We start from the raw sequence: 55,052 nt of genomic DNA on the forward strand, positions 1-55,052 counted from the left end.
GATGCTGGAGGTGATGGGCACCATGAGCGCCGCCGGCTTCAAGAAGGTCGGGCTGGTCGCCGAGATGCCCAGCGGGCCGGGCGCCACCGGGCCGCGCGTCGGCGGCTCGGCGCAGCGCTGAGACGCCACGGCGAGTTGAAGGCTGACCCATGCGCAAACCCCTGATCGCCTCGGCAACGCTGCACGTCGCGCTGGTCGCGCTGTTCGTGCTCGGCATGCCGCCCAGCGATCGCAAGCTGGACATCCCCGAGTCCATCCCGATCGAGATCGTGGACATGGGCGAGGTGACCCAGGCCGCGCGCGTCGACAAGGGCGAGCCGAAGCCGTCGGCGCCCAAGCCGCCGGTCCCCGAGGCCAAGCCGAGCCCGCCGGCCCCCGCGCCGCCGGAACCGGCCAGCGAGCCGCCGCCCCCACCGCCGCCCCGGCCCGAGCCGAAGGTTCCGGAGCCGCCCAAGGTTGCCCAGGTGACGCCGCCCCCGGCGCGCGAACCGCCGCCGCCGCCCAAGCCGGCACCGCCCCCGCCGCCGCCCGATCCGGAGCCGGCGCCGGTGGTCAAGCCGCCCGAGCCCAAGCCGGAACCGAAGCCGCAGCCTCCGAAGCCGGAGCCGCCCAAACCGGAACCGCCGAAGCCTGAGCCTCCCAAGCCCGAGCCCCCGAAGCCGGAGCCGAAGAAGCCCGAGCCGCCGAAGCCGGAACCGGCCAAACCGGAACCGCCCAAGCCCGAGCCCAAGAAGCCCGAGCCGGCCAAGCCGGAGCCTCCGAAGGCCGAGCCGAAGAAGCCGGAGAAGCCGCCGGAGAAGACCGACGCGCTGGCCGACCTTCTGAAGAACGTTCAGAAGAGCGCCCCGGCCAAGCCGGCGGCGTCCGAGAGCAAGGCCGACGCCAAGCCGACCCAGCACGCCGCCGCATCCTCGGCGCCGTCGGGGGCCGCCAAGGCGGTGAACGGACCCGACAAGCCGTTCAAGCCGTCGGGCCGCGCCATCGACGGCATCCGCGGGGCGGTGAGCAAGAACTGGAACTTCGACCCGGGCCGCAAGGACGCCGGGAACATGCAGGTGGAGATCATCGTTGAGCTGGGCCGCGACGGTTCGGTCCTCAACGCGACGATCAACGAGAGGTACCGCTCCCGCTACATGTCGGACGCGGCCTTCCGGGCATCGGCCGACGCCGCGCTGCGCGCGGTGAAGCGGGCCAGCCCCCTGCCCATCAGCGAGTTCTCCGGCGACTTCACGCCCGCCCGGTATGAAGAGTGGCGTTACTTCGTGTTCAATTTCGACCCGAGGGACATGTTCTGACGATGACGAAGAAGACGAGGCTCCTGCTGAAGGCCGCCGGTTGCGCCGGCGCCCTGCTGCTCGCCCTCGGCGTCGCGGCGCCCGCCCCGGCCCGCGCCGAGGTGCGAATCGACATCACCAAGGGCGTGGTCGAGCCGCTGCCGATCGCCATCACCAGCTTCGCCGGTGCCGGCGGGCGCGAGGCGCAGGTCGGCTCGGACATCTCCAAGGTGGTCGCCGCCGACCTGGAGCGGTCGGGCCTGTTCCGTCCGCTCGACCCCAAGGGCTTCCTGCAGACCCCCGACCAGCTCCGCTCCGGCGAGCCGCGCTACCAGGACTGGCGCGCCGTCGGCGCCCAGGCGCTGGTCGCCGGCAACACCACCGCCATGGGCGACGGCCGCATGAAGGTCGACTTCCGCCTGTGGGACGTCGCCGCCGGCCAGTACATGCAGGGGCTGAGCTACACCGCGACCGCCGACAGCTGGCGCCGCATCGCCCACATCGTCGCCGACGCCATCTACAAGCGGCTGACCGGCGAAGAGGGCTATTTCGACACGCGCATCGTCTATGTGGCCGAATCCGGCCCGGCCAACGCGCGCAAGAAGCAGCTCGCCATCATGGACCAGGACGGTGAGAACCATCAGTTCCTGACCGACGGCAAGAACCTCGTCCTGACGCCGCGCTTCTCGCCGGCGACCCAGGAAATCACGTACATGTCGTACTTCAACAAGAAGCCGCGCGTGTACCTGTTCAACATCGACAGCGGCCGCCAGGAAGTCCTCGGCGACTTCGTCGGCATGACCTTCGCCCCGCGCTTCTCGCCGGACGGCAACAAGGTCATCATGAGCATGGCGCAGAACGGCAACACCGACATCTACGCCCTGGACCTGCGGACCCGCCGCCAGACCCAGCTCACCGATTCGCCGGGCATCGACACCGGTCCCAGCTACTCGCCGGACGGCCAGCGCATCGTCTTCGAGTCGGACCGCGGCGGCAGCCAGCAGCTCTACATCATGAACGCGGACGGCTCGGGGCAGAAGCGCCTGACCTTCGGCGAGGGCCGCTACGGCACCCCGGTGTGGTCGCCGCGCGGTGATCTGATCGCCTTCACCCGCCAGCGCGGCAGCAACTTCGCGCTGGGCGTGATCCGCCCGGACGGCACCGGCGAGCGTATCCTGACCGAGTTGTTCCACGTGGAAGGCCCGACCTGGGCGCCGAACGGCCGCGTGCTGAGCTTCTTCCGCGATGTTCCGGCCGGGGACGGCCGCGGGCGAAGCGCGAAGCTCTACACCATCGACGTGACGGGCGCAAACGAACGCCGTGTGATCACTCCGCTCGACGGCTCCGATCCCGCATGGTCGCCCTTGATTCCCTAGTGGAGTAGCCCTATTTTGCGCGCGCAAGAACGACGCTCAAGACGAAGGCCGGAAGTCGGTACTTCCGTCGGGGTCTGGCGGAAGTCGGCGGCGTTCTTCCTCCACAATCCGGTCAAAACATATCGTGTCGCTTAGGGGGTCATTAGACATGCGTATCAAGTATCTGAGCCTGATCGCGGCCGTCGCTCTGGTTGCCGCTTGCGAAACCGCTCCGAAGGATGCCGGCAACGCTTCGGGCAACGGCGCCGCCACCCAGTCCAGCATCCGTCCGGGCTCGCAGGAAGACCTGGTCGTCAACGTCGGCGACCGCGTGTTCTTCGGTCTCGACCGCTACGACCTGGCTCCGGAGGCTCGCGCCACCCTGGACCGTCAGGCTTCCTGGCTGAAGCAGTACCCGAACGTTACCGTGACCATCGAAGGTCACGCCGACGAGCGCGGCACCCGCGAGTACAACCTCGCCCTGGGTGAGCGTCGCGCCAACTCGGTGAAGAACTACCTCGTCGCCGGCGGCATCAACACGTCGCGCGTCAAGGTCATCTCCTACGGCAAGGAGAAGCCGGCGGTCCTCGGCTCGAACGAGGCCTCCTGGGCGCAGAACCGCCGTGGCGTGACCGTCGTCGACTAACGACGGCGCCCGTCCGGGTTCCAAAGGGAAACGCCGCTCCGGAGCGATCCGGGGCGGCGTTTTTCTTTTAAGGGGGTGGTGGGGGGCCTTACGCGAAGCGGCATCCGTTTCCTCCCCTGTGAAGCGGGGGAGGGGTAGGGAGGGGGCAAGGTCCGGATCCATCGCTGAATGCAGAACGCAAAAAGCCACGCAAGCCGGCCTGCGGCTGCGCTTCAGCATTCTCGAAGAAATCAAAAGGGGGGAGGATGGTGCTGCCAGAGAGGATTGAACTCTCGACCTCTCCCTTACCAAGGGAGTGCTCTACCACTGAGCTACGGCAGCGCCGGGACGGTGATGCTGGCCGGGAAGAACTTGCGGCCAACCGTCGAAGTGGCGCGGGTTATGCCACAGGCCTTGCCGCGATGCAAGCGGGGAAGCGCCTTCTCGCCAAAGAAAAATGGGCGGGGAAATCCCCGCCCATGGTCACGCCCAGGATCCTGCCGGACTTCCGCACCGGTCAGTCGGCGCCGCCCTCGCCGGAGGCGTTGCTGAAGGCGCTGGGCGGCGGCAGGACGGCCTCGGCGCGGAAGTCGGGGACGATGTTGGTCAGGATCGTCATCACCCGCTCCGCATCCCCGGCCCGTGCCGCCGTCTCCAGCTCGCCCAGGGCGCGGTTGATGAGGGCGTAGTCGATGACGCGGGGAGAGGCGAGGAACACCCCGTCGGCCTCCGTGCGCGACGGCGCCTCCGCCGAGGTCAGGATCTCCTCGAACAGCTTCTCGCCGGGACGCAGGCCGGTGAATTCGATCCTGATGTCCTCGCCCGGACGATAGCCGGCCAGCCGGATCATCTGTCGGGCGAGGTCAACGATCTTCACCGGCTCGCCCATGTCGAGCACCAGCACCTTGCCGCGCTCCTCCGCGCGGGCGACCCCGTGGGCCGAGGCCTGGAGCACCAGCTCGACCGCCTCGCGCACCGTCATGAAGTAGCGGCGCATGTCGGGGTGGGTGACGGTCAGCGGGCCGCCCTTGGCGAGCTGGCGGGTGAACAGCGGCACCACCGACCCGCTGGAGCCCAGCACGTTGCCGAAGCGCACCGTCATGTAGCGGGTCGCCGTCTCGCTGCCGTCGCGCGGCGGCAGCATGTCGAGCGCCTGGCAGTAGCATTCGGCGAAGCGCTTGGTGGCGCCCATCACGCTGGTCGGGCGGATCGCCTTGTCGGTGGACACCAGAACCATCGCCTGGCAGCCGTTGGCCCGCGCAGCGTCGGCGACGTTGCGGGTGCCGATGACGTTGGTCAGCGCGCCTTCCGCCGGGTTGGCCTCCACCAGCGGCACATGCTTCAGCGCCGCGGCGTGGAAGACCATGTGCGGGCGCTGTGTCTGGAACAGGCGGAAGATGCGGTCGCGGTCGCGCACGTCGGCGATCACCGCCTGGAGCGCCAGGGCGGGGAAGCGCTCCCGCATCTCCATCTCGATGGTGTAGAGGTTGAACTCGCCGGCATCGACGAGGGTCAGCGTCTCCGGTTCGAGGGCGGCGATCTGGCGGACCAGCTCGCTTCCGATGGTGCCGCCCGCCCCGGTCACCACGACGCGCCGTCCGGTCACCAGGCTGGCGATGGCGCCGCGGTTGAGAACCGCCTGGGGACGGCCCAGCAGGTCCTCCAACGCGATCGGGCGCACCTCGATCTTGCCTTCGCCCAGCGCGGACTTGAACTCGGTCAGGCTGGGCAGCCGGGCCATGGACAGGCCGAGCAACTCCGCCTGCTCCAGCAGGTCGCGCAGGACGGTGCCGGGCACGTCGGCCTGACCCTTGGCGACGATCAGGCGCTGCGGGCGGTCGCCGCGCTGCGCCAGCTCCTCGACCACACGGGGCAGGTCGTCGGGACCGCCCAGCACGGGCACGCCGCGGATGGCGTGGCCGATGCGGCGGTTCTTGTCGTCGAGCAGGCCGACCGCGCGGTAGGCGGCGCCGGCGTTCTGGTCCAGCGAGCGGATGAACAGCTCCGCCGCGTCGCTGACGCCGAGCAGAAGCACCGGGATGCGCGGCACGCCCCCTGCCTCCCGGTCATGAAGGCCCAACCGGCGGTCCTTCACCAGACGGTAGGCGAAGCGCGGGCCGCCGAGCAGGACGAGTTGCACGAACCACAGGATCACCGGCAGGGACCGCGGCAGGGATTCCAGCCGCGTCAGCAGGAACATGACCGCGACGAAGCACAGCACGACCATCGTGACCGCGCGCAGAAGCTGGGCCAGATCAGGCACCGACGCGTAGCGCCAGATGCCGCGGTACAGCCCGGAGAAACGGAACGCCACCGCGCCGATCAGCACCAGAATGGGCAGGCCCGTCAGCAGCGGGTCTCTGTATTCGTCGAACGCCTGCTGGCCCACGCGCAGATACAGCGCCACAACCAGGGAAACGGCCGTCATCGTCAGGTCGTGAAGGTAGACGAGGGACGCCCGCGGGGACGGGATGCGCATGCGCTTTACCTTGGAATTCGCTTTGCCGGGGCCGTTCCCTTTCGGGCAACCCGCGGACCATGTTGGCCGTTCAGCCGCGCACAGCTTTGAACCATTCGGCGGTCAGGCGCAAGCCGTACGCAGGGTAGCAGGGCGGGCGCCAGTTCAGGGCGCGGCGGATGGCCCCATCGTCGATCACCAGCGAGCCGGCGATGCGGTCCAGCATGGCCTCGCGCCGGGCCAGCCGGGCGGCGAGGGCCAGCAGGGACGGCGGCACGGGCAGAAGGCGCGCGGGCTTGTTCAGCGCCTCCGCGATGGCGCGCACCAGCTCCGCCGTGGACATGGGACGCCCGTCATGGACCAGGAACCGTCCGCCCGCCGCCTGCGGGTGGGTCAGGCACTCCTGGATGGCGTCGGCGAGGTTGCCCACGAAGATCAGGCTGCGCCGGTTCTCCAGGGCGCCCAGCGGCAGGGGGATGCCGCGGTCCACCGCCTGCATCAGCCGCAGGAAATTGCCACCCACGCCCGGACCGTAGACCAGCGGCGGGCGGACCACCGCGACCTCCAGCCCGGTACGGGTGGAGATCTCGGCCAGAGCGCGCTCCGCCTCCAGCTTGGAGATGCCGTAGGGGGAATGCGGATCGGGCTCCGTCTCCTCGCTCAGCTCGTCCGGGCGGCTCTCGTCGGCCAGCGCCTTGACGCTGCTGAGATAGACCATGCGCTTGACGCCGGCCGCCGCGGCCGCCTCGGCCAACACGCGGGTGCCGGCGGTGTTGACGCGGCGGAAGGCGGCCAGCGGGTCGGACTCGCGGTCGCGCATGACGTGGACGCGGGCGGCCAGATGGACCACCCCGTCCATGCCCTGGAGCGCGTTGCCCCAGGCGGTGGCGGGGCCGATGTCGTCGATGGTGACGGTCTCCGCCGCCTGCGGAACCGCGACGTCGGGGCGGCGAACCACGGCGCGCACGCTGTGCCCGCGCGCCACAAGCAGAGGAATGACCGTCCGCGCGACGAAGCCGGTGGCCCCGGTGACCAGGACGCGCATCACGCCGCCGCCCGCACAGGCCGCGCCAGCAGGGCCAGCAGCAGAACGACCGCCGCCGCCGCCGCCGGGAGCACCACCCAGCCGAGCGCCAGCGACGCCGCGGCCAGCAGCAGCAGCGCTGCGTTCAGCATCAGGACCAGCCGCACGACCTGGGCGTGGCTGCGCCCGCGCTGGGTGGCCTTCTGATAGAAATGCTCGCGGTGGGCCTGCCAGACCTTCTTGCCCTCGACCAGACGGCGCAGCAGGGTGAAGGTCGCGTCGGCCAGGAAATAGGCGGGGATGAGCAGGGCGGCGACCCACAGCCCCGACGCCGCCAGGGCCAGCAGCAGCCAGCCCAGCGTGAAGCCCAGCGGCACGCTGCCGACGTCGCCCATGAAGAGTTTGGCGGGATGCCAGTTCCACATCAGGAACCCCAGCGCCGCCCCCGCCGCGGCCAGCCCGTAGAGGGCCAACGCCGGGTCGAGCCCGGCGAGCGCGGCGACCAGCGCCAGCCCGGCGCCGATGGACGCCGCCTCGCCGCCGGCCAGCCCGTCGATGCCGTCCATGAAGTTGAACAGGTTGACGAACCACAGCCAGCCGACCGCGGCCACCAGCCGGTCCGCCCAGAAGGGCAGCAGCCCTTGGAAGACCAGCCCGTCGCCGGGAAGTGCGCCACTGGGAAGCGCGCTCAGCCCGGCGACCACCGCGGCGATCTGGGCCAGGAAACGCGGCGCCGGACCCAGCCCGCGCCGGTCGTCCATCCAGGAGACGGCCATCAGCGCCACCGCGCCGACCAGGATCGGCAGCGCCCGCAGCGGATCGTCCGCCGTCGCGGCGATGACCGCCCAGGCGGGCAGCAGGGTCAGCATCACACCCCAGCCGCCGCCGCGCGGCGTCGGGATGGAATGGCTGGACCGGTCGTTCGGGTGGTCGAGGATCGCCTTGCGCCGCAGGTAGGCGAGCACCCGTCCGGTGAGCAGCCAGGACAGCGCGAAACTGCCGCCCAGGGCGAGAGCCAGGGCCAGGGCGCCGCTCATGACGCCTCCGCGACCGGGGCGGCCGTGCCGGTCCGGGCGGAAGCCAGCAGGCGGCGGTACAGCTCGACCGTCTTCGCGCCCACCCGGTCGGCCGCCATGTCGGATTCGACCAGCCGACGGCTGGCCGCGCCGAATTGCCGCCGCAGGGCGGCGTCGCGCACCAGGACCTCCAGCGCGTCGGTCAGGGCCGCCACGTCGCCGGGCGGGACCAGCAGGGCGTTCTCGCCGGCGCGCGCCACCTCGCGGCAGCCCGGCACGTCGGTGGCGACGATGGCTCGCCCGCAGGCCGCGGCCTCCAGCAAGCTCTTCGGCAGGCCCTCGCCGCCCAGCGTCGGCAGGACGGCGATGTGGCAGCGCCGCCACAGGGCGCGGATGTCGTCGAGATGGCCGGCCAGCTCGACGTTCGGGCGGGCGGCCCAGGCATCGAGAGCCGGCTGAGGGAAGGAGGTGGGGTTCGCCGGGTCGGGTTGGCCAGCCAGGATCAGCCGCACGTCCAATCCCCGCTCCAGCAGGCGGCCGTGCGCCTCGACCAGCCGGTCCATGCCCTTGTTGGCGAGCAGGCGGGCGGCGCAGCCGATGGTCACCGGTGGCTCCGGCGGTTCGGGCAGGACAGTGTGGTGCGCCGTGTCGATGCCCGAGCCGCGGATGATGCAGGTCTTGTCCGGGGTGATCAGACGCTGCTCCAGCAGGGTCCGGCGGTCGTCCTCGTTCTGCAGGATGGTGACGCTGTTGGGACGGCGCAGCATGCAGCCCAGGACCGGCTTCGCCAGCTGGCCGGCCAGCCGGGCCTTGGCGCCGCCGGTGCCGAGAAACATGGTGCCGAGCCCGGCCAGGGCGTTCACCACGGCGGGAACCCCGGCCTGCCAAGCCGCCAGCCCGCCCAGGACGACCGGCTTCACGGCCACGTGATGGACGATGTCCGGCGCCTCCCAGCGGTAGAGGGCGGCGATCTTGGCGACGTCGGACAGGGCGCCCAGCGGGTTGACGCTGCGCCGCTGCCAGGACAGCGGCAGCACGCGGAAGCCCTCGGCGGCGATGCGGTCGCCATGGCGGTCGATCCGGGCGGCCACCGAAACGTCGAAGCCGGCATCGCGCGCGGCGCGGGCCATCGGCAGCCGATGCGACCAGAAATACCAGTCCTCGGTGACGAGGTAGATCAGCTTTGGTTTCACGGACACGGCGTGGGTCTCGGAGGGGCGGATCGGAACGGCGGAGCTCAGGCGAGGCCGTGGTAGCCCTTGTACCACGCGACGAAGCGGGGCAGGCCGGTCTCGATGGATGTGGTCGGCTCATAGCCGAGGTCGCGGCGGCTGACCTCGATGTCGGCGGAGGTTTCCGGCACGTCTCCGGCCTGGATAGGCTCCATGTTCATGTTGGCCTTGCGCCCCAGCGACTCTTCGATGATGCCGATGAAGCGCATCAGATCCTCGGTCCGGTTGTTGCCGAGGTTGTAGACGGCGTGCGGCGCGCCATTGGCGTCGGGGGCCGCCGGACGGTCGAGCGCCGCCAGCACCCCCGCCGCAATGTCGTCCACATAGGTGAAGTCGCGCTTCATCCGCCCCTCGTTGAAGACGCGGATCGGACGGCCCGCCATGATCGCGTCGGCGAACAGATAGGCGGCCATGTCCGGGCGGCCCCACGGGCCGTAGACGGTGAAGAAGCGCAGGCCGGTCGCCGGGACCTTGTAGAGATGGCAGTAGGCGTAGGTCATCATCTCCGCCGCCTTCTTCGTCGCGGCGTAGATCGACATGGGGGAGTCGACGCGGTCCTCCACCGAGAAGGGCATTTTCTTGTTGGCGCCATAGACGGAGGAGGTGGAGGCGTAGACGAAATGCTTCAGCTTCGGCATGCGCCGCGCCGCTTCCAGCATCGCCACCTGCCCGGTGACGTTGGCGTCCACATAGGCGTAGGGATTCTCCAGCGAGTAGCGCACCCCGGCCTGGGCGGCCAGATGCACCACGCCGGTCACCTCCGCGAAGTCGGGGGCCAGCGCCTCGATGGCGCTGCGGTCGGACACGTCGGCCTTGATGAAGCGGAAGCCGGGACGGGCTGCGAGGCGGGCCAGCCGCGCCTCCTTCAGCGCCACGGAATAGTAGTCGTTGAGGTTGTCGATCCCCAACACCGTCTCGCCGCGGTCCAGAAGGGCCGCGGCGACGTGCGAACCGATGAAGCCGGCCGCGCCGGTGACCACGATCGTCATATCCACCATCCTTGACGGGCCTGCGCCGGCCAGACGCTTGCTTCGAACGTAACGCGCGTCAACAGCCCGTTTTATGCCCGACCCGGGGACCGGACGCCAGTCCGCAAAAATCCTCCACCGCTTGACAGCCGCCGGGCGCACCCGATCTACTGCCGCAACCTTAATCACGTTGCCGAGCCGGACATCCATGCCGCCGAAGAAGAATCCCGCGAACCTCAACCCGCTGCAGCTCAAGACGCTGACCCTCCTTCAGGAACTCGCCCGTCTGGAGCAGAAGCCGGTCGAGGGCGAGGAGGGGGCCTTCCAGGTCACCAACCTGCCGCACGCCCATGGCAACCACTTCCATCTGGGCAGCGCGGTCGTCGCCTCCCGTGACGCCACCGGCCTGACCAACGAGGCCGTCTGGACCATCCTCGAGCGCAAAGGCATGCTGCGCCGCGATGCCGGTTACGGCGTCGTGACCGCCGAGGGCATGGCCTACGAGACGGGCCTGCGCGACAGCATCCTGCACCGCTCCGACCACTAAACGAGGGCACGCGCCGTGTGCGGCATCTGCGGCTTTCTGGCCGGCCCGGGCTCCGCCTCCGGGCTTGAGGCCACAGCACGGCGCATGGCCGACACCATCGCCCACCGCGGCCCCGACGGGGACGGCGTGTGGGCGGACGGGGAGGCCGGGATCGCGCTCGGCCACCGGCGGCTCGCCATCGTGGATCTGTCGCCGCTGGGCCGCCAGCCGATGGAATCGACGGACGGGCGCTGGATCATCGTCTACAACGGCGAAATCTACAATTTCCAGGACCTGCGGGCGGAACTCGAAGCCGCCGGTCACCAATTCCGCGGCCATTCGGACACCGAGGTGCTGCTGGAGGGCTGCGCCGCCTGGGGCGTCGAGCGCACCGTGCGGCGGCTGGTCGGCATCTTCGCCTTTGCCCTGTGGGACCGCCGCGAGCGCACGCTCTTTCTGGTGCGCGATCATCTGGGGGTGAAGCCGCTCTACTGGGCGCGGATGGGCGGGGCTCTGCTGTTCGGCTCCCAGCCCAAGGCGCTGCGCGCCCATCCGGCCTTCGCGGCGGAGATCGACCGCGACGCGCTGTCCGCCTATCTGCGTTTCAGCTACGTCCCGGCGCCGCACAGCATCTACCAGGGCGTCCACAAGCTGGAGCCGGGCAGCATCCTGACCGTCCGTCCGGGGCGCGAACCCGAGCGCACCGTCTATTGGGACGCCGGCGGCGCGGCGCGGGCCGGCATCGCCGACCGGCTGTCGCTGTCCGACGCCGAGGCGACGGACGCGCTGGAATCGCTGCTCAAGGACGCGGTCGGGCGGCAGATGATGGCCGACGTGCCGCTGGGCGCCTTCCTGTCCGGCGGGATCGACAGCTCCACCGTCGTCGCTCTGATGCAGGCGCAGAGCGCGCGGCCGGTGCGCACATTCACCATCGGTTTTGGAGAGGACGGCTACGACGAGGCGGTGCACGCCCGCGCGGTCGCCGCTCATCTCGGCACCGAGCACACCGAGCTTCGGGTGGAGGCCAGCCACGCGCTGGAGGTCATCCCCAAGCTGGCCGACTGGTACGACGAGCCCTTCGCCGACAGCTCGCAGATTCCGACGCTGCTGGTGTCGGAAATGACCCGGCGCTCCGTCACCGTGGCCCTCTCCGGCGACGGCGGGGACGAGTTGTTCGCCGGCTACAACCGCTATCTGACGGCGCCCGCCTTGTGGCGGCGCATGGCGTCGCTGCCCGCCGGGCTGCGCCGTGGCGCCGCCGGGCTGATCCGCGCCGTCCGGCCCGCCGGCTGGGACGCGCTGGCCGGACTGATCCCCGAGGGGCGGCGCCCGCGCCAGACCGGCGACAAGCTGCACAAGCTGGCCGGCGTGCTGGACGCCGCCGGGCCGGACGCCATCTACCGCCGTCTGGTCAGCCAGTGGCCGGACCCCGACGCACTGGTCCGCGGCGGGCGGGAGCCGCATGGTCCGGCCTGGGACGATGGGCTGGCGGCGGGCATCCCCGATTTCGTCGAGCGCATGCAGCATCTCGACAGCGTCACCTATCTGCCGGACGACATCCTGGCGAAGGTGGACCGCGCCAGCATGGGCGTGTCGCTGGAGGCGCGCGTGCCGCTGCTCGACCACCGGGTGGTGGAATTCGCTTGGCGCGTGCCGCAAGCGCAGAAGCTGCGCGACGGCAAGGGCAAGTGGCTGCTGCGCCAAGTGCTCTACCGCCATGTCCCACCAGCCCTGGTGGAGCGGCCCAAAGCCGGCTTTGCCATTCCCTTGGACGGCTGGCTGCGCGGCCCGCTGCGCGACTGGGCGGAGGATTTGCTGGACGAGGGACGCTTGCGCCGGGAGGGCTTCTTCGATCCCGCGCCGATCCGCGCCTGCTGGACGGAGCATCTGGCGGGAACCCGCAACAACCAGCACCGGCTCTGGAACGTGCTGATGTTCCAGGACTGGAACCGCCGCTGGGGCAGCGCCGCCGCCCCGGCCCCGCTTGCCGCGAGCGCCGCATGACGACCGACGAGACGACCAAGACACCCGCCGCCCCGCCCCCCGCCGTTTCGCCGAAAAAGGACGACAAGCAGGACCGGCTCGCCGCCCGTCTGCGCGAGAACCTGCGCAAGCGCAAGGAGCAGGCGCGCGGGCGGGAGAAGGACGGCCAGCCGGGCTGACAGTCATTGACCGATGACGCATTTGCCGCATCGGTCCGGAGCCAGTCGCACGGTATCGTTGCCGCCGATCCGGAACGGGGCAGGGCGGGGCCATGGTGGTTGACTCGGCGCGGGCGCGCCTGTGGGGCTATGGCTGCATCGTCGCCTCCGCCCTGCTGTTCGGCGTGGCCGGGACGGCGGCCAAGATGATGTTCGTCGCCTCCATGCCGCCGTTGGTGATGATCGCGGTGCGCGCCATGGTGTCCGCCGCTGTGCTGGCCCTGATCATGCTGGCGCTCGGCCGGCCGATCCGGGTGCGGCGGGTGGACCTGCCGTTCCTGGGGGAACTGGCGGTCTGGCTGACTCTGGTCAACCTGACCTTCTTTTACGCCATCGCTCTGACCAACGTGGCGCTGGCGCTGATGCTGGAATACACCGCCCCCATGCTGATCGTGGCCGCCGGGCTGCTGCTCGGCACCCACCGGATGAACCGGGCGGTGGCGTTGATCCTGGCGGGCAACGCCGCCGGCTGCTTCCTGCTGGTCGGCGCCTACGATCCGGCCCTGTGGTCGGGCAACGCGCTGGGGGCGGCGGTGGGCATGCTCTGCGCCGTGTGCTTCGCCGCTTACAACGTCCGTTGCGCCCACGGCCACCGGCGGGGGCTGGACAGCTGGTCGATGACCTTCTGGCCCTTCTTCCTGTCGGCGCTGTTCTGGCTGCTCGCCACTCCCGCCATTGATTACGCGGCGGTCGAGGTCACCTGGGAGACGGTGGGCTTCGTGCTGTTCATCGGCGTGTTCGGCACGGTGGCGCCCTACTGGCTCTATCTGGAAGGGCTGAAGACCATCGAACCGTTCCCGGCGACGGTGATCGGCATGCTCGATCCCGTCTTCGCCGGGTTGACGGCCTTCCTGCTGCTGGGCGAAACCTTCGAACTGCCCCAACTCGCCGGGATGGTGGTGGTCTGCGCGGTGATCGTCTTCCTGAAGCGCAACGAATCCGCCGTGCAGGCTATTCCCCGTCCCGCCGCAGAGCCTTCCTGAGCCAGATCTGCGTGTGCCCCGGCGGGTAGCCCTCCATCTCCGCCCACACCTCGTAGCCCTGCTTGCGGTAGAAGCCCGGCGCCTGGAAATCGTAGGTGTAGAGGCGCGACCAGCGGCAGCCGCGTTTCACCGCCTCCACCTCCGCGGCGGCCAGCAGCCGGGCGCCGAGCCCGCCGCCGCGCCGGCTGTCATGGACCCACAGATAGTCCACATACAGCCAGTCCCAGTTGGTGTAGCCGGTCAGCCCGGCCATCAGCGCCCCGTCGGCGTCGCGGACGGTCGCCAAAACGTCCTTCAGGTCGTAGGGGGCGGTGAAACGCTCGTTGAAGGCGCGCAGTTCGCCGTGGATCTGCTTCACCTCGTCCGGGTCGAGCCGCCCGGAGAGGGAGAGGGTCAGTCCGGCCATCAACTCGTCCCGGGCACTGTGCCGGGCGCTGTCCTGTGTCACGCGGTCCGTCCTTTCAATTGCGGCGGGAGAAGGGCTTCCATGAGAAAAAGCCTCAATTCCTTCCCTTGAGCGCGCCCGCATGCTCCGCTACAACGCCTGACAAATTCAATCCCCGTAAGACCCGAGAAGTCCGCCGACGATGGGCGTGCCGTCGGACCCTCGGACCCGCAAGATGGCCTAATCCGCCGGGCTTCGGCCTTTTCGACAGCATCTGACCGGACAAGACAGCTTCATGGACAAGATCCGCATCCGCGGCGGCAAGCCCCTTCACGGGTCGATCACGGTCGGCGGCGCCAAGAACGCGGCGCTGCCCCTGATGACCGCGGCGCTCCTCACCGACGGGACGCTGACGCTCACCAACCTGCCGATCCTCGCGGACATCAACACGCTGTGCAACCTGCTGCTCCAGCACGGCGTCGCGATCCACATGGCCGGGGCGGGCGGGGATTGCGCCGGCCGCGTGGTGGAGTTCACCGCGCGCGACATCACCAACACCACGGCCCCCTACGACCTCGTCCGCAAGATGCGGGCGAGCGTCCTGGTGCTCGGCCCGCTGCTCGCCCGCTGCGGCGAGGCCAAGGTGTCGCTGCCCGGCGGCTGCGCCATCGGCGCCCGCCCGGTGGACCTGCACATCAAGGGCCTGGAGGCCATGGGGGCGGACATCCGCATCGAGGGCGGCTACATCGTCGCCAAGGCGCCGCAGGGCGGCCTGCGCGGTGCCGAGTATGTCTTCCCCAAGGTGTCGGTGGGCGCCACCGAGAACCTGCTGATGGCCGCCACGCTGGCCCGCGGCACCACGGTGCTGGTCAACGCCGCCCGCGAGCCGGAGGTCACCGACCTCGCCGAATGCCTCGTCAAGATGGGCGCCAAGATCACCGGCATCGGCACCGACCGGCTGACCATCGTCGGCGTCGACCGGCTGAACGGCGCCCGCCACATGGTGGTGCCGGACCGCATCGAGACCGGCACCTACGCCATGGCGGCGGCGATGACCGGCGGCACGCTGGACATCCTGAACACCCGCATGGACCTGATCAAGGCGGCGGTGACCGCCCTGGTGCCCGCGGGCGTGGAGTTCACCGAGATCGAGACCAATGGCCAGACGGGGATTCGCGTCTCCCGCGCCAACGGCGAACTGGTCGGCGTGGACGTGATGACCGAGCCCTATCCCGGCTTCCCCACCGACCTTCAGGCCCAGATGATGGCCCTGATGTGCACGGCCAGGGGTGCAGGCATGATCACCGAGACCATATTTGAGAATCGGTTCATGCACGCGCCCGAGCTGACCCGCATGGGAGCCCGCATCACGGTGCACGGTTCCTCCGCCCTCGTCCGGGGTGTGGAGCGTTTGACCGGCGCGCCCGTTATGGCGACGGATCTCCGCGCCTCGGTGTCGCTGGTCCTGGCCGGTCTTGCGGCGGAAGGGGAGACGACGGTCAACCGCGTCTATCACCTCGACCGCGGCTACGAGCGGCTGGAGGACAAGCTGGCGGCCTGCGGCGCGGACATCGAACGCATCCGGGCGGAGGACGACTGACGGCGTCCTGCGCCCGTTCAGCCGTCCACAGCGAAGGGAAGCTCATGACCGCCATGCCGATCCGCCTGCGCGCACAGGATGCCGAGGATCTGAAAGTCGTCTCCGCCTGTCTGCAGGACGCCATCCTGCCGATCGGCGACATGTGCTTCCTGCCCGAAGAGGCGCGCTTCGTGCTGGTGGCCAACCGCTTCAAGTGGGAGACCGCGGGCAAGCGGCGCCCCGGCCCGACCGCCGACGACGACCACCTGAACCCCTTCGAGCGCGTCAATTGCGGCGTGCGGATCGAAGGGGTGACGGCGGTCAAGCTCCGCGGCCTCGACGTGAAGGACCGCGCGCAGATCCTGGAACTGCTCTCCGTCGAGGCGGCCGACGGCGCCCTGGTCCTGAATTTCGCCGGCGGCGCCTGCATCCGGCTGGAAAGCCCGTCCTGGACCTGCTTCGTGGAGGATCTGGGCGAGCCCTGGCCGACCGGCTGCAAGCCGTGCCATCCATTGGAAGACGAACAATAATCGGGAGACCGCCATGAAGGCGCGGGTGAAGTGGGTTGATGGTCGGATGTTCGTCGGCGAGTCCGGCAGCGGCCACGCCGTGGTCATGGACGGCGCGCCGGAGGCGGGCGGGCGCAACCTCGGCATCCGTCCCATGGAAATGCTGCTGATCGGCATGGGCGGCTGCACCGGCTTCGACGTTGTGATGATCCTGGAGAAGAGCCGTCAGGCCATCACCGACTGCGTGGCCGAGATCGAGGCCGAGCGGGCCGAGACCGATCCCAAGGTCTTCACCAGGATACACGTCCATTTCGTGGTGACCGGGTGCGGTTTGGACCCGGCGAAGGTCGAGCGTGCCATCGCCCTGTCGGCGGAGAAATACTGCTCCGCCTCCATCATGCTCGGCGCTACCGCTGCGATCACCCACGATTTCGAGATTGTCGAGGCGCCGTAAGCGCAACGGCGGCGGAACTGTGGTGGCGGAACCGGCGGGCTCCGGGTGGGTTGGGACAGCGTCGATGCCGTCCCAGCCCATGGAGCCCCGCCGCCATGCCCACCAATCCTGTAGCCAGCCGGAACCGGCCCGTCGTCGTCGTCACCGGAGCGTCCGCCGGGGTCGGGCGGGCGACGGCGCTTGCCTTCGCGCGGGAATGGGGTGCGGCGGTCGGGCTGATCGCCCGCTCCCGCGAGGCGCTGGAGGAGGTGGCGGCGGAGGTCGAGCGGCTCGGCGGCGCGGCGCTGGTGCTGCCCGCCGACGTCGCCGACGCCGAGGCGGTGGAGGCCGCCGCCGGGCAGGCGGAACGCACGCTCGGTTCCATCGACGTCTGGGTCAACAACGCTATGGTGACGGTGTTCGGGCGCATCCGCGACCTGACGCCCGAGGAAGTCAGGCGGGTGACCGAGGTGACCTATCTCGGCTCCGTCCACGGCACGATGGCGGCGCTGCGCCGCATGCTGCCGCGTGACCGCGGCCTCATCCTGCAGGTCGGGTCGGCACTGGCCTACCGCTCCATCCCGCTCCAGGCGGCCTATTGCGGGGCCAAGAGCGCCATCCGCGGCTTCATCGACAGCCTGCGCTCCGAACTGATCCACGACGGCAGCCGCCTGCGGGTGACCATGGTCCATCTGCCGGCGGTCAACACGCCGCAGTTCGACTGGGCGCGCAGCCACATGACGCGCCGGGCGAAGCCGGTTGGCGCCATTTTCGACCCGGACGACATCGGCCGCGCCATCGTCCGGGCCGCGGCGGACCCCAAGCGGGAGCACTGGCTGGGCTTCACCACCGCCGAGGCGATCCTTGGAACGCAGGCGCTGCCCGCCTACGCCGATTACCGGGTGGCCTTCACCGCCTTCGAAGGGCAGGAGACGGAAGAAACGGAGACGCCGAACCGGCCCGACAATCTGTTCGAGCCGGTTCCAGGCCTGCACCGCACGCACGGGCGCTTCACCGGCCAGGAGGAGCGCCTGTCGCTGAGCACCACAGGAACCGCGGCGCGTGGCTTCGCCTTTCTCGCCGGCCTCGCGGTGGTCGGGGGGCTCGGCTACGCCGCGCGCGCGGCCCTGCGGAAGGAGCGCGCCTGACAGTGGGGCAGGTAAGGCGGGTCAGGGCGTGATGAGCTTCAGCCCGAGGATGCCCGCCACGATCAGCGCGATGCAGCCGAGCCGCAGGATGTCGGCGGATTCCCCGTAAAGCAAAATTCCCAGGATGACGGTGCCGACCGTTCCGATGCCGGTCCACACGGCGTAGGCGGTGCCGAGCGGCAGCGACTTCAGCGCCATGCCCAGCAGGGCGAGGCTGATGACCATCGAGGCGACGGTCAGGGCGGTGGGAATGGGGCGGGTGAAGCCCTCCGTCTGCTTCAGGCCGACGGCCCAGCCGATTTCGAAGAGGCCGGCGAAGAACAGGATGACCCAGGACACGGAACACCTCCGATGGATTGGAGGCAGGGTCGTCCCCGCCGAACTCCCCACGCCCGAAACGGGTGTGCCGTGGTGAGGTCGTCCTCACGGGAGGGCGACCGGGATATAGGGATGCGGGCGGTCCGGTCAAGCCCCGTGGTCAAGCGCCGTCCCAGCGATGGCCGCTGTCGGTTTCGCACAGCATGGCGACCTCGCGGCGGGGACAGCGGCGGTCGTCCAGCGGCAGGACCGTGAAGCCGGGCGTGGGGCGCTCGCGGGTGGCCGGCTGCGACGGTGAAGGAGACTGGGGGTGCGTTGCGGTGCGGCGGGTCATGGCGGTCACCAGGGTGGGAGGGTCGTTCGCTCCACTCTAACCATGGTGTCCTCCCCGCGCTGTGGCGGGCCTCACAAGGCGTGTCAGGCCCGCTTGCGCTCTGTCGCATCCTTGGACAGGAACAGGCGGCAGGTCAGGACCGGCCCGATCTCGTAGCCGTTGACGCGCGGGAAGCGCTGGGCGACGCGGTCCAGCGCCTCCTTCTGGTTGGCGGCGACGACCAGATAGGCCCGCCCGTCGCGCCAGGAGGCGGCCATGGCGCCGCTGGTGTAGAGCGCGTCGGGGGCGCGGCGCACCGTCACCTCCCAGATGGTTCCGGGCCGGGCCTCCAGCCGGTCGAAGACGTGGAAGAGCTCCATCGGCGCCCGCTGGGCCGCGTCGAGCTGCCGTTCCAGAACCTCGGCCTGCCGCTTGGCCTCGGCCAGAGACTCCTCCAGGCCACCCAGCGTACCGCGCGTCGTCTCCAGCGTCTTCCGGGCCTCCTGGACGCGCTGCTCCATGGTCCGGATGTCCTTTTCGGCGGAGACGATCTCGTCGCGCGCCGCGCGGACACGGCGCTCGCCCATCCGGTTCACCAGGACGCTGGCCGCCAGCAGCAGCAGCGACGCGTAAAGGATGATCGCCGTCATGGGGAAACCGGCCGCGCGCCTTCGTTGGTCCCGCTTCCGGCCGGGATAAGCGGGATCGTTTCCGGCCGCGAGGCCAGGACCCCGTTGCGCGTGCTGAAGGCACGCTGGAGCATCGCCGCGGCGGCGTCCGGCGTGTCGGCCCAGACACGGGCGATGTTCCGGCGATCCCAGATCGCCCGCGCGAACAGCATGCGCCGGGGGTCGAGCCGGGCGAAATCCGGGACGGTGCGCAACTCGCTCTCGTAGCGCTGGGCGCCGCTCTGCGCGTCGCCGATCTCATGCACCAGGGCGATCTTGGACGCTTTCACCGACGCGATCAGGCCGGTCAGGCGCCCGCGCTCGGCGGTCAGACGGTCGAGAGCCTCCTGCCTTGCGGCGCTCTCGGCCTGGGCGATCTCGATGCCGCGGCCGAGGGCGGCGAGGTCGGCGGACTGGGCTTCCAGCTTCCGTCGCACCAGCGCCTTGCGGCTGCCGGTGGCGGTCAGGCGCGAGGCCTCGTAGACCACGGAAATGCCGAGCGCGCCCACGCACAGAACCAGCACGGCGAGGGCGAAGGTGTCCAAATTCATCGCATCACCATCCGAACCATCAGCGCCCGCCCGGTGTGCCGGTGATGTTCATCGCCCCGGACAGGGGGTGCTCCGGCCGTCTGGCGTGCGCGGGAGACGGGAAATCGCCGGAGCGCCTTGCGGCTTCGTATAGGTCGCGCAGACCGCGGTCGAGACCGCGTGTCGAAATGCCGCCATGCATGGGGAAATCCGTGACGCCGCTGTCCGTGTCCTCGGTGTGCGCCGTCAGCCAAGCCGCGGCGGCATCCACCAGCGGCAGGGGCAAAAGCGCGCGAAGCGCCGCGCCGAGCAGCGGGTCGCGGCGGGTGTAGAGACCGGCCACCGCGAACAGGGCCATCGCTTCGGGCGGGACGCTGTCGTTGGCCAGCGCGCCGCGCACGCAGGCCAGCAGCTCGTCGATCTCCATGTCCGGCGCCCGCCCGCCCAGCGCCCGCCATCCGTCGCACAGGCGCAGCGCGGCGGCCAGCGTGTCGACGTCCGTGCCGTCCAGGGCGCGGAGCGCCACGACACCCCCGGGAATCGCCAGGGTGCTGGCGGCGCGCATGCGGTGGGTGTTGGCCTCCTCCAGGAACAGGGCGAGCGCGGCGGGGTCGGTGCGCAGCGCGTCCAGGACGGCCAGCGAGCGCTCGCGCAGGACTTCCGCCCAATCCACCATCTCGGGGGAGGCGAGCACCCGGTCCAAAGCGCCGTCGACCAGCCGGTTCTCCAGGCGGTTCTGCACGGTGGCCGGCAGGTCGTCCATCCGCCGCGACAGGGCCGGCCACCAGCCGGCGGTGTCGAGGACGCGGATGCAGCCGGGCAGCGGGTCCGGGACCGACAGCAGGGCCGGATCGCGCAGCATCACCGGCTCCAGCCAACGCGCCCACAGGCGGCGCGTGTGCGCCTGCCGCCGGCTGGACAGCAAGCCGAGAAGCATGGCGCGTACCGGCAGCCCGGCCGGTCGCTCCGTGGTCGGCGACACACCGGGACGGCGGTCGAAGCATGACAGGAACCGGCGGAACGCCGCGTACCGGCCGGTGGGCGCGCCGTTCGGGCCCGAACTGTCCAGAGGCATGGCGTCCAGGGTCGTGCCGATTGGGGTCATGCCGTCCAGATCCCTGCCATTGGAATCCTCATTTTGGAGGTCTCCGACATTGAGGTCCATGTCCATACGCGGGCAAGCTCCCTCGTTTTCGGAGAGTATAAAAGAGTACGGTAATACTTGGGTATTCATCAAAGGGCAGAATCGGCCCAAATTCGTGCTAGGTGTCTCTAATGCATGGCGTTTTGTGACAATTTGCTACAGCCCTGGACGGGTGGGCTTAGGTCTCGTACCGCTTTGGTGCCTTCCTTGTCCGTCGATGCGGAACCATTTGGGTAGGTCATGCGTGGAGGAGAGCATGGGCCAGGATATGGACGAAGGTCTGGACGACGAACCGTTGTTCGGACCCGACGACGGCTTCGCCGACGACTCCACGGCCAACGCCCGGCCGGCGGACCCGTGGCCCGTGCTGGTGGTCGACGACGATCCCCAGGTCCATACCATGACCGAGGTGCTGCTGCGCGATTTCGAGTTCGAAGACCGCCCGTTCGAAGTGGTCAGCGCCCTGTCCGCCGCCGCCGCGCGGTCGCTGCTGCTGACCCGTCCGGACATCCCGGTGGCGCTGCTCGACGTGGTGATGGAGACGGACGACGCCGGCCTGCGTCTGGTCCGCTTCATCCGTGAGGACCTGAACAACCACCGCATGCGCATCATCCTGCGCACCGGCCAGCCGGGACAGGCGCCGGAGCGCGACGTGGTCGTCGCCTACGACATCAACGATTACAAGGCCAAGAGCGAACTCACCGCCCAGCGTCTGTTCACCACGCTGGTCAGCGGCCTGCGGGCGTGGCGCGACATCGTGACCATTGAGCGGCACCGCCAGGGGCTGGAGCGCATCCTCGCCGCCTCGGCTCCGCTGTTCGAAACCCGCTCCATGCGCACGCTGGTGGAAGAGCTGGTGGACCAGCTCAGCAAGGTCGTGGACAACAGCGGCGGCGCCGTTCTGGCCTGCCGCTTGGTGGACCGCGGCGACGGCAAGACGCGGGCCACCGTGGTCGCCGGCTCCGGCCGTTTCGCGCGGTTCGTCGGGCGGCCCGCGTCCGACACGCTGGAGCCCGACCTGACCGCCCAGGTGATCGGCGCCTTCGAGACGCAGCAGAGCAATTTCGGGTCGGCCCGCTGCATCCTCGCCTTCCGCACCCGGGAGCATGGGACGACGGTCTTCGCCCTGGAGCGGAGCGAGCCTTACCGCGAAGACGATCACCGGCTGCTGGAGCTGTTCTGCGCCCGCGTCATCATCGGCTTCGACAACGTATGCCTGTACGAGGATCTGGTGGCGCTGAACCAGTCGCTGGAACGGCGCGTCGGCGAGCGGACGGCCGAGCTGGCCGCCAACCAGGCCGCCCTGGTCGCCGCCAAGGAACGGGTGGAGCGCGCGTTGGAGGCGGAACTGGTCGCCCGCGAGCAGCAGCGCCAGTTCGTTACCATGGTCAGCCATGAATTCCGCACACCGCTGGCCATCATTGACAGCGCCGCCCAGATGCTGACGCTGCGGGCGGAGCGGGAGACGCCGGACTCGCTGGAACGGCTGCGCGTCATCCGCAGCAGCGTTCAGCGCCTGACCGGGTTGATCGATACGCATCTGACCGACGAGCGGCTTCAGGCCGGAACGCTGAAGGTGCAGCGGGCCGAGGTCGACCTCAAGACGCTCCTGCGCTCGGTGACGGAACCCTTCCGCACCGCCTACACCGGCTGCGACTTCCATCTGGACCTGGACCGGCTGCCGTCGGTGGTGATGGCCGACGGGCATCTGCTGGGCATGCTGTTCAGCAACCTGCTGAACAACGCCTTCAAATATTCGGACGGCGACTGCCGCATCACCGTGCGCGGCGAGACCGAGGGGGGCTTGGCGGTGGTCGAGGTGGCCGACCAAGGCCGCGGCATCCCGCAGCATGAATTGCCCCTGCTGTTCGAGCGTCATTACCGGGGAACCGGTTCGGCGGGCGTGCCGGGGACGGGCATCGGTCTGCACACGGTGCGGCAGATCATCCTGCTGCATGGCGGCTCGATCAGCGCCGAAAGCATGGTCGGGCAGGGCAGCGTCTTCCGCGTCCGTCTTCCCGTCAAAAGCTGAACGCGCAAGGCCGGTCCGCTGCCGCCCACCCCGGATAATCCTTCCAGCGCGGCGGACGGAAATGTAACGTGTTCATAACAAGGCCACCGCGATTGCCGGAAACCGGTCCGGAACACTCAGACGCGGCGGGCGGCCTTTTCGCACTCCAACGGAAGAACCGTGGACTCTATTATGCTCGCTCAGCAATATGCCGGGATCAAACGGGACCTTGACGAGAAAGGCATCATTTTCTCGTTCAGCGGCTACCTGTCCGAGGGAATACTGTATTCCTTGGGAGAGGCTTTGCGTGAAAAGATGACCCTGGAGGAAACCGACGGCCCCACGGTGCGCCGGGTTTTCGCCGTGTTCGTGGAGCAGATGCAGAACATCATCCGGTACTCCGCCGAAAAGGTGACCGGCGCGCGTGAGAAGCCGGTCGAGCTGAGCGCCGGGATGGTTACCATCGGCATGGAAGGCGGGAAGGTCTTCATCGTCTGCGGCAACACCGTGTACAACGCCGACGTGCCGCGCCTGCGCGACCGGCTGGAGTATCTGAAGGGCTTGGACAAGGACGCGATCAAGACCTATTACCGGGAGCAGCTGCGCGAAACCCCGGAAGAGGGCGCGCGGGGCGCCAACATCGGCCTGATCGAGATCGCGCGCCGCGCCAGCGAACCCATCGAGTATGATTTTCTCGAAATGGACGAAGGCAAAAGCTTCTTCTGTCTCAAGGCTCGGATCTGAGAGCGGCTGTGGACATCCGGACGACCATGGAATCCCTGAAAATACCCGCGACGGGCCGGACGCCCGAAGTCGATTTCGACTTCGCCCAAGGCGTGCTTCGCCTCAGCGGCGAGTCCTATCCCGACGACGTCGCAACCTTCTTCGGCCCGATCTTCGCAGCGCTCCGCGCCTTCCTCGCCGAGGCGGGCGGCCACCCCATCCGCTTCGATATGGAGCTGCTGTATTTCAACAGCTCCAGTGCGAAGGCCCTGATGAACATCTTCCAGATGCTGGAGACGGCGGCTGGTGAAGGACGCAGCATCTCGGTCACCTGGTGCTATGAGGAGAATGACGATTCCATGCAGGAGCTGGGCGAGGACTTCGCCGAGGACCTGCAGCACGTCGCCTTCACCCTGAAACAGATTCCGGCCGACGGGGCGTCATGACCTTCAACCTCTTCGCCGCTGAGGAGCAGGCCATCGAGCAGGCCCGCCTTCTGGGGGAGAGGCTGGGCGCCGCCGCGCCCGAACTGCGCGCCGACTTCGAGGCGCTGGTGGAGGCGTTCCAGCGCAGCACGCGCGAACAGCGTCGGCTGGTCCGGGTCAGCGACCGGCTGCAGGCGCAGCTCGGCTCCGCCAATCAGGAGTTGGAGCGCCGCCGGCAGGAGGCGGAAGGCGCGCTGGCCGATCTGCGCGAGGCCCAGGAGGCGATGGTCCGCGCCGAGAAGCTGGCTTCTCTGGGCGCCCTGGTGGCCGGGGTGGCGCACGAGATCAATACCCCCGTGGGCATCGCCGTGTCCTGCGCGTCGCATCTGTCCGACGCCACCGCCGGGCTGCGCCGGCGCGCCCAGTCGGGCGAATTGAGCAAGGCGGATTTTTCCCGCTATCTGGCCACGGCGACGGACACCTCGGCGCTGATCCTCACCAATTGCGAGCGGGCGGCCAAGCTGATCGCCAGCTTCAAGCAGGTGGCGGTGGACCGCGCCAGCGCCGAACGGCGGGCTGTGAATCTCAACCGCTACATCCAGGAGACGCTGGTCAGCCTGGAGCCGAAGCTCCGCCAGGGCCGGCACACCATCTCCGTGTCCTGCCCGGACGGGCTGGTGGTCGACAGCTATCCGGGGGCGCTGTCGCAGATCCTGACCAACCTCGTGATGAATTCCGTCACGCACGCCTTCGTCGACGCGCAGGGTGCGGAGGGGCAGGGCGGCGTCTTGTCGGTTACGGTGGACGAGCCGGAGCCGGGCACCGTTCGGCTGGTCTACACCGACGATGGCCGGGGCATTCCGGCGGACCATCTGCCGCGGATATTCGATCCCTTCTTCACGACGCGGCGCGGCGAGGGGGGCAGCGGGCTTGGTCTGCACATCGTACACAATCTGGCGGTCGGGGCGCTGAAGGGGACGATCGCAGTGAGCAGCGCGCCGGGGCAGGGAACCCGCTTCGTCCTGACCTTCCCGAAAATCACCCCTCCGGACGAGGCGTCCGCCTGAGCGGTCTCAAGTCACGGCGGCCTCAGGTCATACGGACGGGAGCGGAGAACACATACCCCACGCCGTGGACCGATTTGACCGGGGCGGTTTCGCCGATGGCGTTTTCCACCTTATGGCGCAGGCGCCCGACCACCGTGTCGATCGAACGGTCGTCGGGGTTCCAGCGGCGGTTGTAGAGCGCCACGGAAATCTGGTCGCGGGTTGCCGGCTGGCGGGCCTGCCCGGCCAGCAGCGAGACCAGCTTCATCTCCATGCTCGTCAGGCTGACCCGCACACCCGTCGGGCTGGTCAGCGCCCAGGCCGTTGCGTCCAGAATCCAACTGGCCTCGTCCGTCGCGGGCTGGCCGGAGGATTGCGGGGCCGGCGGGGCGGCGTTGCCGTTGCTCGTCTCCAGGCGGCGGAGCAGGGCCTTGGCCTGGGCCTCCAACTCGCGCATTTCGACGGGCTTCACCAGATAGGCGTCGGCGCCCAGCTCCAGCCCGACCACCCGATCGACGGTGGAGCCGCGGGCGGTCACCATGATGATTCCGATGGCGGGATTCTCGCGCAGCCGTGTGGCGATCTTGAACCCGTCTTCACCCGGAAGATTGACGTCCAGAACAACCAAGGACACCGGGCGCGTGGCGATCTGTTCGTCCAGTTCGCGCCCATTCTTCGCTCCGACCGCATCGAAGCCGCAACTGCGCAGGTATTCGATCATGTCACGTCGCAGAGACGCCTCGTCCTCGACGACAACGATCGTAACGGCCGCCATCCCCTCTGCTCCCCCGTTACCGGTGCTTATTGTTCATAGGGCCGGCGCGGAAACTATATGAATTCGAATCGTAGGTCGAGCGACTTCGGCCCGCGACGGCCCTCTGCTGCACTATCACGCAATCCTCGGACGGGTAGTTACGCGATTTCCCACAGGGTGTTCCGCGTCGGGGCCGCCGGGTCGCCGGCCAGCCGGACGCGGAAGCCGACCATGGTGATGTCGTCGCGCTGCGGGCGGTCGCCCTGGAAGCCGGACAGGCTGGCCTCGATGCGCTCCTTCTGCCGGTCGAGCGGCAGCGCGCTGCACTCCTCGACCACGCCGTGCAGCCGGCGCTTGCCGAAGCTCCGTCCCCGCTCCCCGCCGCACTGGTCGGTCAGGCCGTCGGTGCAGATGTAGAAGGTCTGGTCCGGCTGCAGGTCCAGGCTGTGATTGGTGAAGGCCGGGGTCGGGCCGGACGCGCGATAGCCCAGGCTGCGGCGGTCGGCGCGGATCTCGCTCAGCCCGTCCGGGCCGGCGATGGCCAGGGACAGGCGGGCACCGGCGTAGACGAGCCGCCGCTGCGCCGGCTGGACGTAGCACAGCGCGAGGTCGAGCCCGTTGTCGAAGCCGCCTTCCCAGCTTGCCGCGTCGCCGTCCTGGTGCAGGGCCGCCCGCACCTTGTCGTCCACCGTGGCGAGCAGGGCCGCGGGGTCGGCGGCGCCCATGCCGTCCACCACGTTGTTCAGCACCGCGCTGGCCGTCATCGTCATGAAGGCGCCGGGGACGCCGTGGCCCGTGCAGTCGGCCACGCCGATGAGGAAGCCGTCCTCGACCTCGCGGTAATAATAGAAGTCGCCGCTGACCACGTCGCGCGGACGCCACAGGACGAAATGCTGGGCCAGCCCGCCCTCCAGCACCTCTGGCTTCGGCAGGATCGAGGACTGGATCAGCTGGGCGTAGTTGATGCTGTCCATGATGCGGCGGTTGATGTCGGCCAGCGCCTCCGTCCGTTCCTGAACACGGGATTCCAGGGTCTGGGTGTAGTCCTGGACCGTCTCGGCCATACGGTTGAAGGTCTTGGTCAGGACCCCGATCTCGTCCTCCCGCTCGGTGGCGAGGCGGGCGCCGTAATCGCCGCGGGAGACCGCCTGGGTCGCCTGGGTCAGCCGCCGCAGCGGACGGAGCACGACGCGGTTCAGCATGACGCTGATGATGGCGATGGCGGTGACCAGGGACAGCAGAAGCAGCCCGACCACCGGCAGCAGCGCATCCAGCGTGTTGCGGTGGACCTCCTCCGTCGAATAGAGCAGACGCAGCGTCCCCACCTGCCGGGTCACCCCGTCGCGCCCCCGCAGGTCGATGACCTTTTCGATGGTGGTGGAATCGGCGGAGGTCCTGGGGTTGCCGGACACCGCCATCGGCTCGCTGTGCCCCGGCTCGAAGACGGAGACGGCGAGAATGGCCGGGTCGCGCTCGCGCAAAGAATCGATGATGTTGCGGACGGCGCGGTCGTCGATTTCCCAGATCGGGTTGGCCAGCGCGTCCGTCTGCATGGCGGCGACCAGCTGCGCCCGCTTGGTCAGCGCCGAGAACTGCTGGTGCTCCACGATGTTGGCCGACACGGCCACGGCGACCATCCCCACGGCGGCGGCGGTGACCAGGATGATGCTGCCGACGCGGGTCAGCAGCGAACGGTCGCGCCGGCCATCGGCGAGGGCGCGCAATTCGGTCACGGGGCGATTCCCTGCCGGGCCCACAGCGCCGGAAGGGCGCCGCTGCGCTCCAGCCGGTCGAGCGTGCCGTTGACCCAGTCGATGCCGACCGGGCCGTCGCGGCGGACCAGGATGGTGTGCTCGTAGATCTGGTCGGTGCGGTCGGACACCAGGAGTTGCGGCGCCATGTCGGGGTTGGCCTTCAGGAATTGCGCCAGGAAGGAGCGTGTGACGATGGCCAGCGCGGCGCGCCCGGCGGCGACGCTGCGCACGTTGCCCTCGTGCGTGACGGTCAGCCGGGTGTTGAAGCGCTTCTCCAGAACCTCCGGGTCGGCGGTCATGCCGGCGAAGGCGTAATGATAGCCGAGCCGCCCAAGGATCGTCTTGTCGTCCAGCCGGTCGAAATAGCTCTGGTCCATGCCCGGACCGGCCTTGGCGACGAACACCTCCGCGTCGCGCAGGAACACCCGCGACGCCTCCACGGGACGCCCCTTCCAGCCCCAGGCGAGGCTTTCGAAGGCGATCATGTCGAAGCGGCCCCGCTCCATGTCTTCGTAGCGCCGCTGGGGGGAGGTGCGGACCAGTTCGAATCGGAAGTCGCTCTGCTCTGCGTTCAACAGGTCGAGCAGGGCCTGCGCGACGCCGCCGCCGGACTCGGTGACATAGGGAGGAAACTCGTAGCCGCCGACCTTGACGGTCACCGGAGCGGCCGCGGACTCGGCGGGTGCGGATTCGGCGGTCGCGGCAAGACCGGACGACGGCAGGCCGCCCGCCGTCAGTCCGGCGAGCGCCAAGGCCAGTATCGTCCGGCGGGCAACCGCTTTTGCCATCCTCAGCCCCGATGCTGTTCGCACAGCCGTGCGAAAAATCTACGGCATTTTACCAATGTATGCGCGTATGCAGCAATGTTTGTCGTTGAATGTGAAAGAAGATTTTTACCATCAGGCCGCTTCGGTTTCCCGCTCCTCGGCCGCCAGCCCGCCGATCTCCTCACCGCTCAGCGTCTCGCGCTCCAGCAGGGCGGCGGTGATCCGTTCCAGCGCGGCGCGGTCGGCGGCCAGGATGCGCCGGGCGCGCTCCATCCCCTCGTCGGTGATGCGGCGGACCTCCTCGTCGATGCGCCAGGCGGTGCGTTCCGAGCGGACGACGGCGGGGTCGTTGCCGGCGTGGGCAACGTAGCCGATGGCGTCGCTCATGCCCCAGGCGGTGACCATGCGGCGGGCGAGGTCGGTGGCGGCGCGGAAATCGGCTTCGGCCCCGGTGGTGACGGCGTCCGGACCGAAGACCAGATCCTCCGCCGCCCGCCCGGCCATGGCGACGGCGATGTCGGCCAGCAGCTTGGCGCGCGACACCGACACGCGGTCGCCCTCCGGCAGCCGCACCACCATGCCCAGCGCGCGGCCGCGCGGGATGATCGTGGCCTTGTGGATGGGGTCGGCCTCCGGGCAGCGGATGGAGACCAGCGCGTGACCGGCCTCGTGATAGGCGGTCAGGCGCCGCTCGTGGCTGGAAAGGGCGAGGCTGCGCCGCTCGTTGCCCATCAGGACGCGGTCCTTCGCCGCCTCGAAATCGGCCATGCCGACGATGACGCGCCCGTTGCGCGCGGCGGACAGGGCGGCCTCGTTGGTCAGGTTGGCCAGTTCGGCGCCGGAGAAGCCGGGCGTGCCCCGCGCCACCGTGCGGACGCAGACGTCGGGGGCGAGGTGCAGCCGGCCGGTGTGGACGCCCAGGATGGCCTCGCGCCCGGCCACGTCGGGCAGCGCGACATGAATGTGGCGGTCGAAGCGGCCCGGCCGGGTCACGGCGGGGTCCAGCATCTCGGCACGGTTGGTCGCGGCGATCACCACCACCTCGCCGCCGTTCACGATGCCGTCCATCTCGACCAGGAGCTGGTTCAGGGTCTGCTCCCGCTCCGAATGGGAGTTGGATTCGCCGCGCTTGCCGGCCAGGGCGTCGACCTCGTCGATGAACAGCAGGCAGGGGGCGGCGGCCCGCGCCGTCTTGAAGACGCTGCGCACCCGCGCGGCACCCAGCCCGACGAACATCTCGACGAAGTCGGAACCGGAGACGGTGAAGAAGGGCACCCCGGCCTCGCCGGCCGCGGCCTTCGCCAGCATCGTCTTGCCGGTGCCCGGCGGGCCGACCAGCAGGATGCCCTTGGGCACGCGGGCGCCGGCCATGGCGAAGCGGCGCGGGTCGCGCAGGAACTCCACGGTTTCGCGAAGCTCGTCCTTGGCCTCGTCCACCCCGGCGACGTCGGCGAAGACGGTGCCGGTGTCGCGCGGGCGGACGCGGGTGGCGCGGCTGCCGCCGAGGAACTGACCGCCGCTGAGCAGCAGCGCGCCGATCAGCAGGCCGATCACCAGGAAGGGGGCCAGCTTCTCCAGAACGGAAACGGTGCCGGAGACCAGCCCGCCGGCCTCCTCCTCGAAGGCGATGGCGATCTTCCGCCCGCGCAGTTCCTTCAGCAGGTCATCGGTGACCGGAACGACGGCGCGCAGCCGCTGGCCGTCCGGCGTGACGGCGTGCGCCCCGTCACCGCGGAAGGTGACCGACGCGATGTCCCCCCGTTCGGCCGCCGCCACCAAGTCGCTGTAGGTCGCGACCTCCTCGGCGCCGTCGCGTGCGTAGTCGGTCCAGGCCGCGAAGGCGAACCAGCCAAGCAGAAGCGCAGCAACAGCGGCGGCGGCGGTCAGGTACTTTTTCGGGATCGGCGGCATGGCGTCCTACGAAGGCGGTGAAAACCGTTTCCGGCACATCACCATCATTGATGAAGGCGCCACCGCCCCGCATCAACCGCATTCGGTCCAGGACTTTTCTTTGACCCAGAAGTAAGGAGAGGGTTAACGGCCCGGATTCACTCCAGGCCGGCCTTCTTGCGCACGTCGTAACTGCGCGTCCGCGACCATTCCTCCATGAACTTGACCAGCTCCGCGTCGGGCGGGTCGGGGAGGACGACCTTCAGCTTCACATACTGGTCGCCGGCCTGCTTGGTCGCCTGGTTCATCACGCCCTTGCCGCGCAGCCGCAGGGTGGAGCCGGTGTTGGCCCCCGGCTGGATCTTCAGCGCGACCGGACCGCTGACGGTCGGCACGCGGATGGTGGCGCCGAGAACGGCTTCGTTCAGGGTGATCGGCACCTCGACATGGATGTCGGAGCCCTGGCGGGTGAAGAAGGGGTGCGCCTCGACATGGACCTCGACGATGGCGTCGCCGGCCCCGAAGCCGCCGGCGCCGGGAAGCCCCTGGCCCTTCAGCCGCAGCTTCGCCTGATCCTCCGTCCCCGGGGGAACGGCGACGTCGATGCTCTTGCCGTTGGACAGGCTGATGCGCCGCTTGGTGCCCTGCGCCGCCTCGACGAAGGGCACGGAGACCGAATAGTTGATGTCGCTGCCGCGCGACCGCGAACCGCCGCCGGCAGCCCCGCCCGCGGCGCCGCCACCGGGCCCGCCGCGCTTGCGCCCGCCGCCGAACAGGTCGGAGAACCAGTCCTCGCCGCCGAAGAAGGAATCGTCTCCGCCGCCGCCGCCGGCCCCGCTGTAGGCGCGGCTGCGCCCGGCGTTGGCGCGGGAGCGGCCGCCGAAGCCATGGTGCCGCTCCTGGCCCGAGGCGTCGATCTCGCCGCGGTCGAAGCGGGCGCGCTTGTCGGAATCGGACAGCAGCGTGTAGGCCGCCGAGATTTCCTTGAAGCGCTCCTCGTTCGCGGCGTTGCCGGGCTTCAGGTCGGGGTGGAACTCCTTGGCGAGCTTGCGGTACGCCTTCTTGATGTCGTCGGCGCTCGCGGAGCGGGTGAGGCCGAGGATTTGATAAGGGTCACGCATGCTTTCCACGGACAGAGTTATTCCACCCCGAAGCCCGGGGATACGGCATTACGAATTGGCGACAATCTTCCACGTACCGTCGGCCTGTTTGCAAGCGGTTCCGTAGGCCAATTCGGTCTGGCTCTTTGTGGTTACCGTTTGGTGGAACTCCCGGCAATACTGACCGGCGTTGTTGTAGCCCTCACGCGTCGTGGTCAGGGAGCCGTAATGGCCCGTCGCCGGGTTGGTCCAGCCGATCTTGTCGCCGACCGGGGCTGCGTAGGCGCGCTTGGCCGCGGTCTCGGCGGCCGCCGCGTCCGACGGCTGGATCGCCGCGCCGCCGATGAAGGCGCCCAGCAGCGGGCCGGTGCCCGAGGACGCGACCTTGCCCGAGGCGTTGCCATAGGTCGACGAGATCCGGCCGCCGACGGTTTCCGCGTTCTTGGTGGCCTCCTGGGAGGTGCTGACGCAACCCGCAAGCAGGGCGATCGCCATCGCCGCCGGGACGAGCTTCTTCACGAACATCGATGCTGCCTCGAAAGGTTGGGAGCCGGCATGCCTTGCTTCTGGCGCACCGGTGGACACTCATATATGCGAGGCTATCCTATCTGTGAATTGGGCATATTTGTGAACTGGGAAGACGCCGGGAACGGCGCCGAAACCTGACGTTGAAACTTTGGGCCTACGGCCGCGCGACGAGGGGACAATGAGCGAATCCAACGACCGGGACCCGTACGCCCTGTTTCAGGACTGGATGGACGAGGCCACCCGCAGCGAGATCAACGATCCCAACGCCATGGCGCTCGCCACGGCCGACGCGCAGGGAGCGCCGTCGCTGCGCATGGTGCTTCTGAAGGGCATCGATCCGCGCGGATTCGTCTTCTACACCAACACGGAGAGCCGCAAGGGCGAGCAGCTTCTGGCCAACGCCAACGCCGCCCTGTGCTTCCACTGGAAGACGCTGAAGCGTCAGGTCCGCGTCGAGGGCGCGGTGGAGCAGGTGTCCGACGCCGAGGCCGACGCCTATTTCGAAAGCCGCCCGCGGGAAAGCCGCATCGGTGCCTGGGCGTCGCAGCAGTCGCGCCCGCTGGAGGGCCGCTGGGAGCTGGAGAAGCGGGTCGCCCAGTTCGCTGCCAAGTTCGGCCTGGGCGCGGTTCCCCGGCCGCCGCACTGGACCGGCTTCCGCATCCTGCCGCGGCGAATCGAGTTCTGGCAGGACCGCCCCTTCCGCCTGCACGAGCGGATTCTGTACCTGCGCGAAGGCGACCCGGCGGCGCAGGAGCCGGCGCGCTGGACGACGGAGCGTCTTTTCCCGTAAAGGACCGGTGCCGTCATCACATGAGAAGGCGCTCATGAACGAATCGCGTTCGCACCGGCTGCGCCGTTACGCCACCTACGCCAGCGTGTCGGTGTCTCTCACGCTGATCCTGGCGAAGCTGGCGGCCTATCTGGCGACCGACTCGGTCAGCATCCTGTCGTCGCTGATCGATTCCAGCACCGACATGATGGCCTCGGTGGTGACGCTGCTGGGGGTGCGGACGGCGTTGCGCCCGCCGGACGAGGCGCACCGCTTCGGCCACGGCAAGGCGGAGGCGCTGGCCGCGCTCGCCCAGGCCGCCTTCATCGGCGGTTCCGCGCTGTTCCTGACCATCGAGGCGGTGCGCCGCCTCATCACCCCGCAGCCGGTGGGCGAGGGGGCGGTGGGCATCGCCGTGATGCTGCTGTCGATCCTGCTGACCGCCGGCCTGATCACCTTCCAGCGCCATGTGGTGACGGCCACCGGCTCGGTCGCTGTGGGGGCGGACCGGCTGCATTATTCCGGCGACCTGCTGATGAACGCGGCGGTCATCCTGGCGATCCTGCTGACCGGATGGACGGGCATCAGCGCCTTCGATCCGCTGTTCGGTCTGGGCATCGCCGCCTTCCTGCTCTACGGCGCCCGCAAGGTCGCCAGGGAGGCGCTGAACGTCCTGATGGACCGCGAACTGCCAGCGGAGGAGCGGGAGCGCATCGCGGTGCTGGTGATGGCGCAACCGGACGTCGCGGGGATGCACGATCTGCGCACCCGCAGTTCCGACGTCGGCGCCTTCATCGAACTGCACCTGGAACTCGACCCCTCGCTGTCGGTCGCCAGGGCGCACGACATCACCGACCGGGTGGAGAACCGCCTGAAGGACGCCTTTCCCGGCGCCGAGGTCCTGATCCACCAGGAACCCGCCGGTCTTCAGGACGACCGGTTGGACCATCGCATCGCCGATGGCCAGGGCGCTCCTGGTCAAGGCGCCCCGGGCCAGGGCGTAGAGGGCAGTGCCGGCTGACGCTTTCTCCGCCTTCGGTTGCGATCGGGTTACCGGCGCGCAATAATTGGGCACATTGCCCTTTAGAATGACCCTTCCTCCGTTGCGCAATTGTAAGGGTTCGGTAATAATTGCATTGGATTTTAGCGCTCTGCGCATTCTTGTGAAACGGATGGCGGAAAAATGGACAGTGCGTTCGGCGGCCGCTCTCATTTGATCGCGGACATTGCCACCGAAGCGGGCAATCTCGGCATCGAGATCGCGGACATCGCGGGCCATGTGGAGGAGGTCAACGGCCGCCTCGGCCATCAGGCCAACGTCTTCGCGCAGTTGCGCGGCACCGGGAACAAGATGTCGGAGAGCACGCAGCGCATCTCCGCCGCCGCGACCGTGGCGCGTTCCGTGACCGAGCAGGCCCGGCAGGAGGTCGAGTCCTCGCACGACCGGGTGCAGCGGTCGATGAACGACATCCACGCCCTCGTCGCCGCGGTGGGGGGCATCGAAGGCCAGATCGCCGGTCTTCAGGAGGCGCTCGACCGCGTGGGCCGGGTCGCCAAGGAAATCTTCGTCATCGCCAAGCAGACCAACCTGCTGGCGCTCAACGCGACCATCGAGGCGGCCCGCGCCGGCGAGGCCGGGCGCGGCTTCGCCGTGGTGGCGAACGAGGTGAAGGCCCTGTCCAAGAAGACCAGCGAGGCGACGACGGAGATCGACGCCACGCTGAAATACCTCAACGACCAGGCGCAGCGCCTGATGGCCGAAAGCGCGGCCAGCGCCGGCAAGGCCCGCGCGGTGAGCGAGGGCACCACCGCCATCGGCGCCGTCATCGAGACCGTCGGCCGCGCCATGTCGGAACTGAACGGCGAGACCGACAAGATCGACGCGGCCTCCTCCGAGATCGGCGCCAACTGCGACGAGCTGCAGCACGAGATCGACGACCTCGCGGTTGGCGTGCAGCTGTCCAGCGACAATCTGGCCCAGGCGCGCGACCGCGTGAACACGCTGGTCGGCATGAGCGAGCGGCTGATCGGCATCACCGCCGAGCTGGACGTGGAGACCGTGGACACCCCCTTCATCCGCATGGTCACCGACGCCGCGTCGCGCATCTCCGCGGACTTCGAGGATGCGATGGCGCGCGGCGAGGTGCGCGAGGGCGACCTGTTCGACAGCAACTACCAGCCCATTTCCGGCTCCAACCCGCAGCAGCACATGACCCGCTTCACGGAGTTCTGCGACCGCGTGCTGCCGAAGGTCCTCGATTCGCTGCTGGGGCAGAGCGAACGCATCGTCTTCTGCGTGGCGGTCGATTCGAACGGCTACCTGCCGACCCACAACCGGAAGTTCAGCCAACCCCAGGGGACCGACCCCACCTGGAACGCGGCCAATTGCCGCAATCGGCGCATCTTCAACGACCGGGTCGGCTTGGCCGCGGGGCGCAGCACGAAGCCGTTCCTGCTCCAGACCTACCGGCGCGACATGGGGGGCGGCAAATACGCCCTGATGAAAGACGTCTCCGCGCCGATCACCGTGCGCGGGCGTCATTGGGGCGGCCTGCGTCTGGCCTACAAGGTCTGAACGGTCACAGGCCCGCCGTCCGGGGATGCGCCGTGACGTCGATGGCGCCGCCGTTCGGGCGGCGTTGAAATGGGTACCATTGAGTGTTGCAGTTTCATGATTGCATCCATTGAATGCGGCCGGGGTGGGTTGCGGATGATCGGCTGAACCGAAAAATCCGGTCGTTGGTCATCAACGGGCGTCATCACTGATGACTCTTGGAGGTGATGTTTATGCCCGAGCGAATCGTGGCGTTGTCGCGCGCCGTGTCCGATCTCGCCACGCGCAAGATGGATGAGATTCAGGCCGTTACGAACACGACCAAGATCCTGGCGCTCAACGCGCTGATCGAGGCGATGCGCGCGGGGGAGGCCGGACGGGGCTTCGCCGTGGTGGCCCAGGAGGTGAAGGCCATCTCGGAACGGATCACCGGCATCGGCGGGGAACTGCGCAGCCAGATGGCGGTGCAGACCGACGAGTTGAACACGCTCGGCAACCGTCTGGTCTCGCAGTTGCGCGGCGGTCGGCTGGCCGATCTGGCGCTCAACATGATCGACATCATCGACCGCAATTTGTACGAGCGGTCCTGCGACGTGCGCTGGTGGGCCACCGACCGCGCCGTGGTGGATTGCGCCGCCGATCCGTCCGAGACCAACCGCCGCGACGCCGCGCAGCGGCTGGGCGTCATCCTGGGCGCCTACACCGTCTATCTCGACCTCTGGATCGTCGACGCCAAGGGCGTGGTTCTGGCGAACGGTCGGCCCGACCGCTACCGCCGCCCGGTGGGCGCGTCGGTCGCGTCGGAACCCTGGTTCCGCGAGGCGATGGCGACCCGCAGCGGCACGGATTTCGCGGTGGCCGACATCGGCACCAACGACCTTCTGGACCGCGCCACCGTCGCCACCTACGCCACGGCCATCCGGGCCGGCGGGGAGGAGGGTGGCGCCGTGGTCGGTGTTCTGGGCGTTTTCTTCGACTGGCAGCCCCAGTCCCAGAGCGTCGTCGACTCCGTCCGCCTGACCGACGAGGAGCGCGCCCGGACCCGCTGCCTTCTGGTGGACAGCCGCCACCGCGTGATCGCCGCGTCCGACAGCAGGGGCGTCCTGACGGAAAGTTTTCCGTTGCGCACCGGCGGCCAAGGGCACGGCAGCTATTCCGACGACCAGGGACGCGTGGTCGGTTTCGCCGTCACGCCGGGTTATGAAACCTACAAAGGACTCGGCTGGTTCGGAGTGATCGTTCAAGAATCTGTCAGTCGTTGCGAATAGACGTGTTGGATTGCAGCAATTCGATACTTTTGAGTGCTCCGCCTGAAATGCTGGCGAAACACCCCCGTGGTGCAGTTGAACCATGGAAAGGTGCTTCGCATGCAGGCTCTCAGGCAGATCGTGATCGTACCGGAACAGGAAGACGACCTCGTCGCGGAGGCGATCCGCGACGTGCTTGTGGCCGACGTCATCGATCAGGCCACGAAGGACCGGCTGGTGGATGGGCTGACCGTCCTGAAGACCGGGCTGCCCTGTTCCGACGCGGGCTGCACCGGATGCGTCCACCGCCGGTCCTGCGAGCGTTTCATCGAAAGCATCCTGTGGACCAGCTGACCCCAGGACCTTGCCTGGTCCAATCCGGATGGGGGCGGCCTCCCTCTTTGGAACCGGCGGGGCTGTGACGGTCGTCACCGCGTAAACCGAAAACCATGCTAAAATGCCGTCTTAACGGTCCACGGCAGCGGCTTCACGGGTAGCGGCTTCAGGCGGTGCGGTGGACCGGAGATTCGCGTCTTGAGGTCGGTATGGGCTTTTCGGTGACCTTCTGGGGGGTTCGGGGCACGGTCCCTTGCCCGCTGCCGTCCCATATGGGCTTCGGCGGCAACACCAGCTGCGTCGAGGTTCAGGCGGGCGACCAGCGCATCGTCATCGACGCGGGCACCGGCATCCGCATGCTCGGCAAGCGCCTGCTGAAGGAGGGCGCCGCCGAGGCGACCCTGCTGATGAGCCACACCCACCTCGACCACATCTGCGGCTTTCCCTTCTTCGCCCCGGCCTACACCAAGGGCTTCCACCTGCGCATCGTCTCCGGCCACCTGAACGGCACCCCCGGCATCGAGGCGGCCATGGCCCGGCAGATGGAGCGCCCCCTGTTCCCGGTGCCCATGCGCACTATGGGAAGCAACATCGTGTTCGACGAGATCACGGCCGGCGACCAGTTCGCGCTGGGCGAAGGGGTGCAGGTCCGCACGGCGCGGCTGAACCATCCGGACGGCGCCACCGGCTATCGCGTCGAGCATCTGGGCAAGTCCTTCGCCTATGTGACCGACACCGAGCATGTGCCGGGCCATCCCGACCGCAACATCCTGGATCTGATCGACGGCGCCGACCTCGTGCTCTACGACAGCACCTACACGGACGAGGAGTGGCGGAACCGCATCGGCTGGGGACATTCGACCTGGACCGAGGGCGTCCGGCTGGCCCAGGCGGCGGGGGTCAAGCGGCTGGTGCTGTTCCACCACGACCCCGACCATGACGACGCCACCATGACCGCCATCGAGGCGGCCGCCCAGGCGGTGTTCCCGGACTGCTTCGCCGCGCGGGAAGGGATGACGGTCACGCTGGCCTGACCTCGGCTTGGCGCCTATGGCCTGACCCGGTGCCGGGCCGTTATAGAGGGGCTTCCTCCACCCCGCAGCGAACCCCCATCCATGCCCATTTCCTTCCTGGCCGTCCCGCCCATGACGCTGACGGTCGTCGCGCTGTTCGTCCTCACCTATGTCGGCATGGCGCTGGGGCGCTTCCCCGGACTGCGCATCGACCGCACCGGCATCGCCCTGGTCGCGGCCATCCTTCTGCTCGCCATCGGGGCGCTGGAATCGGGGCAGGTGACCGAGGCCATCGACTTCCCGACCCTGTTCATCCTGTTCGGGCTGATGGTGCTGTCCGCCCAATACGCGGCCAGCGGCTTTTACGACTGGTGCGCCCTGCGGGTGGCGCAGGCGGCGCGTTCCCCGGCCCGGCTGCTGGCGGTGACGGTGGCGGTGGGCGGCGGCTTGTCGGCGATCCTCGCCAACGACGTGGTGGTCTTCGCCATGACGCCGATGCTCTGCGTCGGACTGCTGGCGCGCCGGCTGGACCCGCGGCCCTACCTGATCGGTCTGGCCGGAGCGGCGAACGCCGGCTCGGCGGCGACGGTGATCGGCAACCCGCAGAACATCCTGATCGGCCAGATGGGGCATCTGGATTTCTGGCGCTTCCTGGCGGTCTGCGGGGTGCCGGCGCTGGTCGGCCTCGTGGTGGTGTATGTCGTGGTGTGGCTCGCCTGGCGGGGCCGCTTCGGCGAGCCGGATGACGGCGCGGCGGGCAGCGGGGCGACCGGGGAGGGCGGGGCGGAGCCGGTGACGCTCGACCGGGCGCAGCTCGGCAAGGCGGTGGTGGCGACCCTGGTGCTTCTCGGCCTGTTCACCACCGACCTGCCGCACGAGATCGGCGTGCTGCTGGTTGCCGGGGCGATGCTGATCAGCCGGCGGTTGGCCTCGCGCGGGATGCTGGGCATGGTGGACTGGCACCTGCTGGTCCTCTTCGCCGCGCTGTTCGCCATCAACCACGCGCTGAAGCTGACCGGCCTGCCCGCCGAGTTCGTGTCGGGGCTGGAGGCCGCCGGCTGGCTGCCCGACCGGCTGGCGGTGATGACCCCGCTCGCCCTGGCCGCCAGCAACAGCATCGGCAACGTGCCGGCGGTGATTCTGCTGCTCGCCGCTTGGCCGTCGCCGCCGGAGGGGGCTCTCTACGGGTTGGCGATCCTGTCCACGCTGGCCGGCAACCTGCTGATCCCCGGCAGCCTCGCCAACATCATCGTGGTGGAGCGGGCGGCGGCCTCCGGCGTCCGGCTCGGCTTTGTGGAGCACGCCCGTTGCGGCATCCCGATGACCCTTTTGTCGATGGGATTCGCCGTTATGTGGTTGTGGAGCACCGGCTGGATGCGTCTGAGCTGATTTTTCTCCTTATGGGCTATGCGAATGGTGCCGCCCCTCTCCGTCCGGGGCATTGCCCTCTCTTCGCAAAGCAAAAAACTTGGGGTGGCCTGTTCAAGGCAGCCCCAAGGCACCGATGCCCGAAGCTCAGACGCCCGAAGCACAGACGCCCGAAGCACAGACGCCCGAAGCACAGACGCCCGAAGCACAGACGAAGGACGGAAACCGCATGTCAGAAGCCCAGACGCCCCGGACGCTGGACACCGGAGCCCAGGAACGGCCTCGGGAAACGCCCTGGGAGACGCCGGTCATCGCGGTGGTGGTCACCCACAACCGTCTGGCCCTGCTGAAGACCTGTCTGGCGGCCATCCATGGGCAGGAGCCGCGGCCCGACCGCATCGTCGTGGTGGACAACGGCTCCAGTGACGGCACCGCGGAATGGCTGGCCGAGCAGCGGGCCGTGATGCCGGAGCTTCTGGTGGTCCGGCAGGCCAACATCGGCTCCGCCGGCGCTTACCACACCGCCTTCGCCACGGCGCTGGAACTGGGCGCCCGCTGGATCTGGAGCACCGACGACGACGGCATCCCGGCGCCGGGCGCGCTGGCTGAACTGCTGCGCCAGGGCGAGCGGCACGACCTCGACCTCGTCGGGCCGACCGTGGTCGCGGCGGAGGACCGCGGCGACCTGGCCTTCACCATGCAGGGCTTCACCAAGGCCGACGCCTTCGCCGCCGCGGCGCAGGACGGCATCGTGCCGGGCGCCATCGCGCTGTTCAACGGGACCCTGCTGCGCCGCCGCGTGTTCGAGCGGATCGGCAACATCAAGCGCGAGATGTTCATCTGGGGCGACGAGTGGGAGTTCACCCTGCGCGCGCGCCGGGCCGGGCTGCGCGACGGGACGGCGGTGCACGCCCTGCACGTCCACCCGCGCAACCGCCGCACCCAGCGTCCGCTGGTCGGCGGCTTTCTCGGCACGATCGAGGAGATGCCGGAGAACCGCGCCCCCTATTTCTTCCGCAACATGGGCTACATCCATGCCACCTACGAGCGCAAGTCCATCGCCCGCATGATGGTCAAGTACACGCTCTATTACCTGCTGCACCGGCGCGCCGACGTGAAGGGGCTGCGCGGCTTCTGGACCCATTACCGGGCCGGCCTGCAGAACCGCTATCCGCAGGACCTGCAGGCATCCCCCACGGCGTCGATCCCTGCGGCTGCTCCTGCGGCGGCCTCTGGCGCTCCGCCCCAGTCCTTCCCGAAAAGCGTCTGAGAGGGTCGCATGTTCAGGGATTTCACCCTCGACGGTCGGGCGGCGTCGCGCGCCGAGTCCGTGTATGTCTGGCCCGCCGCCCTGCTGATCCTGGTGGCGGCTTCGGTCCCCGTCTGGATGTTCGAGATTCCGGCGCTGGGCGACTACGTCAACCACGTCACCCGCATGTACGCCCTGGCCCATCTCGACCAGGACCCGGCGCTGGCGCAATTCTACATGGTGCGCTGGGCGATCATCCCCAATCTGGTGATGGACATCGTCGTGCCGCCGCTGGCCAAGCTGATCGGCGTGCACACGGCGAGCCGGCTTTTCGTCACCGCCAGCTATCTGGTTCTGGTGACCGGCTCCATCGCGCTTTACCGTGCCGTCTGGGGCCGGGTGGAGTTGGGGCCGCTGGCCGCCGGGCTGTTCCTCTACACGCTGTCCACCTACATGGGCCTGTTCAATTACCTGTTCGGGCTGGGGCTGGCGCTGTGGGGAATCGCCGGCTGGATCGTCATGCGGGAGCGCGCGCCCTGGCAGCGCGGGCTGGCCTCGCTCGGCATCGTGCTGCTCCTGTTCATCTCGCACCTGTTCGCCCTCGGGCTCTACGGCCTGACGCTGCTGGCCTTCGAGGGCTGGCGGCTGTGGCGGAGCGGTGGCTGGCGCGAACCGCGGCGGGCGCTGCCGGACGCGCTGGCCTTCGGTCTGCCCTTCCTGATCGTGCCGCCGCTGCTGCTGATGAGCCCGTCGTCGGGCTTCGCCGACGCGGTGCTGTGGGTCGGCACGGCGAAGCTGATGGGCTTCGACTTCTTGTTCGGCGGCTATGCCGATACGGTCGGCTATGTGACGGGGATCGCGGTCGGGCTGGGCATCGCCTGGGGCCTGTGGAGCGGGGCGCTGCGGGTCCATCCGGTTGGCGCCATCACCATCGCGCTGGGGCTGGTGGTCTATGCGGCGATGCCGCTGGTCCTGTTCGGCTCCTGGTTCGCCGACAGCCGCCTGCCCATCGGCATCGCCTTCGTTGCGCTGGGCTTCGTGCGCTGGGAGTTGGCGACCTCGGCCATGCGGGCGGCCTTCCTCTCGGTGGTGGTCGCGCTGTCGCTGCTGCGCAGCGCCGACGCCGGGGTGGGGCTGGCCAAGGTGGACCCGCTGCTGGAGGAGGTGCGCCAGTCCCTGCACCGGATTGAGCCGGGCAGCACGGTGCTCGCCACCTACGCCGACGAGACGCTGCACAAGTCGATCTTCCGCGCCACCCAGTTCACCGACGACCGTGCCCTGTCCTTTGGCCTGCACCACGCGCCGGTGCTGGCGCTGATGGAGCGCTCCAGCCTCGTGCCCATCGCCTTCACGCATCCGGGCAAGCAGGTGCTGTTGCTGAAGCCGGACTATGCGGACCTGGACGGCGATTTCACCTACATGCCGCGCATCGGCTACGTCGCCGACGCGGTGCGCCAGCCGGGCTTGCGCGACAACCATTACTGGGCCGACTGGCCCCGGCGCTTCGGCTACGTCTATGTGCTGTTCAGCGAGCCCGGTCGTGCCAACCCCGTGCCGGAGCATCTGACGCTGGTGCAGGAGGGGCGGTACTTCCAGCTTTACAAGGTGAAGTGAGGCGGGCGGTTGCCCCCTCCCCGGCCCTCCCCCGCGTTGCGGGAGAGGGTGCCTTCTGCGAAGCGGCGGCAGTCCCCTCCACCTCGAAGAGGGGGAGGGTTAGGGAGGGGGCAGAGCCCCTCAGGCCGCCCCTTCCGCTCCCCAAACAAATTGGTCGAACATCGGCTGGATCACCGCCTCGCCGATGTCGCGGGTGATGAAGACGATTTTGGAGCGGTGATCCTCGCCAGGCCATTCCTGGAGTTGGACCGGCGGGTGGAACATGTGCTGGACGCCATGGACGACGACCGGCAGCGGGCTTTCCTTCACGTTCAGCAACCCCTTGATGCGCAGAAGGTTCTCCCCGCCGGTGGCGATCAGGGCCTCCATGAAGTCCACGAAGTTGTTCCACGGGATCGGCTCGTCCACCACCATGCAGAAGGCGCGGATGTGGTCGTCGTGCCGGTTGGTGTCGTGGTGGTGGTGATCGTGCCCGCAGTCGGGACCGCAGGAGTCGCCATGCCCGTGTTCGTGGTGATGGTGGTCATGATCATGGTCATGCCCGTGATCATGATGATGGGCCTGCTCGTCGCGGTACGCCTCTTCCCGGAGCCAGCGCGCCACGTCGGGGCTCTTGGTCTCCGGGTTGTAGAGGCCGGCGTCGAACAGCAGAGCCGGATCGACCTCGCCGAAGGCGGCGGGAATCTGCGGAGCCGCCGGGTTGATCGCCGACAGGCGCTGGCACAAGGCGAGCGTCGTGTGGGGCGTGGCGAGGTCGGTCTTGGTCAGCACGATGCGGTCGGCGACGGCGGCCTGCTTCACGCTCTCCGGCTGGCGGTCGAGCTGGCTGGCGCCGTGCACCGCGTCCACCGTGCTGATGACCCCGTCCAGGCGGAAGCGGGCGGCCAGCAGCGGGTCGCTCATCAGCGTGTGGATGATCGGGGCCGGGTCGGCGAGGCCGGTGGTCTCCACCACCACCCGGTCGAACTCCGGGATGTCGCCGCGCACGCGCTTCAGGAACAGGTCGCGCAGCGTGTCGACGAGGTCGCCGCGGATGGTGCAGCACAGGCAGCCGCTGTCCATCAGCACCATGTTCTCCGACGCCTTGGCGACCAGCAGATGGTCCAGCCCGACCTCACCGAACTCGTTGATGACCACGGCGGTGCGGGCCATGCCGGGATGGTGCAGGAGCCGTTGCAGCAGCGTGGTCTTGCCGCTGCCGAGGAAGCCGGTCAGCACCGAGACGGGCAGGCGGGGCGCCGGTTGGGCGGCGGGGGTGGGTGCGGCGGTCACGGGGTCTTCTCCTGGCAGTCGGTGCATGTGCCGCGCACCTCGACGGTGGGGCGGCTGACCTGGAAACCATGCTCGGCGGCGATCGTGCCGATGGCGGCGCGGATGCGCGGATCGTCGATCTCCACGGCGTTGCCGCAGGTCTTGCACACCAGGAACTGCCCGGAATGGACGGCCCCCGGCGCCGCGCAGCCGATGTAGGCGTTCAGCGATTCGATACGGTGGACCAGCCCGTGCTCCACCAGGAACTCCAGCGCGCGGTAGACGGTCAGCGGGGCGGTGGCCTTGCCCTCGCGCTGGCTGAGGTCTTCCAGGATGGCGTAGGCGCCGCGCGGCTTGTGGCTGTTCCAGACCAGCTCCAGCACCTGCCGGCGCAGCGCGGTCAGCCGGGCGCCGCGCTCCGCGCACAGGGCGTCGGCGCGCGTCAGCGCGTCGGCGATGCAATGCGCGTGGTCGTGCCCATGCCGGGAGGCCGGGCCGGCGGTGGGTTGGGGATCGGTGGTCATGGCGTTATCTTATTACATCGCCGGACGCCGACACCAGACAAAGAAGAAGGGCGGCCCCGGACGCGGGGGCCGCCCTTTCAGGCGTGTCGCTTCGTTATGAGACGGTCAGGCGTACGGTCAGAGACCGATCACGCCGCCGTCCTTCTTGGTGATGGCAACCACCGACGGGCGCGGCGGCATGTTGGGCTTGAAATCGGGCCAGCGGGTCGCCGGGTCCTCGAAGGAGGAGAGCTTGCCCTTGAAGCCTTCCCACTGGTCGACGCCGTCGGTGGCCGGGTGCTGCACGGCGACGAACAGGGTCTTGTCGTCGGTGGTGAAGCAGGGGCCGCACATCTCGGCACCCACCGGCACGCGGTAGAACATCTTGGACAGGCCGCGCAGGTCGCCTTCGGTCTCCACGGCCCAGACGCCGTCGGCGGTGCCGGAGGCCTTCTTCCAGTTCTCGCCCTGGTCGGTGGTGATCCACAGGCGGCCGCGGTGGTCCACCGCCGCGTTGTCGGGGCAGGAGAACCAGCCGTTGGCCGAGGTGTCGGCGTGGAACTGCGCGCCGACCTTCTCGTCCGCCGGGTTGCCGCCGCGGACCAGGATCGTCCATTCCGCCTTGGTGGCGGCGTGGTTGCCGTTCTCCGGCAGGATCTCGACGATGTGGCCCCAGTTGTTCTCGGCGCGCGGGTTGGTCGCGTCCACCTGCTCCGGCTTGCGGCGGGAGTTGTTGGTGAGGATGACGTAGACCTTGCCGGTCACCGGGTTGACCTCGATGTCCTCCGGGCGGTCCATCTTGGTGGCGCCCAGCGCGTCGGCGGCGAGGCGGGCGTTGATCAGGACGGTGGCCTGGTCGGGGAAGCCCTTCTCGGCGGTCAGCGGGCCCTGGCCGTGGACCAGCGGCAGCCATTCGACCGAGGCGTCGGCCTTGAACTTCGCCACGTAGAGCGTCCCGGTCTCCAGGATGTCGATGTTGGCGGCGCGGTTCTTCGGGTCGAACTTCTTCGCCGCGACGAACTTGTAGACATAGTCGAAGCGCTCGTCGTCGCCGGTGTAGGCGACCACGGTGCCGTCCTTGCCGAGCGCGATCTGGCAGGCCTCATGCTTGAAGCGGCCGAGCGCCGTGCGCTTCTTCGGGGTCGAGGTCGGGTCGTAGGGATCGATCTCGACGATCCAGCCGAAGCGGTTGAACTCGTTCGGCTCCTTGGCGATGTCGAAGCGGTCATGGTGGACGCCCCAATTGTACCATTCGCCGGGGAAGCCGTAGCGCTTCAGCACCTTGGCGTTCGGGTTGGTGTCCTCGACCTTGCCCCAGAAGTAGCCGTTGAAATTCTCTTCCGCCGACAGCCAGGTGCCCCAGGGCGTCATGCCGCCGGAGCAGTTGTTCAGCATGCCGCGGACCATCGTGCCGGTCGGGTCGTAGCCGGTCTTCATCAGGGCGTGGCCGGCGGCCGGGCCGGTGATGGCGCAGGCCGTCTCGCCGGTGATGCGGCGGTTGTAGCGGAAGTCCGCCACCGTCACCCACTTGCCCTTGACCTTGCGGATCTCGACGACGGTGCCGCCGTGGGCGGCCATCTCGATGTCCACCAGCGCCTTGGTCATGCGGGCGAACTTGTCCTTCTGCTGCTCCACGCCGACGCCGGGGAACATGACCTCCTCGTCGGTGTATTCGTGGTTCACGCAGAGCAGGGCGCGGTCCGGCGACTGGGAGCCGAGCGGCAGCGGGGCGTAGCCGACGAAGTCGTTGTTGTAGCCGAACTGCTTCGACTGCGCCTCGGCCGACTGGTTCATCGGGTCGAAGGCCGGCGCGCCGGGGACCACCGGGTCGCCCCAGCGGATCAGGATGTCGGCGTTGTAGCCGGCGGCGACGTGATGGTCGGCGTCGACACCGTGAGCGACTTCCTGGAAGGAGAAGCTGGCCTTGGCCGGGCGCGGGGCGCCGGTCACGGCGGCCTCGGCCTCGCGGGTCGGGGAGAGCAGGGCGGCCGGGCCGATCAGGGCGCTGACCGCGGCGCCGGTCAGCATGCCGCGCATCATGTCGCGGCGGCCGAGGCGGGCGTTGATGACGTCGCCCATGGTCGGGTTTTCGGACGGGTTGGAGCCGATGTCCTCGCGGCCCTCGAAGGTCAGGTACTTGGTGCCCTTCTGGGGCAGGTCATGCGTGTCCATCGGTGTGCCTCGTCTCTTTCCGCAAATTTATTTTGGGTGGGGGCGGGCGCACCTTACCGGGGGCCTGTGACGGTTTCTTTGCACTCCCATGAAGGCGGAATGAAAACGCATGGTCGGGTTTTACGATCCCGCAACGATCAATCGCCGGCTTTCTTGACCTCGTTGAAGGCGGCCAGCGCGCGGTCTCGGGCGGTGCCGTGGTCGACGATCGGCCGCGGGTAATCCTTGCCGATCTTCACATTCGCCTGCCGCAGCACTTCGTCCGGGGCCTCCCACGGCTTGTGGATCCAGCGGTTGGACAGCTTTTCCAGTTCCGGCACATAGCGCCGGACATAGGCCCCCTCCGGATCGAACTTCTCGCCCTGGAGGATCGGGTTGAAGACGCGGAAGAAGGGGGCCGCGTCGGCGCCGCAGCCGGCCACCCATTGCCAGTTCCCGGCGTTGTTGCCGATGTCGGCGTCGACCAGCGTGTCCCAGAACCACGCCTCGCCCTCCTGCCAGGGAATCAGCAAATCCTTGATGAGGAAGGAACCGACGATCATCCGCACGCGGTTGTGCATCCAGCCGGTCTGCCAAAGCTGCCGCATTCCGGCGTCCACGATGGGATAGCCGGTGCGCCCGCGCTGCCACGCGCGGAGGCCCGCCTTGTCCGTCCGCCAGGGGAAGCGGGCGAAGCGCGCGTCCAGCGGCGTGTCCGGAATGCCCGGCTCCTCGCGCAACAGATGGTGGTTGAACTCCCGCCAGCCGAGTTCCCGCAGGAAGGCTTCGGCGCCGGCTGCCAACTCATGCCGCTGGTCTGCGGCGTGGCGGGTGGCGTGCCAGATCTGCCGTGGGCCGATCTCCCCGAAGGCGAGGTGCGGCGACATCGCCGAGGTTCCATCATGGTCTGGGCGGTCGCGCTCCGCCGGGTAGGCGGCGACCGGACCTTCCAGGAAATCGGCCAACCGCTCCCGCGCCGCCTCCTCGCCGGGCTCCCAGCGCTCGCGCAGGCCGCCGACCCAGTCCGGCGCGCTGGGCAGCAGATCCCAGTCCTTCAGCGACTCGCTGGACACCGGCTTGGCCGGCGGGGTCAGCTTGGTCGGCGCGCGGGTGGGGCGCGGCGGTTCCGGCATCGACAGCAGCGCCTTCCAGAAGGGCGTGAAGACCCGAAAGGGCGTGTCCGACTTGGTGCGGATGGTTCCCGGCTCGAAGAGCAGAGCGGCGTTGTGGGGGTGCACCGTCACGCCGCGCACGCTCAGCCGTTCGACCACCCGGCGGTCGCGGGCGATGGCGGTCGGGCCGGCGCGGCGGTTGCACAGCAGCGTGTCGGCGCCGGTCTCCTCCGCCAGTGCCGCCAGCACGGCGGCGGGGTCGCCGCTGCGCAGCACCAGGGGCGAGCCGAGCTTAGTCAGCGCCTTGCCCAGCCGCTCCAGGCTGCCATGCAGCCACCAGCGGGAGGCGGCGCCGGGAAGCCAGGGGTCGTGGGCGTCCTTCTCACGGATGTAGACCGGGATGACCGGCGCCCCATCCTCCGCCGCGGCGCTGAGCGCCGGGTTGTCGGCAAGGCGAAGATCGTTGCGGAACCAGACGAGGATGGGGGATTGATCGGTCGTCATCGGCCAACTTTAAGGACATGGACAGAAGAACGGGCATGCCAAAACGCCGCAGCCAATGACCACGGTCAGTGGCTCTTGCTACGCGGTGCCGATTGTTCCGGATCACCACGACGGCAAAAATTTTTCCTGGGGAAATCCTATTGGCGGCGATTTTTGGGCCGCTATTTCCGCCTTCGCTGCCACGACGTGGAGCCGGAGGCACGGCGGCCGACGGCGCCGGCTCCACGGTCGGGGAGGAGAACGAGACGCCATCAACGGAGGAAACCACATGTCCCGCCTGTCACGCCTGCTGACCGCCGCCACCGTCGCCCTGCCGCTGTCCCTCGCCGCTCTCTCCGCGAAAGCGGCGGACATCGTGGACACCGCCGTCTCGGCGGGCCAGTTCAAGACGCTGGTCCAGGCCGTCCAGGCCGCCGGCCTCGCGGACACGCTGAAGGGCAGCGGTCCCTTCACCGTCTTCGCCCCGACCGACGAGGCTTTCGCCAAGCTGCCCGCCGGCACCGTCGAAAATCTTCTGAAGCCGGAGAACCGCGAGAAGCTCCGCTCCGTACTCACCTATCATGTGGTGTCGGGCAAGGTGACTTCGGCCGATATCGCCGGCAAGACGGCATCGCCGAAAACCGTGCAGGGAACCACCGTGGACATCGACGCGACGAAGGGCGGCGTGATGGTGGACAACGCGAAGGTCGTGAAGCCCGACATCATGGCGTCCAACGGCGTCATCCACGTGATCGACACGGTCATGATGCCGAACTGACGTTCTGCTTTTTCATCGAGGTCCCTCCTGCCGGACGTTTCACCGCCGGTTCCGGCAGGACCACTCGCCCGGAGAGTTCCCCCGGCTCTCCGGGCTTTTTCTTTTCAAGCCTTGTCCGGAGACAGGCGGCTGCGCGGGAAGCGGTGGACCTTGCCGCGGGCCAGCAGATGCACCTCGAACCGCTCCGCCAACAGGCCGGACACCGCCGGGTCCAGCACGTTCAGCCCGCCCGCGAAGGCGCCGAAGGCCGGCAGGATCAACTTTCCCCCGTCGAAGGCGAAGCAGCGCTCCCGCACCCGCCGGCCCGGCACGACGACGGCGGCCACCGGGTGCAGATGCCCCGACAATTCGCCGACGGCGCCGGGCACCGCCTCGTGCCGGAAGGTCAGCGGGCCGAGCGCCAGCTCGTCCAGGATGCGCCCGCCGAACCCCTCCGGCGGTTCCGGATCGTGGTTGCCGGTGACCCACAGCCAGTCCGCCACCCGCCCGGTCAGGTCGCGCAGCCGCGCCACGTCCCCCGCCTCCATGCGGCTCGCCGCCCGGCGGTCGTGGAAGCTGTCGCCAAGGCAGATCACCCGCTCCGGGGCCAGCCGCTCCACCAGCTCCGCCAGCCGGCCGAGCGTCGCCCGCGTGTCGTAGGGCGGCAGCATCCGCCCACGCGCCGCGAAGGCGGAGCCCTTCTCCAGATGCAGGTCGGCGACCACCAGAGTCCGCTCCGCCGGCCAGACCAGCGCGCCGGAGGGATCGGGGGCCAGCGCGGCGCCCCGCAGGGTCATCGTCGTGTCCATGGTCATCACAACGTCAAGCGGCCCTGCTCATCACGGGACGAATCCAATTCCGGCATCGCCTCGGCCACCAGATCGGCGGCGGCCTGCTCCAGAAGCTCGTCGGTGGCGGAGCCGTCCACCCGTTCCCGCCCGATCTCCAGGATGACCGGCACGGCGAGGGGGGAAATGCGGTCGAGGTCCTTGTGGGTGATGCGGCCCTTCACCCGGACCAGGAAATCCGACAGGCGCCGCACGTCGGTCAGCCCGCCCGCCGCGTCGGCGCGGGTGGCGCGCAGCAGCACATGGCCGGGGTCGTGCTTGCGCAGCACGTCGTAGATCAGGTCGGAGGAGAAGGTGACCTGCCGCCCCGACTTCTCCTGCCCGGGATGGCGGCGGTCGATGACCCCGGTGATCAGCGCCACGTTGCGGAAGGTCCGCCGCAGCATCGAGGACTCGTCCATCCAGGCTTCCAGGTCGTCGCCCAGCATGTCCTGGTCGAACAGCCCGTCCATGTCCTTCGGCGTTCGCAGCGACCACACCGCCAGCACATAGTCGGTGGCGACGAAGCCGAGCGGGCCGCAGCCCATCCGCTCCATCCGGCGGGTCAGCAGCATCCCCAGCGTCTGGTGCGCGTTCCGCCCCTCGAAGGCGTAGACGACGAGGAAGCGCTTGCCCGCCTTGGGGAAGCTCTCCACCAGCAACCCATCGCGCGCCGGCAGGACGGAACGCCAGCGCTGGAGCCGCAGCCATTCCTGCACGTCCTCCGGCAGGCCGGGCCACTGCGCCGGGTCGGCCAGCATGGCGCGCACCCGGTCGGCCAGCGCCGTGGTCAGCGGCAGCCGCCCGCCGGCGTAGGCCGGGACCTTCGGCTCCCCGGTGCCACCCTTGCCGACCTGCGCCTCCATCTCGCGGATGCCGAGGAATTTCAGCAGCTGGCCGGCGAAGACGAAGGTGTCGCCGGGGGTGAGGCCCTGGATGAAATGCTCCTCCACCTCGCCCAGCACCGGGCCGCGGCTCAGGCGCACGCGCAGCATGGCCTCCTGCGTGATGGTGCCGACGTTCATGCGGTACTGCCGCGCCACCGCCGGCCCGGCCACCGCCATGCGCCCATCCTCGCGCAGCTTGAGCCGGTGGAAGCGTTCGTAGTTGCCGAGCGCGTAGCCGCCGGTCGCCACGAAGTCCAGCACGTCGTCGAACTCGTCCCGCGACAGCCCGGCGTAGGGGGCGGCGCAGACCACCTCGTCGTACAGGTCGTCGGGCCGGAACGGCTCGGCGCAGGCCATGCCGAGCATGTGCTGGGCCAGCACGTCCAGCCCGCCGGGGCGGGGCCGCTCGCCGTCCAGGCTCATGGCCGCCACGGCGTCGAGCGCGGCGCGGCATTCCAGCACCTCGAACCGGTTGGCGGGGACGAGCAGGGCGCGGCTCGGCTCGTCCAGCCGGTGGTTGGCGCGGCCGATGCGCTGGACCAGCCGGCTCGCCCCCTTCGGCGCGCCGATCTGCACCACCAGATCGACCGCCGCCCAGTCGATGCCGAGGTCGAGCGAGGAGGTCGCCACCACCGCCCGCAGCTTGCCCGCCGCCATGGCGGCCTCGACCTTGCGCCGCTGCTCCGCCGCCAGCGAGCCGTGGTGGAGCGCGATGGGCAGGGTGTCGTCGTTGAGGCGCCAGAGTTCCTGGAAGACCAGCTCCGCCTGGGCGCGTGTGTTGACGAAGACCAGCGTGGTGCGGTGGGCGCGGATGCGCTGGTACACCTCCTTCAGCGCGTGCATGGCCATGCGGCCGGACCAGGGCAGCCGCTCGCGCGTCGTCAGGATGTCCACCTCGGCGGAGGCGCCGGCCCGCCCGGTGACCAGCCGCACGTCGCCGCCACCCGCGTGCCCGGTCTTTGACAGCCAGGCAAGCAGCTGGGCCGGCTCCGCCACGGTGGCCGACAGCCCGACCCGCCGGGCCTGCGGCGCCAGCCGGGACAGCCGCGCCAGCCCCAGCGCCAGCAGGTCGCCGCGCTTGGTCCCGGCCAGGGCGTGCAACTCGTCGATGATGACGCAGCGCAGGTGCCGGAAGATTGTCGCCGCGTCGGCGTAGGCGATCATCAGCGCCAGACTTTCCGGCGTGGTCATCAGGATGTGCGGCGGGTTGGCCCGCTGCCGCCGCCGCTTGGATTCGGGCGTGTCGCCGGTGCGGGTCTCGGTGCGGATGGGCAGCCGCATCTCGGCGACGGGCTCCTCCAGATTGCGCTGGATGTCCACCGCGAGCGCCTTCAGCGGCGAGATGTAGAGCGTGTGCAGCCCCTCGCGCGGGCGCTCCGCCAGATCGAACAGCGACGGCAGGAAGCCGGCCAGCGTCTTGCCGCCGCCGGTCGGCGCGATCAGCAGGGCGCTGTCCCCGGCGGCGGCCGCCTCGACCATGGCGAGCTGGTGCGGGTGCGGCGCCCAGCCCCGCGACCGGAACCAGCCCTGGACGTTGGCGGGGAGAAGGGGGAGGGGAGTTCAGGCATGAGCGCTGGCTGTAATCAGGAATTGTATTCACGGTTGAGGAAAACTTCGTTCCACGTCATTCCTGCGAAAGCGAGAATCCAGGCATTGCACCACGCAACGTATTGGAAACACTATGTTCCTGCCTTCGTGGAAATGATATTTGAAAGCATTGTCAGAAAGTCGAACGGGCTGGCGAACGGCCAATGTTGGCGCCTTTGGGGAGGTGGTAAGAGATAAAGAAAATTCCAGTATCGTATCGTTTTTTATTTTTCTTTTGGGAATGACTTTATGATGTTTGATACGACTTTGAGATCGCGAAGACTCAGGTGTCGTGCTGCATCGACTATGGTAATTTCCAGCAAGGTTTTCTCTTGGTTGTTTTCGTTGCGAGTATCAAATATTTTTACGATATCGCATAATGGAATATCTAGCTTCTCGCTAATGCGAATTAGCGTCTCCAATCTCGGCATGTTCTGCCCACGCTCCATCGCTGAAATCGCCTGAACGGAGCGCTCGATCAATCCTGCAAGGTCTTCCTGTGTAAGTCCTCGCTGCTCTCGAAGTTCGCGGAGCATTTTCCCGAATTGCTGCATCTCTTTCATGGATGGGATATCGTTTGAGCGTTTTCATCTGGAAAAGAAAGAGAGATTTTCTCGAGTATACTTAGGTCTCGAATGCTCAGTCGCTTTGTTGCTCTAATAATCGAAAATTCCAAATCCTCCCGATTTGGATCATGCGTAGCGTTTGGTTCGAATGCAATGAGCAGATTGCGCAGTGGAACGCTCATTTTTTCACTTATGTTGATGAGCGTTTCCAATTTAGGAAACGTCAAGCCGCGCTCCATTTTTGAAACTGCCTGAACGGAACGGTCAATCAACTCCGCAAGATCTTCTTGCGTGAGGTTTCGTTGTTCCCGAAGCGTGCGGAGCATCCGCCCGAATTCCTGCGTGCGTTCCATGTCCGGACTTTCATCCGGGCGAAGAGCGTTGACCATGTATCTGAGGCGCTGTAAACTTAAAGTAATTATTCAGTGCGGAACGGGTGTACCATGCGTCTGTCCGGTGTGTTGCTCATCATCTGGGGTGGACTGCTGGTGCCGCTTACCCTGCCGTGGACATGGGGGTACCGGAAGCAACTGGGCCTGATCGCCAGCCTCGACGAGATGACCATGAGCTTTCTCGGGGACAGACTTCCTTACGCATACGTTGTGTCGTTTTCGGTGATCCTGGTGGGACTCGGGCTGTCGTGGATCGCCCTCGCCACGGTGTGGGACCCGCCCTGTCCGCGTGCACGGGGTGTTTCGGGGAAGGAAGAGGTGCCGCCGTCCACAACGCCCCGGAAGACGTCGTTGGAGGAGGTCATGGGCGACCGCCCCATCGACCCGATGAGGCTTCATTGAATAGCGCGTTGGCGAACCCTGAGCGCCGGTTGAGCCTCTGTCCTTCGCGGCGTTTGACGGCTTCGGGAGCTGTGGTATTTTACGAAGCAAGGAGGTGATGCGCCTTCGGTCTCCTGGAGGCGGAGCCGGTTTCCCGACCCCGCCCATTGGTTCCTTAGCGATCGTGGTCCTGGTTGAAGCCGGCTTCGAACTCGAACTTCATCCGGAACCAGAAGCGTCGGAACCACTTCAGGTACCTTTTCAAGCGCATCACCTCCTCTCGGATGCCGGACTGGTAGGGCCCGCCGGCACGCAACATCCAAAGGAATGCATGGGCGCGGTCAACCGGGGATGTGGCTCGGTGGGATGGCTGCGGCACTTGGGCGCGTGGTCGGGGTGGAAGGTGTTGCCCCCTCCCTGACCCTCCCCCGCTTCGCAGGGGAGGGAAATTAGGCGCCGGTCACGATGCGGACGTGGATGGGCAGGGGGATCGTGCCGCCTTGGGCCTGAGCGTCGAAGCGGCGGGTCACCTCGGCGTCCAGGGCGGCGCGCTGCCCGGCGGTGAGATCGTGCAGGCGGTGGCCGAAGCTCATCTCCAGCGTGGCGCGCCAGAAGGGTTGGCCCTGAGGGGCCTTGCGGACCGGGGTGATGTCGGCCTCGCTCACCGTGGCGAAGCCGGCGGCGCGCATCGCCTCCGCCAGAAGGCCGGGGGCGGCGAAGCGGAACAGCGGGTCCAGGCTGCGGTCCTCGCCCAATTGGGCGGCGACGGCGTCGCCCACCGTGTCGAACAGGGCGTTGCCGGCGCGCGGCCCCCAGACCATGAAGGCCGCCCGCCCGCCGGGGCGCAGCACGCGCCGCAACTCCGCCAAGGCCGTCGCCACGTCGGGGACGAACATGATGCCGAAACGGCAGGTCACCCGGTCGAAGCTCGCTGCGGCGAAGGGCAGGGCGGTCATGTCGGCGGCGGCGAAGGCCGGGCGCAGCCCGTCGGCGATCCCCGCGGCGCGGCGCCGGGCGCCGGCCATCATTCCGGGCACGAGGTCGCTGCCCACCACCAGCCCGTCCGGACCTGTCCGGAGGGCGGCACTCAGCGCCGGTTCACCGGCCCCGGAGGCAAGGTCCAGCACCCGGTCGCCCGCCGTCACTCCGGCGGCATCGAGCAGGGGCTGGTTCAGCTTGTCGGCCAGATCGGCCATCGGGTCGGCCCAGCGGTCCCAGGCGTCGGCGCTGGCGGTCCAGCGGGCGCGCTCGGCGTCGCCGTCGATGGGGCAGGTGGACAAGTCGGGCATGGTCAGTGGAGAAGCCTTGCGCTGCCGGTGATGCGGGGGACGGAGTCCGCGTCGCGCAGCCGCTCGTTCAGCGCCGCGACCTCCTCCGCCAGCTTGCGGTTCGCCTCGGTCAGGGATTGGACGCGGCCCTCGGCGGCTTGCTGCTGGGCGTTCAGGGTGGCGACGTTCTCGGCCAGCCGGCGGATTTGCTGCGATTGGCGGGCGCCGCCCTCGTTGACGCTGCGGCGGATCGAGCCGACGGCGGCGAGCACGATAACGCTGACCGTCGCGCCCGTCAGAAGGGCGGCGATGGCCAGAGCCCAGATCCAATCCCCCGTTGGCAGTTCCATGGCCGAAGCCGCCCCTGCGTTGCGTCCGGACCACCGGCGGCGACCCTCCGGTGAACCAATGGTTTCAGCATCCGATGAATTGCCGGGCGGGTCAAGCCGGGCACCGGAACGGCAAAAGGCCCAGCCGTTGCCGGCCGGGCCTTTCGTGAAACCGGGGGTGCGCTCCGCGGTCAGGCGACGGTGTCGTCGACCGGGCGGGCGGCCTTGGCGCGCATGTCCTTCAGATGGTCGCCGAAGGCGCGCAGGACCGGCATGATCCGCTGCATCTGGTCCGACGTGACGTGGGCGTCGGTCTTCAGGACGATGGTCGGCGCCTCCGACATCAGGCGCTTGGAGCGCATCGGACCGACCTTGTCGTCCATGAACATGGACAGCCCCATCAGAATGCCGAGCGTCACGTCATCGGGCGCCTTGGGCAGAGCCAGCACGTCGTGCAGCTCGTTGAGGAGGGTGTAGGCGACGATGGACGTGCGTTCGATGGTGTCAACGTCGGCGGCCATGGACATCGGCGTAATCCTTGAGGCGCTGAAAGTGTGCGATATGGCCAAAGGTTAGCGCTCGGATCGTAACCAAACTGTTAACCATCCCTCACCCGAGTCGCCACGAGTCGCTTTTTTCGAGTTCGCAATCCCCGGTCGCCGAATCAGGAGGGACGACTCATGCCTCCGCGTGAGCCGACGTGCCGGTCATGGCCCGCTCC

The 55,052-nt window shown here is 68.7% G+C and carries 55 protein-coding genes, 1 tRNA gene and 1 pseudogene (2 of these 57 only partly in view); 27 read left to right on the forward strand and 30 right to left on the reverse strand.

Annotated features, from left to right (window positions below):
• From tolR to pal, 4 genes are all read left to right on the forward strand, one after another.
• On the forward strand, positions 1-121 hold the 3' end of the coding sequence (gene tolR, locus ACWPN7_RS23665) for a protein TolR (RefSeq protein WP_459196483.1). Its footprint begins 362 nt before the window's first position; 121 of the gene's 483 nt are visible here — the last part of the coding sequence; the start codon falls outside the window, past its left edge; it ends in the stop codon at positions 119-121.
• A gap of 28 nt (positions 122-149) precedes the next feature.
• Entirely contained in the window at positions 150-1,295 is a 1,146-nt protein-coding gene (locus ACWPN7_RS23670) for a TonB C-terminal domain-containing protein (RefSeq protein ID WP_137103166.1), read from the forward strand.
• A 2-nt stretch (positions 1,296-1,297) separates the two neighbouring features.
• Positions 1,298-2,650, forward strand: coding sequence for a Tol-Pal system beta propeller repeat protein TolB (gene tolB, locus ACWPN7_RS23675; RefSeq protein WP_492273460.1), 1,353 nt, complete (start codon positions 1,298-1,300; stop codon positions 2,648-2,650).
• 148 nt (positions 2,651-2,798) lie between these two features.
• Positions 2,799-3,275 (forward strand): peptidoglycan-associated lipoprotein Pal, encoded by a 477-nt coding sequence (gene pal, locus ACWPN7_RS23680; RefSeq protein ID WP_038527220.1) that lies wholly within the window; start codon positions 2,799-2,801, stop codon positions 3,273-3,275.
• Between the two features lie 246 nt (positions 3,276-3,521).
• Here pal and ACWPN7_RS23685 read toward each other — a convergent pair.
• The 6 genes from ACWPN7_RS23685 to ACWPN7_RS23710 all read right to left on the reverse strand — a co-directional run bounded on the left by ACWPN7_RS23685 (position 3,522) and on the right by ACWPN7_RS23710 (position 9,973).
• Positions 3,522-3,596, reverse strand: a tRNA-Thr gene (locus tag ACWPN7_RS23685).
• Between the two features lie 175 nt (positions 3,597-3,771).
• The gene (locus ACWPN7_RS23690; RefSeq protein ID WP_038527223.1) at positions 3,772-5,733 is read right to left on the reverse strand and encodes a polysaccharide biosynthesis protein; all 1,962 of its coding nucleotides are present in this window, start codon (positions 5,731-5,733) and stop codon (positions 3,772-3,774) included.
• Positions 5,734-5,803: 70 nt separating this feature from the next.
• Positions 5,804-6,757 carry an NAD-dependent epimerase/dehydratase family protein gene (locus ACWPN7_RS23695; protein ID WP_456529773.1) on the reverse strand — a complete coding sequence of 318 codons (954 nt, stop codon included), beginning with the start codon at positions 6,755-6,757 and terminating at the stop codon, positions 5,804-5,806.
• Positions 6,757-7,773: an MraY family glycosyltransferase gene (locus ACWPN7_RS23700; RefSeq protein WP_451992313.1), complete on the reverse strand. Its 1,017-nt coding sequence runs from the start codon at positions 7,771-7,773 to the stop codon at positions 6,757-6,759. The genes ACWPN7_RS23695 and ACWPN7_RS23700 overlap by 1 nt, the downstream gene beginning before the upstream one ends.
• The gene (locus ACWPN7_RS23705; protein WP_459196484.1) at positions 7,770-8,951 is read right to left on the reverse strand and encodes a glycosyltransferase family 4 protein; all 1,182 of its coding nucleotides are present in this window, start codon (positions 8,949-8,951) and stop codon (positions 7,770-7,772) included. The genes ACWPN7_RS23700 and ACWPN7_RS23705 overlap by 4 nt, the downstream gene beginning before the upstream one ends.
• A gap of 38 nt (positions 8,952-8,989) precedes the next feature.
• Positions 8,990-9,973: an SDR family NAD(P)-dependent oxidoreductase gene (locus tag ACWPN7_RS23710; protein ID WP_459196485.1), complete on the reverse strand. Its 984-nt coding sequence runs from the start codon at positions 9,971-9,973 to the stop codon at positions 8,990-8,992.
• 187 nt (positions 9,974-10,160) lie between these two features.
• On the opposite strand from ACWPN7_RS23710, the gene ACWPN7_RS23715 reads away from it, so the two are divergent.
• The 4 genes from ACWPN7_RS23715 (at position 10,161) to ACWPN7_RS23730 (ending at position 13,662) form a co-directional block, all read left to right on the forward strand.
• On the forward strand, positions 10,161-10,499 hold the full coding sequence (locus ACWPN7_RS23715) for a hypothetical protein (RefSeq protein WP_014240524.1): 339 nt from the start codon (positions 10,161-10,163) through the stop codon (positions 10,497-10,499).
• A gap of 15 nt (positions 10,500-10,514) precedes the next feature.
• Positions 10,515-12,482: an asparagine synthase (glutamine-hydrolyzing) gene (gene asnB / locus ACWPN7_RS23720; RefSeq protein WP_459196486.1), complete on the forward strand. Its 1,968-nt coding sequence runs from the start codon at positions 10,515-10,517 to the stop codon at positions 12,480-12,482.
• Entirely contained in the window at positions 12,479-12,640 is a 162-nt protein-coding gene (locus ACWPN7_RS23725; protein ID WP_160174798.1) for a hypothetical protein, read from the forward strand. Before asnB ends, ACWPN7_RS23725 begins: the two co-directional genes overlap by 4 nt.
• Before the next feature lie 92 nt (positions 12,641-12,732).
• On the forward strand, positions 12,733-13,662 hold the full coding sequence (locus ACWPN7_RS23730) for a DMT family transporter (protein WP_459196487.1): 930 nt from the start codon (positions 12,733-12,735) through the stop codon (positions 13,660-13,662).
• Here the strand turns inward: ACWPN7_RS23730 and ACWPN7_RS23735 are convergent.
• On the reverse strand, positions 13,631-14,110 hold the full coding sequence (locus ACWPN7_RS23735) for a GNAT family N-acetyltransferase (protein WP_459196488.1): 480 nt from the start codon (positions 14,108-14,110) through the stop codon (positions 13,631-13,633). The genes ACWPN7_RS23730 and ACWPN7_RS23735 overlap by 32 nt on opposite strands.
• A 232-nt stretch (positions 14,111-14,342) precedes the next feature.
• On the opposite strand from ACWPN7_RS23735, the gene murA reads away from it, so the two are divergent.
• The 4 genes from murA to ACWPN7_RS23755 all read left to right on the forward strand — a co-directional run bounded on the left by murA (position 14,343) and on the right by ACWPN7_RS23755 (position 17,716).
• Positions 14,343-15,647 carry a UDP-N-acetylglucosamine 1-carboxyvinyltransferase gene (gene murA / locus ACWPN7_RS23740; RefSeq protein ID WP_014240528.1) on the forward strand — a complete coding sequence of 435 codons (1,305 nt, stop codon included), beginning with the start codon at positions 14,343-14,345 and terminating at the stop codon, positions 15,645-15,647.
• 44 nt (positions 15,648-15,691) lie between these two features.
• Positions 15,692-16,156, forward strand: a complete 465-nt coding sequence (locus ACWPN7_RS23745) for a DUF2948 family protein (RefSeq protein WP_201043443.1) — start codon at positions 15,692-15,694, stop codon at positions 16,154-16,156.
• 13 nt (positions 16,157-16,169) lie between these two features.
• A complete protein-coding gene (locus ACWPN7_RS23750; protein ID WP_459196489.1) occupies positions 16,170-16,589 on the forward strand; it encodes an OsmC family protein in 420 nt (139 codons plus the stop codon).
• A gap of 95 nt (positions 16,590-16,684) precedes the next feature.
• Positions 16,685-17,716, forward strand: coding sequence for an SDR family oxidoreductase (locus ACWPN7_RS23755; RefSeq protein ID WP_201043441.1), 1,032 nt, complete (start codon positions 16,685-16,687; stop codon positions 17,714-17,716).
• Positions 17,717-17,737: 21 nt separating this feature from the next.
• Here the strand turns inward: ACWPN7_RS23755 and sugE are convergent, their stop codons facing one another.
• The 5 genes from sugE to ACWPN7_RS23780 form a co-directional block, all read right to left on the reverse strand.
• A complete protein-coding gene (sugE, locus tag ACWPN7_RS23760) occupies positions 17,738-18,055 on the reverse strand; it encodes a quaternary ammonium compound efflux SMR transporter SugE (protein ID WP_014240532.1) in 318 nt (105 codons plus the stop codon).
• 139 nt (positions 18,056-18,194) lie between these two features.
• Positions 18,195-18,368, reverse strand: coding sequence for a hypothetical protein (locus tag ACWPN7_RS23765; protein ID WP_160174799.1), 174 nt, complete (start codon positions 18,366-18,368; stop codon positions 18,195-18,197).
• Between the two features lie 83 nt (positions 18,369-18,451).
• Entirely contained in the window at positions 18,452-18,997 is a 546-nt protein-coding gene (locus tag ACWPN7_RS23770; RefSeq protein ID WP_149648579.1) for a hypothetical protein, read from the reverse strand.
• On the reverse strand, positions 18,994-19,566 hold the full coding sequence (locus ACWPN7_RS23775; RefSeq protein WP_038527264.1) for a hypothetical protein: 573 nt from the start codon (positions 19,564-19,566) through the stop codon (positions 18,994-18,996). Before ACWPN7_RS23775 ends, ACWPN7_RS23770 begins: the two co-directional genes overlap by 4 nt.
• Before the next feature lie 19 nt (positions 19,567-19,585).
• Positions 19,586-20,650 carry a hypothetical protein gene (locus tag ACWPN7_RS23780; RefSeq protein WP_459196490.1) on the reverse strand — a complete coding sequence of 355 codons (1,065 nt, stop codon included), beginning with the start codon at positions 20,648-20,650 and terminating at the stop codon, positions 19,586-19,588.
• 295 nt (positions 20,651-20,945) lie between these two features.
• On the opposite strand from ACWPN7_RS23780, the gene ACWPN7_RS23785 reads away from it, so the two are divergent.
• The 4 genes from ACWPN7_RS23785 (at position 20,946) to ACWPN7_RS23800 (ending at position 24,915) form a co-directional block, all read left to right on the forward strand.
• Positions 20,946-22,721, forward strand: coding sequence for an ATP-binding response regulator (locus ACWPN7_RS23785; protein ID WP_149648581.1), 1,776 nt, complete (start codon positions 20,946-20,948; stop codon positions 22,719-22,721).
• 171 nt (positions 22,722-22,892) lie between these two features.
• Positions 22,893-23,444 carry a SiaB family protein kinase gene (locus ACWPN7_RS23790; protein ID WP_137103153.1) on the forward strand — a complete coding sequence of 184 codons (552 nt, stop codon included), beginning with the start codon at positions 22,893-22,895 and terminating at the stop codon, positions 23,442-23,444.
• 26 nt (positions 23,445-23,470) lie between these two features.
• Positions 23,471-23,869, forward strand: coding sequence for a DUF1987 domain-containing protein (locus ACWPN7_RS23795; RefSeq protein ID WP_103039061.1), 399 nt, complete (start codon positions 23,471-23,473; stop codon positions 23,867-23,869).
• On the forward strand, positions 23,866-24,915 hold the full coding sequence (locus tag ACWPN7_RS23800; RefSeq protein ID WP_459196491.1) for a sensor histidine kinase: 1,050 nt from the start codon (positions 23,866-23,868) through the stop codon (positions 24,913-24,915). Before ACWPN7_RS23795 ends, ACWPN7_RS23800 begins: the two co-directional genes overlap by 4 nt.
• Before the next feature lie 22 nt (positions 24,916-24,937).
• On the opposite strand, the gene ACWPN7_RS23805 is transcribed toward ACWPN7_RS23800, so the two are convergent.
• The 6 genes from ACWPN7_RS23805 to ACWPN7_RS23830 form a co-directional block, all read right to left on the reverse strand.
• Entirely contained in the window at positions 24,938-25,669 is a 732-nt protein-coding gene (locus ACWPN7_RS23805) for a response regulator transcription factor (protein ID WP_038527276.1), read from the reverse strand.
• A 137-nt stretch (positions 25,670-25,806) separates the two neighbouring features.
• Positions 25,807-27,381, reverse strand: a complete 1,575-nt coding sequence (locus tag ACWPN7_RS23810) for a SpoIIE family protein phosphatase (RefSeq protein WP_459196492.1) — start codon at positions 27,379-27,381, stop codon at positions 25,807-25,809.
• Positions 27,378-28,190, reverse strand: a complete 813-nt coding sequence (locus tag ACWPN7_RS23815; protein ID WP_451992285.1) for a substrate-binding periplasmic protein — start codon at positions 28,188-28,190, stop codon at positions 27,378-27,380. Before ACWPN7_RS23815 ends, ACWPN7_RS23810 begins: the two co-directional genes overlap by 4 nt.
• 111 nt (positions 28,191-28,301) lie before the next feature.
• Positions 28,302-30,080 (reverse strand): ATP-dependent zinc metalloprotease FtsH, encoded by a 1,779-nt coding sequence (gene ftsH / locus ACWPN7_RS23820; RefSeq protein ID WP_038527284.1) that lies wholly within the window; start codon positions 30,078-30,080, stop codon positions 28,302-28,304.
• A gap of 137 nt (positions 30,081-30,217) precedes the next feature.
• Positions 30,218-31,180: a DnaJ C-terminal domain-containing protein gene (locus ACWPN7_RS23825; RefSeq protein ID WP_459196493.1), complete on the reverse strand. Its 963-nt coding sequence runs from the start codon at positions 31,178-31,180 to the stop codon at positions 30,218-30,220.
• Between the two features lie 48 nt (positions 31,181-31,228).
• On the reverse strand, positions 31,229-31,684 hold the full coding sequence (locus ACWPN7_RS23830; protein ID WP_035674078.1) for an RT0821/Lpp0805 family surface protein: 456 nt from the start codon (positions 31,682-31,684) through the stop codon (positions 31,229-31,231).
• Positions 31,685-31,865: 181 nt separating this feature from the next.
• On the opposite strand from ACWPN7_RS23830, the gene pdxH reads away from it, so the two are divergent.
• The 9 genes from pdxH to ACWPN7_RS23875 all read left to right on the forward strand — a co-directional run bounded on the left by pdxH (position 31,866) and on the right by ACWPN7_RS23875 (position 41,837).
• Positions 31,866-32,477: a pyridoxamine 5'-phosphate oxidase gene (pdxH, locus tag ACWPN7_RS23835; protein WP_038527292.1), complete on the forward strand. Its 612-nt coding sequence runs from the start codon at positions 31,866-31,868 to the stop codon at positions 32,475-32,477.
• Between the two features lie 34 nt (positions 32,478-32,511).
• Entirely contained in the window at positions 32,512-33,477 is a 966-nt protein-coding gene (locus ACWPN7_RS23840) for a cation diffusion facilitator family transporter (RefSeq protein WP_492273461.1), read from the forward strand.
• 162 nt (positions 33,478-33,639) lie between these two features.
• Entirely contained in the window at positions 33,640-35,031 is a 1,392-nt protein-coding gene (locus tag ACWPN7_RS23845; RefSeq protein WP_456522181.1) for a methyl-accepting chemotaxis protein, read from the forward strand.
• A gap of 212 nt (positions 35,032-35,243) precedes the next feature.
• Complete coding sequence (locus ACWPN7_RS23850) at positions 35,244-36,278, forward strand: methyl-accepting chemotaxis protein (protein WP_459196494.1); 1,035 nt, start codon at positions 35,244-35,246, stop codon at positions 36,276-36,278.
• 99 nt (positions 36,279-36,377) lie between these two features.
• Positions 36,378-36,611, forward strand: a complete 234-nt coding sequence (locus ACWPN7_RS23855) for a hypothetical protein (protein WP_038527302.1) — start codon at positions 36,378-36,380, stop codon at positions 36,609-36,611.
• A 191-nt stretch (positions 36,612-36,802) separates the two neighbouring features.
• Positions 36,803-37,627 carry an MBL fold metallo-hydrolase gene (locus tag ACWPN7_RS23860; RefSeq protein WP_038527306.1) on the forward strand — a complete coding sequence of 275 codons (825 nt, stop codon included), beginning with the start codon at positions 36,803-36,805 and terminating at the stop codon, positions 37,625-37,627.
• An 81-nt stretch (positions 37,628-37,708) separates the two neighbouring features.
• A complete protein-coding gene (locus tag ACWPN7_RS23865) occupies positions 37,709-38,995 on the forward strand; it encodes an SLC13 family permease (RefSeq protein ID WP_081862879.1) in 1,287 nt (428 codons plus the stop codon).
• 208 nt (positions 38,996-39,203) lie between these two features.
• Entirely contained in the window at positions 39,204-40,244 is a 1,041-nt protein-coding gene (locus tag ACWPN7_RS23870; RefSeq protein ID WP_103038900.1) for a glycosyltransferase, read from the forward strand.
• A 9-nt stretch (positions 40,245-40,253) separates the two neighbouring features.
• Positions 40,254-41,837, forward strand: a complete 1,584-nt coding sequence (locus ACWPN7_RS23875) for a hypothetical protein (protein ID WP_459196495.1) — start codon at positions 40,254-40,256, stop codon at positions 41,835-41,837.
• Between the two features lie 120 nt (positions 41,838-41,957).
• On the opposite strand, the gene ACWPN7_RS23880 is transcribed toward ACWPN7_RS23875, so the two are convergent.
• The 4 genes from ACWPN7_RS23880 to ACWPN7_RS23895 all read right to left on the reverse strand — a co-directional run bounded on the left by ACWPN7_RS23880 (position 41,958) and on the right by ACWPN7_RS23895 (position 47,358).
• Positions 41,958-43,136: a CobW family GTP-binding protein gene (locus ACWPN7_RS23880; RefSeq protein WP_459196496.1), complete on the reverse strand. Its 1,179-nt coding sequence runs from the start codon at positions 43,134-43,136 to the stop codon at positions 41,958-41,960.
• A complete protein-coding gene (locus ACWPN7_RS23885; RefSeq protein WP_459196497.1) occupies positions 43,106-43,612 on the reverse strand; it encodes a Fur family transcriptional regulator in 507 nt (168 codons plus the stop codon). The genes ACWPN7_RS23880 and ACWPN7_RS23885 overlap by 31 nt, the downstream gene beginning before the upstream one ends.
• A 117-nt stretch (positions 43,613-43,729) precedes the next feature.
• Entirely contained in the window at positions 43,730-45,763 is a 2,034-nt protein-coding gene (locus ACWPN7_RS23890) for a PhoX family protein (RefSeq protein WP_492273462.1), read from the reverse strand.
• Positions 45,764-45,900: 137 nt separating this feature from the next.
• Positions 45,901-47,358: a cryptochrome/photolyase family protein gene (locus tag ACWPN7_RS23895; protein ID WP_459196499.1), complete on the reverse strand. Its 1,458-nt coding sequence runs from the start codon at positions 47,356-47,358 to the stop codon at positions 45,901-45,903.
• Positions 47,359-47,626: 268 nt separating this feature from the next.
• Here ACWPN7_RS23895 and ACWPN7_RS23900 point away from each other — a divergent pair, with 268 nt between their 5' ends.
• Positions 47,627-48,115, forward strand: coding sequence for a fasciclin domain-containing protein (locus tag ACWPN7_RS23900; RefSeq protein WP_103038906.1), 489 nt, complete (start codon positions 47,627-47,629; stop codon positions 48,113-48,115).
• Positions 48,116-48,219: 104 nt separating this feature from the next.
• Here the strand turns inward: ACWPN7_RS23900 and pdeM are convergent, their stop codons facing one another.
• The 4 genes and pseudogenes from pdeM to ACWPN7_RS23920 all read right to left on the reverse strand — a co-directional run bounded on the left by pdeM (position 48,220) and on the right by ACWPN7_RS23920 (position 52,314).
• Entirely contained in the window at positions 48,220-48,909 is a 690-nt protein-coding gene (gene pdeM / locus ACWPN7_RS23905) for a ligase-associated DNA damage response endonuclease PdeM (protein WP_459196500.1), read from the reverse strand.
• A pseudogene (locus ACWPN7_RS23910) lies at positions 48,909-51,332 on the reverse strand (ligase-associated DNA damage response DEXH box helicase); the annotation flags it as partial. The pseudogene ACWPN7_RS23910 and the gene pdeM, both read right to left, overlap by 1 nt.
• Before the next feature lie 287 nt (positions 51,333-51,619).
• Positions 51,620-51,958: a helix-turn-helix domain-containing protein gene (locus ACWPN7_RS23915; RefSeq protein ID WP_103038909.1), complete on the reverse strand. Its 339-nt coding sequence runs from the start codon at positions 51,956-51,958 to the stop codon at positions 51,620-51,622.
• Positions 51,955-52,314, reverse strand: coding sequence for a helix-turn-helix domain-containing protein (locus ACWPN7_RS23920; protein ID WP_160174800.1), 360 nt, complete (start codon positions 52,312-52,314; stop codon positions 51,955-51,957). Before ACWPN7_RS23920 ends, ACWPN7_RS23915 begins: the two co-directional genes overlap by 4 nt.
• Before the next feature lie 90 nt (positions 52,315-52,404).
• Here ACWPN7_RS23920 and ACWPN7_RS23925 point away from each other — a divergent pair, with 90 nt between their 5' ends.
• Positions 52,405-52,755, forward strand: a complete 351-nt coding sequence (locus ACWPN7_RS23925; RefSeq protein WP_456511043.1) for a hypothetical protein — start codon at positions 52,405-52,407, stop codon at positions 52,753-52,755.
• A gap of 428 nt (positions 52,756-53,183) precedes the next feature.
• Here ACWPN7_RS23925 and ACWPN7_RS23930 read toward each other — a convergent pair whose 3' ends face one another.
• From ACWPN7_RS23930 to ACWPN7_RS23945, 4 genes are all read right to left on the reverse strand, one after another.
• A complete protein-coding gene (locus ACWPN7_RS23930) occupies positions 53,184-54,023 on the reverse strand; it encodes a class I SAM-dependent methyltransferase (protein WP_459196502.1) in 840 nt (279 codons plus the stop codon).
• A 2-nt stretch (positions 54,024-54,025) separates the two neighbouring features.
• Entirely contained in the window at positions 54,026-54,352 is a 327-nt protein-coding gene (locus ACWPN7_RS23935) for a hypothetical protein (protein ID WP_038527333.1), read from the reverse strand.
• A 170-nt stretch (positions 54,353-54,522) separates the two neighbouring features.
• Positions 54,523-54,852, reverse strand: coding sequence for a hypothetical protein (locus ACWPN7_RS23940; RefSeq protein ID WP_237903362.1), 330 nt, complete (start codon positions 54,850-54,852; stop codon positions 54,523-54,525).
• Between the two features lie 157 nt (positions 54,853-55,009).
• Positions 55,010-55,052, reverse strand: partial view of an alpha/beta fold hydrolase gene (locus tag ACWPN7_RS23945; protein ID WP_051657803.1) — the final stretch only. The gene runs 935 nt beyond the window's last position; the window shows 43 of its 978 coding nt (coding positions 936-978); the start codon falls outside the window, past its right edge; the stop codon is at positions 55,010-55,012.

It is taken from the genome of Azospirillum sp. UENF 312511 (assembly GCF_058780635.1).

Bases quoted from the DNA above. Each gene is read 5' to 3' on its own strand.
- ACWPN7_RS23755 (WP_201043441.1), top strand. From the start codon at position 16,685: ATGCCCACCAATCCTGTAGCCAGCCGGAACCGGCCCGTCGTCGTCGTC.
- pdeM (WP_459196500.1), bottom strand. From the start codon at position 48,909: ATGACCATGGACACGACGATGACCCTGCGGGGCGCCGCGCTGGCCCCC.
- ACWPN7_RS23815 (WP_451992285.1), bottom strand. From the start codon at position 28,190: ATGGCAAAAGCGGTTGCCCGCCGGACGATACTGGCCTTGGCGCTCGCC.
- ACWPN7_RS23825 (WP_459196493.1), bottom strand. From the start codon at position 31,180: ATGCGTGACCCTTATCAAATCCTCGGCCTCACCCGCTCCGCGAGCGCC.
- ACWPN7_RS23920 (WP_160174800.1), bottom strand. From the start codon at position 52,314: ATGGAACGCACGCAGGAATTCGGGCGGATGCTCCGCACGCTTCGGGAA.
- ACWPN7_RS23690 (WP_038527223.1), bottom strand. From the start codon at position 5,733: ATGCGCATCCCGTCCCCGCGGGCGTCCCTCGTCTACCTTCACGACCTG.
- ACWPN7_RS23715 (WP_014240524.1), top strand. From the start codon at position 10,161: ATGCCGCCGAAGAAGAATCCCGCGAACCTCAACCCGCTGCAGCTCAAG.
- ACWPN7_RS23770 (WP_149648579.1), bottom strand. From the start codon at position 18,997: ATGACGGCGATCATCCTTTACGCGTCGCTGCTGCTGCTGGCGGCCAGC.
- ACWPN7_RS23850 (WP_459196494.1), top strand. From the start codon at position 35,244: ATGCCCGAGCGAATCGTGGCGTTGTCGCGCGCCGTGTCCGATCTCGCC.
- ACWPN7_RS23935 (WP_038527333.1), bottom strand. From the start codon at position 54,352: ATGGAACTGCCAACGGGGGATTGGATCTGGGCTCTGGCCATCGCCGCC.
- ACWPN7_RS23775 (WP_038527264.1), bottom strand. From the start codon at position 19,566: ATGAATTTGGACACCTTCGCCCTCGCCGTGCTGGTTCTGTGCGTGGGC.
- ACWPN7_RS23840 (WP_492273461.1), top strand. From the start codon at position 32,512: ATGAACGAATCGCGTTCGCACCGGCTGCGCCGTTACGCCACCTACGCC.
- ACWPN7_RS23885 (WP_459196497.1), bottom strand. From the start codon at position 43,612: ATGACCACCGATCCCCAACCCACCGCCGGCCCGGCCTCCCGGCATGGG.
- ACWPN7_RS23830 (WP_035674078.1), bottom strand. From the start codon at position 31,684: ATGTTCGTGAAGAAGCTCGTCCCGGCGGCGATGGCGATCGCCCTGCTT.
- ACWPN7_RS23860 (WP_038527306.1), top strand. From the start codon at position 36,803: ATGGGCTTTTCGGTGACCTTCTGGGGGGTTCGGGGCACGGTCCCTTGC.
- pal (WP_038527220.1), top strand. From the start codon at position 2,799: ATGCGTATCAAGTATCTGAGCCTGATCGCGGCCGTCGCTCTGGTTGCC.
- murA (WP_014240528.1), top strand. From the start codon at position 14,343: ATGGACAAGATCCGCATCCGCGGCGGCAAGCCCCTTCACGGGTCGATC.
- ACWPN7_RS23895 (WP_459196499.1), bottom strand. From the start codon at position 47,358: ATGACGACCGATCAATCCCCCATCCTCGTCTGGTTCCGCAACGATCTT.
- ACWPN7_RS23745 (WP_201043443.1), top strand. From the start codon at position 15,692: ATGACCGCCATGCCGATCCGCCTGCGCGCACAGGATGCCGAGGATCTG.
- ACWPN7_RS23845 (WP_456522181.1), top strand. From the start codon at position 33,640: ATGGACAGTGCGTTCGGCGGCCGCTCTCATTTGATCGCGGACATTGCC.
- ACWPN7_RS23865 (WP_081862879.1), top strand. From the start codon at position 37,709: ATGCCCATTTCCTTCCTGGCCGTCCCGCCCATGACGCTGACGGTCGTC.
- ACWPN7_RS23725 (WP_160174798.1), top strand. From the start codon at position 12,479: ATGACGACCGACGAGACGACCAAGACACCCGCCGCCCCGCCCCCCGCC.
- ACWPN7_RS23790 (WP_137103153.1), top strand. From the start codon at position 22,893: ATGCTCGCTCAGCAATATGCCGGGATCAAACGGGACCTTGACGAGAAA.
- ACWPN7_RS23880 (WP_459196496.1), bottom strand. From the start codon at position 43,136: ATGCACCGACTGCCAGGAGAAGACCCCGTGACCGCCGCACCCACCCCC.
- ACWPN7_RS23940 (WP_237903362.1), bottom strand. From the start codon at position 54,852: ATGGCCGCCGACGTTGACACCATCGAACGCACGTCCATCGTCGCCTAC.
- ACWPN7_RS23915 (WP_103038909.1), bottom strand. From the start codon at position 51,958: ATGAAAGAGATGCAGCAATTCGGGAAAATGCTCCGCGAACTTCGAGAG.
- ACWPN7_RS23900 (WP_103038906.1), top strand. From the start codon at position 47,627: ATGTCCCGCCTGTCACGCCTGCTGACCGCCGCCACCGTCGCCCTGCCG.
- ACWPN7_RS23855 (WP_038527302.1), top strand. From the start codon at position 36,378: ATGCAGGCTCTCAGGCAGATCGTGATCGTACCGGAACAGGAAGACGAC.
- ACWPN7_RS23730 (WP_459196487.1), top strand. From the start codon at position 12,733: ATGGTGGTTGACTCGGCGCGGGCGCGCCTGTGGGGCTATGGCTGCATC.
- ACWPN7_RS23785 (WP_149648581.1), top strand. From the start codon at position 20,946: ATGGGCCAGGATATGGACGAAGGTCTGGACGACGAACCGTTGTTCGGA.
- ACWPN7_RS23930 (WP_459196502.1), bottom strand. From the start codon at position 54,023: ATGCCCGACTTGTCCACCTGCCCCATCGACGGCGACGCCGAGCGCGCC.
- tolB (WP_492273460.1), top strand. From the start codon at position 1,298: ATGACGAAGAAGACGAGGCTCCTGCTGAAGGCCGCCGGTTGCGCCGGC.
- ACWPN7_RS23765 (WP_160174799.1), bottom strand. From the start codon at position 18,368: ATGACCCGCCGCACCGCAACGCACCCCCAGTCTCCTTCACCGTCGCAG.
- ACWPN7_RS23700 (WP_451992313.1), bottom strand. From the start codon at position 7,773: ATGAGCGGCGCCCTGGCCCTGGCTCTCGCCCTGGGCGGCAGTTTCGCG.
- ACWPN7_RS23875 (WP_459196495.1), top strand. From the start codon at position 40,254: ATGTTCAGGGATTTCACCCTCGACGGTCGGGCGGCGTCGCGCGCCGAG.
- ACWPN7_RS23670 (WP_137103166.1), top strand. From the start codon at position 150: ATGCGCAAACCCCTGATCGCCTCGGCAACGCTGCACGTCGCGCTGGTC.
- ACWPN7_RS23805 (WP_038527276.1), bottom strand. From the start codon at position 25,669: ATGGCGGCCGTTACGATCGTTGTCGTCGAGGACGAGGCGTCTCTGCGA.
- pdxH (WP_038527292.1), top strand. From the start codon at position 31,866: ATGAGCGAATCCAACGACCGGGACCCGTACGCCCTGTTTCAGGACTGG.
- ACWPN7_RS23890 (WP_492273462.1), bottom strand. From the start codon at position 45,763: ATGGACACGCATGACCTGCCCCAGAAGGGCACCAAGTACCTGACCTTC.
- ACWPN7_RS23925 (WP_456511043.1), top strand. From the start codon at position 52,405: ATGCGTCTGTCCGGTGTGTTGCTCATCATCTGGGGTGGACTGCTGGTG.
- ACWPN7_RS23710 (WP_459196485.1), bottom strand. From the start codon at position 9,973: ATGACGATCGTGGTCACCGGCGCGGCCGGCTTCATCGGTTCGCACGTC.
- ACWPN7_RS23795 (WP_103039061.1), top strand. From the start codon at position 23,471: ATGGAATCCCTGAAAATACCCGCGACGGGCCGGACGCCCGAAGTCGAT.
- ACWPN7_RS23695 (WP_456529773.1), bottom strand. From the start codon at position 6,757: ATGCGCGTCCTGGTCACCGGGGCCACCGGCTTCGTCGCGCGGACGGTC.
- ACWPN7_RS23800 (WP_459196491.1), top strand. From the start codon at position 23,866: ATGACCTTCAACCTCTTCGCCGCTGAGGAGCAGGCCATCGAGCAGGCC.
- ACWPN7_RS23870 (WP_103038900.1), top strand. From the start codon at position 39,204: ATGTCAGAAGCCCAGACGCCCCGGACGCTGGACACCGGAGCCCAGGAA.
- ACWPN7_RS23780 (WP_459196490.1), bottom strand. From the start codon at position 20,650: ATGACCCCAATCGGCACGACCCTGGACGCCATGCCTCTGGACAGTTCG.
- ftsH (WP_038527284.1), bottom strand. From the start codon at position 30,080: ATGCCGCCGATCCCGAAAAAGTACCTGACCGCCGCCGCCGCTGTTGCT.
- ACWPN7_RS23750 (WP_459196489.1), top strand. From the start codon at position 16,170: ATGAAGGCGCGGGTGAAGTGGGTTGATGGTCGGATGTTCGTCGGCGAG.